The sequence below is a fragment of the Psychrobacter sp. TAE2020 genome, assembly GCF_018919485.1.
Lineage (GTDB): Bacteria > Pseudomonadota > Gammaproteobacteria > Pseudomonadales > Moraxellaceae > Psychrobacter.
The window spans coordinates 1387265-1444075 of record NZ_JAHLMU010000001.1 but is presented as its reverse complement, the minus strand read 5'-3'; the positions used below and the strand labels follow the sequence as shown (position 1 = coordinate 1444075).

Here is a 56811-nt window from a genome sequence, read left to right as displayed (position 1 = left end):
AATTTTTCCTTACTGTTAATGCTTAGTAATGAGCGCATTACTAGCCGTTGTTTTGTTTGTCGATAGTTGCTTGTCTTTGATAATAATCTTATTACTTGAACTGTCATAAATTTAAAAAGTGTTTGACCCATACTTAATCCCATAAGGAAATATCCATGTTAAAGAAGACTTTATTATCGTTAGCAATCGCTACTACTGTTCTATCACTAGCTGCTTGTAACAAAGCAGAAAAGGCAGCTGATCCTGTAGAGCCAGAAGTAACCACTGAAGAAGTGGTTGTTGCTCCTGCAGAAACAACTGATCCAGTAGTTGCTACTGATCCAGCGGCAGAAACTATGGCTACGCAAAGCATCGCTGAAATAGCAGCTGGCAACGAAAATCTAACTATCTTAACCGCTGCCCTAAAAGCTGCTGGTCTTGATACTATGATGATGGATGCTGGTGAATATACTGTATTTGCACCAACTGATGATGCATTTGCTCCTGTATTGACTAAACTTGGTGTAACCAAAGAAGAACTATTAGCTAACACTGATTTATTGAAAAAAGTACTTCCATACCACGTTCTACCTATGATCGTTAAAGCAGCTGACATCCCTTTTGGTACTGATGTTGCAACTGTTAACGGTGCTACTATCAATATCAGCGATGCTAATGTGATCACTGATGCTTCTGGCGGTACTGCTAATATCACTGGTACTGACATCATGGCAACGAATGGCGTAATTCATACTATCGATGCAGTATTAATGCCTGAGTAACAGGTAACTATTGTTTAAATAATATTTAGACAATTTGTAATAGTAATAAGAAGCTCAGCCATTAGCGCTGGGCTTTTTTGTGTCTAAGGCTTAAGATATCTATAGTTAAGCTTAGGCAAACGGGTATTGGCTAGACAGAAGGGTTAATGCTGTGATGGTCACAGGGGCTGTTAATTGCCTTCATTGATCCTAAGCATAACTAGGCTAGTAGTGTATTAGCCACTAATAAACGCGAAGCCATAAAAAAGCCTGAGACTATAGCCTCAGGCTTTTATAATTCAAATTATTAACTTAATAGTCGTTAGTAAATAGCTTTGATAGTAATATTTATACTTTAGGCTCTTTACGTAAAGCTTCTTGTCTAAGCAGCTCTTGCTCTCTTAGATGACGCTCTTCCCAATAAGGCGCATTCTTGATACCGAATTTTGCCGGATCAAAAGTATAACGTTTCACCCCAGATTTAAGTTGTGCTTCGTAATCCTTAAGCATAGTGAGCGTTGGACGAGCCACAAAGAAGATAATCAAGATACCAACAATATTGAGCCAAGCCATGAGACCAACACCAATATCACCAATAGCCCAGATATAGCCTGCTGAGTTAAGACCACCATAGGCAACCATAACCATAATCAAGATCTTAACTAAGAAAAGACCTGTTTTATGAGCGCCACGACCGATAAAGCGGCTCAAGTAAGTGACGTTCACTTCAGCGATATAGTAATAAGCTAAGATAGTTGTAAAGGCGAAGAAGAATACGGCAATAGCAATAAAGGTATTACCATAGACACCATATACTGATTCCATCGCCATTTGGGTAAAGGCTGGTGAGTTGATCTCAGTAGTAGCTGCTACGTTTTGCACGATGAACTGACCATCAGGTAGCGTACCTTGGATGTTATAGGTACCCATAGTTAAGATCATGAACGCGGTAGCAGAACAAACAAGCAAAGTATCAACATATACTGAGAACGCTTGTACTAAGCCTTGCTGTGATGGATGCTCAACTTCGGCAGCAGCAGCAGCGTGAGGGCCTGTACCTTGACCGGCTTCGTTAGAGTAAATACCACGTTTTACACCCCAACCGATAGCAGCACCAAAGCCTGCTTGGGCAGTAAAGGCATCACCAATAATAGAGCCGAATACAGTTGGAATCATTTGGTAGTTAGCGCCCATAATGACCAAGGCAAGAACAATATAACCGATTGCCATAAAAGGTACGGCATATTCAGTGAAAGTTGCAATACGTTTGATACCACCGAAGATGATGATACCGAGCACTACTAGGATGATGCCTAGGGCTACTAGACGCATAGAGCCCACTTCTAATGACCCGATGTTCATTACTGTACCTTCACCCATTACTTGAGCAAAAGCGTTGATCACACCGTTGGCTTGCACGCCTGGCAAGAACATACCACAAGATAGAATAGAGGCTATTGCAAAAAGGATACCATACCATTTCTGTCCAAGCGCACGCTCGAAGTAGTACGCAGGACCACCACGGTATTCACCAGTAATAGCATCTTTTTCTTTATAGATCTGTGCTAATGTTGATTCAACATAAGCGGTAGATGCGCCTAAGAAAGCGACAACCCACATCCAGAATACTGCACCGGGACCACCGAAGCCAATAGCTGCTGCTACCCCTGCAATATTACCCATACCTACACGGCCTGCTAAAGAAACAGCAAGGGCCTGAAATGAGGAGATACCATCAGCACTAGATTTACCAGTGAATAGTAATTTAATCATCTCACCGAATAGACGCACTTGTACGAAGCGCGTCAGAATAGAATAGAATAGACCAGCACCCAAGCATAAGTAAATTAACGCTGGGCTCCAAATAATTCCGTTTACAATATTGACTAAACCTTCCATATGTATGTTCCTCAAACTTTCTCAGATTGGCGACTATCAATAAAGGTATTGCTTATTAACTAAACTAAAGCTGTTTATTGAAAGGGTCATCGAGTATGGATATCAGTTGTCTGTATTTGTCCGCAAAGCTTGCTACTATTTATACTATCAATAAAGCTTACTGATTAAAGCTAAGGCTTACTCGTAACAATAGCAGGGTCAGTCAACAAGCTGCGGGGCAATTCCTTTTGCCGTATCGGTCATAATGACATTGTAATTTTAAAAATGTCATAATACTTTAAAATATCATAGAATAATGTTTTAAAAAATCATGCATTAATAATCACAAAACACTAGATTGAATTATCATGTTAAAAAACTAATCATTGGTATTTATTTTCACTATAAAAGTTCTAATAATGACAATCATTAAATAGGTAATAAATCAACTGTTAAATGTATGCAAACCATACGGCTACGTAACTGCAATTTGCCATAGTTTTGTGTTAATTACTAGGTATTTTTTTAATTAGTCAGTGTTGATTAGCAAGGAAATATTAATTTGTAGACAAATATAGAGTATTATGAATAAAACGATATTTGTACCCAACAAAGTACAAGTAATTCACTGGTGAAATGATAGTGTGAATAAATTGGGTGGTTGTGTTTTGGTAAAAATGAATTGTAAAAATGTCGCCATCACGCCATTATTAGCCATATAAATCTTGTTGATCATTATAGTTAGTTATTATTAGTTATTAGGAGTAGTAAATATGACGCGTAAATCTATTATAAAGCCTATTTTTTTATCAGCAGTGTTAGCAACCTCAACGCTGAGTTTAACGGGTTGTGGTTATAATAACCTACAAGCTCAAGATGAGCAGGTGACAGCCTCTTGGTCAGAAGTGGTCAACCAATATCAGCGTCGTGATGATCTAGTGCCTAACTTGGTCAAAGTAGTGAAGCAGTATGCTGATCAAGAGCAAGAAGTCTTTACTCAGGTAGCGTCAGCGCGTTCGCAAGCTGGTGGTATTACTATTACTCCAGAATTGTTGAATGATCCGCAGGCGATGGAACGCTATGCTGCAGCACAGCAACAGATGACTGGTGCTTTATCACGCTTAATGGCAGTATCTGAGCGTTATCCTGAACTAAAGTCAGATGCCTTGTTCCAAGATCTACAAGCGCAATTAGAAGGTACAGAGAACCGTATCACTGTGGCACGTAATCGTTATATCCAAGAAGTGCAAGGCTATAATACTACTGTGCGTCAGTTCCCAACCAATATCACTGCTAAAGTATTCGGTATGAGTGCTAAGCCTAACTTTACAGTAGCTAATGAAGACGCTATTTCTAAAGCGCCAAGCGTTGATTTTGGCGAGTAGGTGTTAATCTGCATTACTGTTTTGAGTTAGTGCAGAGCAGTGTTTAGACTACAGCCGTATGCAGTAAAGGAGCAGACAAGATGCTATTTTGTCTGCTCTATCTATTAAGCGGTTGATGGTAAGCACTAGTATGAGTTTATTGGTGTGAATAGATGCAGTGCTATATAACTTTAAGTAAAAACATTAGGTGGTAGAGAGCAGATGACTAATTCCAAAGCAATTGTAGCGGCCCTACTGTTGACGCTTAGCGCTACTAGTATCACTACGCTAAATGCTGCACCGAATGATGTTGCTGTCGCTGCCGCAGATAATCGCTCTAGCAACAGTGGCATCAATAGTGAGCAGAATCGTAGTGTCGAGGACTTAGTAGCTATCGCCAAAGCTGCTGAGAATAACGAGGCGCTCAATGATGCAGTACTGGGTAATGAAGCCATTAACGGCGCTTTATTAGGTAACGATGCTCTAAATCCTAACGGTGCTAGCGACACCAATAGCGCTAATAGCAGCACTGCTACTAAGCAAGCACCAGTGACCTCCAATGCGGCTAGTGTCGACGCTGATAAACTTATTCTTAATAATCCAGTAGTTGATCAAGCTAATATACTCAATCCGCAACAGAAACAACGCCTTGAGGCGCAACTGCAAGGTATCTATCGTCAAGGCCTAGCACAGGCGGCAGTAATCATCGTGCCTACCACTAATGGCATACCTATATTTGATTACTCGCTACAAGCGGCAGAAAAGTGGAAATTGGGCGAAGCTGACACTGATGATGGCCTATTGATAGTAGTCGCCGTTAATGATCGGGATATGTACATTCAGTCAGGTTATGGTTTGGAAGGTGTATTGCCTGATGGCGCACTGAACCGGATTATTCGTGAGGATATAACGCCTTACTTTAAGCCAGAAAATGGTAGTAGATATTTCGATGGTTTGAGTAATGGTATTAGCCTTATTGAAGAACGTCTAAAAGCAGACCCCGCAATTTTGGCGCAAGCAGATGCGCAAGCGGCAGCACGCAGTCAAGGTCAAAATGATATTGGCGATAGTCCCTCTCCAGTATTCTTATTTATTATGGCCTTAGTCTTTGGTAGCTTTATCACCAGTATCTTTGGTCGTATCTTTGGCTCCATTTTGACTGCTGGCGGTTTTTTTATTGGTTCCTTAGCCTTAGGTGGTGGTTTGTTTATGACTATCATTATGGCAGTGTTTTTATGGCTATTCTTGATAGCTCGTGGCGGTGGCGGTGGTGGTCGCGGCGGACGCGGTGGTGGTGGGATGATATTTCTGCCAGGAGGAGGCTTCGGCGGCGGCGGTTCTAGTGGTGGCTTTGGTGGCGGTGGATTCGGCGGCGGCGGTTTCGGCGGCGGTGGCGGCGGCTTTGGTGGCGGTGGAGCCGGCGGCTCTTGGTAATAGTAATTTTTGATTAATATAGCAATTTGCTTTTATTTTAAGGAATACCCAATGGGATCACTACACACCCAGCTTACAAAGCCCAGTTTTGCACGTTGGTGGCGTCAAGTGTTGTTCGTTCCGCTACTACATAGTAGGTGGATTAATACTGAAACTATACAGATGCTGACGGCCAAAGTTACTCAAGCTGAGCTTGGTCATCGAGGTGAAGTGTTCTTAGTCATAGAAAACCACCTGCCGATCAGTAGTGCTTATTATAGTAGCGGCCATGATCGTGCTATTGAGTTGTTTAGTCGTTGCCGAGTCTGGGACACTGAAGAGAATACTGGGGTATTAATCTATGTTAATGTCTGCGAGCATTATTTGCATATTGTCGCTGATCGTGGCATTAGTTCCCATGTGAGCCCGACGGTATGGCAAGCTATGAGTGACAAAGCAGTAGCAGGCATCGCTAATCAAAAGACAGCAGAGAGTTTGACTGAGTTGTTGGATGAAGTGGGACAGTTACTGCGTCAGTATTATCATTTAGAAGACGATCCAGCAGGCAATGAGTTGTCTGATACCGTATTGTTTATAAAATAAAGCGTATCTCCAATAACGCTTATTACTTATAGCTGTTCCTAACTGAGTTATGTCTTACTGGGCCATAGCCCACTTATTATTAAGATTTCTAACGGATTATAAAAACTGGATTCCTATGATTGAGCTCATTAAAAGACTACCAAAAGCAGAATTGCACTTACATATAGAAGGGTCGCTTGAGCCTGAATTGATGTTTAGACTTTCTAAAAAGAATAATATAGACATCCCTTACAATAGTATTGAAGATGTGCGCGAAGCCTATAATTTTACTAATTTACAGACTTTCCTAGATATCTACTATGCTGGGGCAAAAGTGCTAATTACTGAAGATGACTTCTATGATTTAACTTGGGAATACATCTTGAAGTGTGTTGAAAACAATATTATCCATACGGAAATATTTTTTGATCCACAGACTCATACTGACAGAGGCATAGCTTTCGAGACGGTCATCACTGGAATCAACAATGCTTTAGCCGATGCTAAAGAAAAGTATGGCATTACATCTTGTATTATCATGTGCTTCTTAAGACATCTATCACAGCAAGAGGCTTTGGCAACTTTAGAGCAGTCTTTAGCCTTTAAACACCATATTGTCGGTGTTGGTCTTGATTCATCAGAATTAAATAATCCTCCGTCAAAATTTATAGAAGTGTTTAGCAGAGCCAAGCAAGAGGGTTTTAAACTAGTCGCTCACGCTGGTGAAGAAGCGGATTTTTCTTATATTTATGAAGCGTTGGATCTGTTAGAAATTGAGAGAATAGATCATGGCGTACAGTCTATAAAAAGCCCAGCACTATTGAAGCGTTTAAAAGAAGAGCAAATACCGCTTACGGTATGCCCGAACTCTAATATCGAACTCAAAGTATTCGACAGTTACCAACAGCATAATATAAAACAGCTGCTAGATTATGGCTTGAATGTCAGCGTCAACTCAGATGATCCAGCCTACTTTAAAGGTTATATCAATCAAAACTTTATTAACCTTTATGAGAATATTGATCTATCAGCAGCAGATATTATTACCTTAGTAAAAAACTCTTTTAGATCGGCTTTTATAGATGATGAGTTAAAGCAAGCCTATTTAGCTAGAGTTGATGAGGCGGTATAAGTTCTCATATCAACATAGTTTAAGCTGGCCTATTATTTTATGAGCTTTTGTAATAGCAATGGCAATACTAGCCCAGCCTTTTGCGCTAGAGTGATATCGACTAAGGTATTGGGGGTAGGGTTGGGGTTTATCTCGATGATTTTAGCACCGTTTTGCTTGGCCAATTGCGCAAGACCAGCGGCAGGGTAGACTAAGCTTGAAGTACCAATGCTAATAAAAACCTCACAGTTAGCAGCGGCTTGTTCTGCTATTCGCCATGACTCGGCTGGCAAGGACTCACCGAACCAAACAATATCAGGCCTAATATAACCACTACAATGACTACAAGTTAGTAGCTCGTTACTATACCTAATAGTAGCGTTAGGGCTTTTGGCTGTTTTAGTAGACTGCGATTGAGGGTTATAAGGGGCCGCGCATTGACTACAGCGATTGCGCCAAAGGTGCCCATGCAAATGAGTCACTGCAGTGCTGGATTGATAAGAGTGCTTGGCTGGTTGCTGACTAAGCGCTTGTTCATGCAAGTCATCTACATTTTGGGTAATCAAAGTCAGTTGCTGTGCTTGAGCTTGTTGCCACTGAGCAAGGGCTATGTGAGCAGGGTTTGGCACTTTATCTTGTACTAGCTGACGACGCCATTGATACCAAGACCAAACTAGCTGCGGATCTTTGGTGAATGCGCTAGGACTAGCCAAGTCTTCGGCACGATATTGCTCCCATAATCCAGTTTGCTTGTCACGGAAAGTTGGAATACCGCTTTCAGCTGAAATTCCAGCTCCTGTCAGTATACAGATACGAGAAGATTGAGCTAACAATTGAGTAGCTTGATGTAGTTGAACCGCTAGTTCTGCTAACATAGGATTACCTTAGCTAATAATGGATGCATAGTTATGATAGATGGAATTTGGTGGCTTGTCATATTATTAGCAGTTGTTGCGGCTTTATGGTTATTAGCAAAGTCACGTAGCAACGAGAAGCCTAATAATAAGAGTAAACCAAGCAATTTGGCCACGAGTGCGACTTTACCCAATAATGATGCTCTACAAAAAACTTTGAAATTAATTAAGCAGCACTTCCCTGATTATCGAGTAGCTCGTAAAGGCAGTCATTTATTGATCAGTAAGCAGGGGGTGAAGATCGCTATGATTACTATTGATAAAAAGATAGCTGTTGGTCAGCGTCGTTTAGGTGAGGTGCCAGTGATGAATTATCATCGAGTGCCTAACCGTACGCAAATCGCTATAAGTTTGCAGCATATGGACTGAATAGGTATGGATTAACTAGATAGTTAGATTAAAAAGTTATCTATAATCATCTCTGACAAAAACTACTGCAAATAGCGTAAAGCTCACTATTATCTTAATGCTAGTGCCTAAACTATAGTTTTTGTTAAAAACGTAGTTCTGCTACGGTCGATTTATTACTAGACTGCAACGACCCTTATGGGTTTTTGACGCCAGTCATCGCAAACTAGAAAGTCCGTATGTCGATTAACAGCGCTCTTGGGAGGAACTTTATCCTTACCACGGCAAAATCCTTCCAATCCATGCGGCTTTATTAACCTATTAATGGTACAGCGAGCAACGCATACCCCAGCAATTTTCATCTGTTACTAAGCCTATCAAGCTTTACAGAGCCCATAACGGCACTTGCTGTCCTGCCAGATAGGTCTCCCACTATGGTGCAGCGGATCAAAACACAAAAAGGGTGCTGACTCTAGATTTAGGGTAAGCCCCCTTTTTTTCTGCTATAAAACTTACTCACTACTTAGGTTTATCTATCAGGATATAAGCCAGTATATTTTTTAGAGTTTGTCCAATTATGATATTAATTCAAGCTAGTGAAAGACAGTATTAATAATAACTTAATTAAGTTTTCCATGATATTGCTCAGGTACTACGACTCAGAAGGTAGAAAGCTCTGATATTAGAGTCTTCGAGTCGTTAAGTTTTGTAATCTATTTCTAGTTGTCATAAACTCGATCAAGCCCTATAAGCGCGATTAGCAATATTCGGTAAAATCGATAAGCTTTGTAAATCAATAGTTTATTCTAAGCCCTTATAGGACGGCTAGTTGCATCAGCAAACCTCTAATATTTCCAATAAGATTCCTGCCTAGCTATAAGTGATTCTAAAGACTAATTAACCTTGTTGATCTACTATTAAACTGCGACAATAGAGAAACAAATGAACAAAAAGATAAACGAAAAGACGCATAAAGAACAAAAAATTTTATATTACTACAAACTTAAGGCTTTCCTGAATCATAACAAGGTGACCAAAAACACTCAGTAGCAGCTTGAGTTACTAATCTCCCTACCAAGACTCTCCGGATAGTTCAATCATCATTACTCTTATTTTCCTCAAGGAAGAAAGATGAATCTACAAGCGCTAAAACAGATGCTTATTTATAAAGTCATGGTGTTGGGGTTGTTATTAAAAATACCTGTATCAGCGTTGGCAGTAGATATTGCAGCCATTAAAAGCTCAGCAGAGCATGGAGACATATCCGCCCAGTTTAATCTGGGCTTAATGTATGATAGCGGCAAGGGGGTGCGTAGAAGCCCTACCATGGCAGCGAAGTGGTATAGAAAAGCGGCTAATCAAGGACATATCGATTCTCAATCTAATCTTGGGTTAATCTACGAATCAGGTAGAGGAACAGTAAGAAACTCTGTTGCAGCAGCGAAGTGGTATCGAAAGGCTGCTGATCAAGGCCATGCTGATTCTCAGTCTAGTCTTGGAGTAATGTATGATAATGGCAGAGGGGTTTTACAAGATTTCGTTACAGCAGCGAAGTGGTATAGAAAAGCTGCTGAGCAAGGCCATATCGATTCACAGTCTAGTCTCGGGTCTATGTACGATAATGGTAGAGGGGTTTTGCAGAATTCCGCTACAGCAGCGAAGTGGTATAAAAAAGCTGCTGAGCAAGGCCATGCTAACTCTCAGTCTAGCCTAGGTATAATGTACGATAATGGCAGAGGGGTTTTACAAAATTTTGTCACAGCAGCGAAATGGTATACAAAAGCTGCTGATCAGGGCCATGTCAATTCTCAGTCTACTCTTGGGATAATGTACGATAATGGTAGAGGGGTTTTACAAAATTTCGTTACAGCAGCGAAGTGGTATCAAAAAGCCGCTGACAAAGGGCATGCTAACTCCCAATATAATCTAGGATTAAGTTACGAGAAAGGCTTAGGGGTCGTTCAGGATCCGGCTACAGCAGCAAAATGGTATCGAAAAGCTGCTGATCAAGGACACTCCAACTCGCAGTATAATCTAGGATTAAGTTACGAGAAAGGTTTAGGCGTTCGCCATAGTTACGTTGAGGCCAAAGAATGGTTTGGTAAATCATGTGATAGTGGCAATCAGAATGGCTGTGATAAGTTTCAGATGTTAAATGGCTGAGTCTTTACAGGAGTAAGAGGTAATAATAAAGGGATAATGCGAAGAGTGGTGCGCTCGGCGGGAATCGAACCCACGACCCTCGGCTTCGGAGACCGATACTCTATCCAACTGAGCTACGAGCGCATTGTTAGGCTTGAAATTAAGACCGCCTAGTCTAACAAATAAAAGCTATAAAGCCAATCAACAAAGCTTGTTATCGATGTTTCTTTATAAAAAACACTATAGTCAGCAAACAGGCATGGCAATTTACCCCTCTTTTCCCTTATAATGATAGGGGAAATAACTATCAATGACCACCGATTACAAGTGTACTAGTAGAGTTGATATACGTTGAATAATATATTTAACTATTGCTAGCCATTTGTACAAGATATAAGAGAACGTGACGAATGAGAAAAGTAGTGATGTTATCGGCAGCTGCCATTCTAGGAATCGCTAGTATCGCGGTGAGCCAAGCTGAAGAAGTTGTAGACACTCCTGTAGCTATCTCTGCAGTAGCAGAAGATACGGCGACTGAAGCTCCTGCAGTAGCCGCTGAAGCTCCTGTAGCATTAGGTGATGAAGTTCAAGCTGCTGCGGATACTACTGGCGCAGCTGATGGTGCTGTTGCTGAAGATCCAGCGGCAGTTGCTGCTGCTCCTGCCATGGCTGCTGCGGTTGTTGATGAAGAGCCTATTCCTGAAGATACTCCACAAGTTCAGAAGCTTATTGCTCTTTATCCAAATCTAATTGCCCGTATTCAGCCTGTAGGTCAGGTTTGTTTTGAAGACGGCGAGATTTGTGATGTAACGGCACGTTCTTCTGGCCCCTCGGCTGGTGATGGCCCTCGCGACGGTGGCGCTGTTTATAATGCCGTCTGTCATACTTGCCATGCAGCAGGTTTGTTAGGCTCACCTAAGCTAGGTGATGCTGGTGCTTGGGGACCTCGTATAGCGCAAGGTAAAGAGACGCTATACACTCATGCAATAAATGGTTATAACGCTATGCCTGCCAAAGGCGGGGCTGATATCCCTGATGAAGAAGTACAAAACGCTGTTGATTATATGGTTGGTGAAGCCAGCTAACGGCTAGCAATATTATTGAGTTTATAGGGCACCTACTTTATTAGCTAAAGTCGGTGCTTTTTTATTTTTGGCATTTACTTCAATATATTGCTCGAACCTATTGTTTAGTGACTTTAAATAGTCGATAAGTTACTCTTATCTCATCGTTATAGGCGTAGGCAGTTGAAATCGATTATAACTAGCCTCACATTAAGGCCTTAGATACTTTTTTAATCATTCTTAAATATATAACAAAGAGGCCTTCATGTCTGAAGTACCTGCACTTGCTATCGAGCATTTATCCAAAACTTATGATAATGGCTTTTCAGCGTTGAAAGACGTGAGCTTAGTCGTCCCTCAAGGTGGTTTTTTCGCCTTATTAGGACCTAACGGTGCTGGTAAGTCAACGATGATTGGTATCATCAGCTCGCTGTTTAAGCCGACTGCCGGTAGCGTGAAGATATTCGGTATTGACTTGCTAGAGAACCCTTCCATTGCCAAGCAGTATCTAGGTATAGTACCGCAAGAGTTCAATTTCAACATGTTCGAAAAAGTAGAAGATATCATCATCACCCAAGCGGGTTATTTTGGCATCCCTGCTAAAGAAGCTAAGCCACGTGCTGAGCGTCTGCTTAAAGCTTTAGGACTATGGGATAAGCGCGACAGTAAGTCCCGCGAGCTATCTGGCGGTATGAAACGACGCTTGATGATTGCCCGAGCGCTGATTCACAAACCTAAGCTGTTGATTCTTGATGAGCCCACGGCTGGGGTAGATATCGAGCTACGCCGTTCAATGTGGGAGTTTATGCAACAGATCAACGTCGAAGAGAACACCACTATCATTCTGACTACTCACTATTTAGAGGAAGCTGAACAGCTGTGCAAGCGCATCGCTATTTTAGATCATGGTGAAATCCGTATTAATACTGAAATGAAAGATTTGCTTGGCCAGTTATCGGTTGAGACTTTTGTATTAGACTTAGAGCAGCCCCTTAATCAGCCGCTAGTGATCGACAAAGTCACGGCAATTACCCAGCCTGATGAGCTGACAGTAGAAGTTACCTTAAGTAAAGGCGAGAGTCTTAACTGTGTATTTGAGCAATTGACTGACCTAAATATTGCAGTGGCCAGTATGCGTAATAAATCAAACCGCTTAGAAGAGCTATTTATGCGTTTAGTAGATAAGAATATTCAAAGCGCTGACAGTATGAAGGAGGCAGGGTTATGAGTAAGGAGATAAGAATAGATCCTAACGAAACTGTGTCATGGAACAAGAAGTGGATAGCTTTTAATACTATATTTATGAAAGAGATTCGCCGAATATTACGTATTTGGCCGCAGACATTACTACCGCCAGTGATCACTATGGCGCTATATTTTGTGATTTTTGGGACGATGATAGGCGATAGAGTTGGCGAAATGGGCGGTGTGCCTTATATGCAGTTCATCGTCCCAGGCTTGATTATGATGGCGGTAATTACCAACAGCTACTCGAACGTAGTATCGAGCTTTTTTAGCGCTAAGTTTACCGCTAGTATCGAGGAGATATTAGTCTCTCCAGTCTCTAAGCATGCAATCTTGATGGGCTACGTTAGCGGTGGTGTTTTCCGCGGTCTGACTATTGCCATCATTGTTTCAATCGTGGCGCTGTTCTTCACTGAATTGGGGGTAGAGCATTTATTCATCACTATATTTACGGTGCTTGGTACTTCTATCTTGTTCTCGTTAGGCGGTTTTATTAACGCTGTATATGCTCGTTCTTTTGATGATATCTCTATTATTCCAAGCTTTGTATTAACGCCTCTAACCTTTTTGGGTGGGGTGTTTTACTCAATGGAAGACTTATCCAGCTTTTGGCAAAATATCTCTTTATTAAACCCAATTGTCTATATGGTTAACGCTTTTCGTTATGGTATTTTAGGCTATTCTGATGTCAACGTTTGGTCCTCAATGGCGGCTATTTTTGCCTTCTGCGTAATATTCTATATTATCTGCTATCGCTTACTTAGTAATGGTTCACGCATTCGCTTGTAGATGGATTGCTGACAGCTAGAGTAGAGCTCTATAAAAAGTCCAACGTGGTTGGGCTTTTTTTATGCTCGCTATAGAGGGACATTTTTTCATTATTTCTAATAGTAAATAACTGGTATCTAATTCTATGAGAGTTTATTGTCGATGATTTGATTTTTGCTAGCTGATCCCGCCGTCCGCTATTATCTTGCCAGTCTGTTAGGGCATCGGCTAATGGCTGAGCAGCTTCCTGCTGCCGCGAGACTCTGCCCAGCCAAGCCGTCGCAACCTAGCAATCGGACAAGGATAACCGCTACAGTCGAGGCTAAAAAGCGCCAAGTAATTCAAGAGTAGCGATGTAAGGTTAGGGATCGCAAGCTGCGTTCAACTATAGAGTTATAGACACTCTAAGTTAATGTCTTGTAGGGTGGGTTACGCTTGGATAAAGTCACTCTATGCCTATAACATTCACCGCTAAAAAATGGTGTGTGGGGCGTCACCTTACTTATTCTACCAAATTATGGTTATGACATAGCAAGCAAAGCTGTTGGGGGTCGCAAGCTCTGCCCAACCTACTAATGAGCCATCGATCATAATTTATGCGAGGCAAGTTGGTGCTAAGGTAACAGAACCCATAGATTAGTCTCACTCGCTGATGTTTGGGGAAGCAAGCTCTGCTCAGCCTACGTGTTTAACATCGTGACATAATTATTGTAAGGTAGCTTGGTTTTAAAATGCGAGATTCAGTAATGGTTTTTCAACACGTCCTATATTAAGGTAAAATAGTTCTCTTTTTATACATGACTATTCTTTTTTAAAGTTATGGCGAATTTCAAAGGTAATTTATGAGTATTCACGGTATTTTAGGTGAGCAAACTACTGACTATCCAACTCAGTACAGCCCAGAGACGCTATATCCGATTGCTCGTAGCAGGGGCCGTGATGTTATCGGCTGGCAACAGGACAAGCTGCAAGTGGGTCTGGACTGGTGGCATGCTTTTGAGATGTCATGGCTTAATCTGCAAGGTATCTCGCAAGTAGCAATGGCTCGTTTTAGTATTCCAGCGACTTCAGCCTATATCGTTGAGTCCAAATCGTTAAAGCTGTACTTAAATAGCATTAACTTTACTGAGTTCACCAACTGGCAACAAGTACAAACCCTGCTTGCCAGAGACCTATCAGCTTGCGTCCAAGCACAGGTAAGCGTCGAGTTAATAGCGTTAGATGATATGCACTCGAGGCTACTAATCATTGAGCCAGAAGGGGTTAGTATCGATGATGCCTTAGCAGAGTGTACAGACAAGGTAACGTTAACCCTGCATCCTGACGCTTCTCTATTAAAGGGTGTGTCAGACAATAATGCTAATAAACAACAGCAAGCGCAGCAGAGCGTTAGTTTTTACTCCAACCTGTTACGTAGTAATTGTCCAGTGACCAATCAGCCAGATTGGGGCACCTTAGCCGTTACGATGACCAGCATCAGCACAATTGTTCATGCCGATATGTTGCGTTACGTATTAAGCTTTCGTCAGCATAATGGCTTTCACGAGCAATGTGTAGAGCAGATATTTGCTGATTTAAGTCAGCATTTTCAACCGAGTGAATTAATGGTAAGAGCTTGGTATACACGCCGCGGCGGTATCGATATTAATCCTTGCCGAGTTAGTGATTTAAGTTTATTACCTAAGCCGAGTCGTCTAATCCGTCAATAAGGCTATTGATGAGGGGCCGTCTATAAATAAACTAGTCTGTGAATAAAGCAGCTTAATAGCCAATGTAGACTATAAAGAATCCAGACTATAACCAAAAAAGGGCCTATTTTATTTAATAAGATAGGCCCTTTTTATACTGATTATCATTATGCTAAGCTATATTTAATACTAAGTTAGTAAATAATAAGCTACTTAGCATTAATTTTTGCTAATACTTCATCACGGCTAAGCATCAGCTTTTCACCATCACGGCGATTGACGTACTCATACTTGTCTTCAGCAAGGTTACGATCTGAGACGACGATACGATGTGGAATACCGATCAATTCCAAATCAGCAAACTTAACGCCTGGACGCTCATTACGATCATCGAGCAATACATTCATACCAGCCGCTTTTAGCTCTTCATATAGAGCAGTAGCGGTTTGCATCACCGTATCTTCTTTAGATTTCATCGGTACGATAGCTACTTCAAAAGGCGCTAGCGAATCATCAACGTTAGGAGTTACTGGCCACATGATACCATTTTCATCATGATTCTGTTCGATAGCAGCGGCAATAATGCGGCTAACACCAATACCATAACAGCCCATCATCAAGATAACTGGCTTGCCATCTTCACCCGAGACGCTACAGTTCATCGCTTGTGAGTACTTATCACCCAACTGGAAGATATGACCAACCTCGATACCACGTTTGATCTGTAAAGTACCTTTACCATCAGGAGAAGGATCGCCTTCATTGACATTGCGAATATCGACGATACGGGTAATATTAGCGTCGCGAGCCCAGTTCATTCCAGTAGTATGTTTATTAACTTTATTAGCACCGGAAACAAAGTCGGAGAGCGCTGCTGCTGCACGATCAACGAATACTGGAATATCTAGCTCAACGCCAATATACCCTTTATGTAGGCCAGCTGCTTTTAACTCTTCTTCAGAAGCCATAGTTAAAGGCATATCAGCTTCTTCTATTTTTTCCGCTTTAATAGTGTTGAGCTTATGATCACCACGTAATACTAAAGCGATAAGCTGGGCCTCGCCTTCCATAGTATGTCCATGGACGATGAGGGTCTTGACAGTAGTTGCCAATGGAATATCTAGATGTTCAGCGACTGATTCACAAGTAGGCATATTCTCAGTGAGTACATCTGCACGTTCTGCAGTAGGCGCTTGACGCTCAGCAGTACTGATTGACTCAGCAAGTTCGACGTTAGCCGCATAATCAGAGGCATCGGAGAAGGCGATATCATCTTCACCGCTATCAGCCAGCACATGGAACTCGTGTGAGGCAAAGCCACCAATCGAGCCAGTATCGGCTTGTACAGCACGGAAGTCTAAACCCAGACGGGTAAAGATACGCACATAAGCTTCGAACATTTCTTGATAAGTCTTGGCTAATGAAGCTTGATCGACATGGAAAGAATAGGCATCTTTCATAGTGAATTCACGAGCGCGCATTATGCCAAAGCGAGGACGAATTTCATCACGGAACTTATTCTGAATTTGGAAAAAGGTAATAGGCAGTTGCTTATAACTACGTAGTTCACCTTGTGCCAAGTTAGTAATAACTTCTTCGTGAGTAGGCCCCAATACGAAGTCGCGATTGTGACGATCCTTAAAGCGTAACAGCTCAGGACCGTAATCATCGAAGCGGCCAGTGGTTTGCCAGAGCTCAGCAGGCTGAGTCATGGGCATTAGCACTTCTTGCGCACCGACATTCTGCATCTCTTCACGAACAATACGCTCGACTTTTTGCAGGACTCGCAAACCTAGCGGCAACCATATATATAACCCAGAAGCGATTTTGCGGATAAGACCGGCACGAACCATTAGTTGGCTTGAGGCGATATCGGCATCACTCGGAGTCTCTTTTAGCGTAGCGAACAAAAACTGACTGGCTTTCATAAATAAAGCGTAACCTTATCAACGATCAAACAATAAATAAATAAGGCACTGGGAGTTCGATTAATAGCTTAATCTCACCTTCGACTTGCCTTCTTAGTGGGGGATATCTAACGGTTAGGGTGTCCATAGCTATACTTATAATAAGTACTTATCAAGGCAGTAGCTTGATAGTTAATTGCGCTTATACAGCATAGAGACAATCTAGCATAGACAGCTATGGACTATGGTAGGTAAAGTTCGCCTAAGACGCAATGACTTTTTATCTTTTCAACTATAACTAAGCTTAAACCGATAAATTATGCTACTAATAAACATCTATGGGCTAATTTTTATAGCAAGATAGCAGAATGGGCCTTACTATAGCTACCTGACTATAGTTACCTGCTCTCCCAGCAATTGTGTAGAGATATAGTAGCGGTTACTTGAACTGACGGCTAGCAAGCAGCATTTATAGCAAAGTATCTAACGCTTGTAGCGCTTTTATCTATTATTAATAACTTTTATAAGGTAGCTGATATGACCGCGTCTGACCATAAACCTGTCAATGGCGATAGTGCGCTTAGTAAGCAGCCTAAATCAAAACCAGCCATTGCAAAAATGTCTTGGTTATTGCTGATTGTTGGTTTGGCAGCTTTAGTAGCGGCTATTTATATTTCTCAAAGCAGTCAAGATGAGCCGGAAATCAATACTATCACTCGCGAAGGGGTAGTGACTCGGATTCAGCAGCTCAATCGTTTACAGACGGTGGCTTTTAACGTAGATACTATCATTACTAGCGAACGCACGGGCAGTTGGATGAAGTTGTGGCAAGATGAGCAAAAGGCTTTATTTATCGCTAAAGGTCGTGTGCAAGCGGGTATCGATTTAAGTGCTTTGACTCCTGAGATGGTACAAGTAGTGCAGCCTGCTGAACCGCTCAATGTAGAGGATAAGGGCGCACAGTCTATCGATGCTAATAACCCTATCTCTACTATGCCGCAGATCATTATCACTATACCGCCCTCAGAGATATTTGCGGTGTATTTGGACGATATAGAGATTTATGATTGGCAAACTGGGGTATTCGGCATGATGCAAGTAGACCCTACTATTTTGGCGCAAGCACAGAGCATGGCCAAAAAAGAAGTACTAGAGCGCGCTTGTCGCGGCGATGTTATGACTATCGCTCTTGAAAACGCTCAAACTCAGTTGCAGCAGCTGTTTTCTTTAACAGGGGCGACCGTTAAGGTCAACACGCAAGGCGCTGGCGCTTGTCAGATGCCAATGAGTAACGCCACAGCGTCTTAGAGTACGCTTATCTATATCTGTTAATCTACCGCAGTTTATTTTCAGGTTGCTGATTTAGCATAATCATGTTTGCTAGTTTGTTATTGAAAGCGGTCTACTAAAGGCTGCTTTTTAACGGCCCGTTTTTAGTAGCTGTTTTTTAACAGTTATTTCTTGAATTCAGCAATAGCGGCTAGTCGAGCTTGTTTATGTTCCACTATCGGTACAGGATAGGCAGTATTAACAAACTTACCACCGCTACTAAAAGCTTTACGCATCTTATCTTCGCTATGTAAGATGCTGGCAGGAACCGCTTTTAGCTCAGGCAGCCAAGTCTTAATAAAGATAGCATCAGGGTCATGGCTCTTAGCTTGGCTGAAGGGATTCATAATGCGGAAGTAGGGCGAAGAGTCGGTGCCAGTTGAAGCACTCCACTGCCAGCCGCCGTTGTTAGAAGCAAAGTCGCCATCTATCAGTTGCTGCATAAAGTAACGCTCGCCCCACCGCCAATCAATCAACAAATCCTTAGTCAAAAACATCGCGGTCACCATGCGCAAACGATTGTGCATAAAGCCTGTCGCATTGAGACAGCGCATCGCTGCATCTACTAATGGCACCCCGGTGTTACCGGCACACCAAGCGGCAAAGTCTTGCTTATCATAAGACCAGTCAACCTTTTTATCAGTAGCATTTTTATAAGCTTGATGCCGAATCAGTTCAGGCTTCTCTACTAGCACATGACGATAGAAGTCACGCCATGCCAGTTCACTAATCCAGCGATTGATATCTTCACTGTCACTATCATTAACCTCCAACTGTTGTTGCGCTCTTGCCACTTGCATATAGCACTCTCTAGCACTAATGGCTCCGATAGTCAGGTAGGCAGACATATGGCTAGTGGCCTGCAAGCTTGGGACATCGCGGCTGACATTGTAATTGTCAATATCGTCAGCTATAAACTGCGCTAGTTGTGCCTTAGCCGCTGCCTCTCCAGCAGGATAGTCGGCACGTGACTGCTTAAGTTGCGCCGTGCTATCACTGTACCCTTTAAGCTCTTTGTTGTTAAGCTGAGCTTGTTGGTAGTCATTAACCAGCTGATCGCCTAATGAGCTTATCTCGCTACTATTACCTTCAGTGTTATGAGCGCTAGCAGAAACTGATTTTAGCGCTGTTGGTTCCGTGCTGGTTTTATTACTAGCCAGCTGTTGAGCTTCATGACTATGCATTTGACTGGCTTCTACGGTATCACGCCATTTTCTGTAAAAAGGGGTAAACACTTTGTACATACTATCACCGTCGTTAGTAGTGATACTAAGGGGCGGTAAAACACACTGGTCATGCCAGCGTATAAACTCAATATTATGGTTTGCTAATTGCTCTGTTAGCTGTCGATCACGATCGATTTCATTACCTTCGTATTCGTGATTGGCCATGATACAACTGACATTTTGACTAACGCATAGCTCATTAATAGCCTCTATACAAGCCGCGAAGTCTGAGCAAACATGGACGCTTAGAGTAATATTTAATTGCTTATGCAAGTCTTCAGCAAGGATCGGCAGTGTGCGTGCAATATGATCGACTTGCGCTAATGAGTTATTGTGTTCAAGCCACTGTTCAGGAGTATAAAAATATACGGCGGAAACTTTTATTTTTTCAGCATTTACACCGTCATTAGAATGCTCAGTAACTGCCCGTTCGCAGAGGGCTGTTAAAGCGGTATTGTCATGAAGGCGCAAATCACGGCGAAACCACATCAAATAGTGGGGTGAGGGTAGGTTACTATTATCAGCTTGTTGGTTAACTTGGTTAGTACTATCATCAATTACTGCTGTCTTTGTGGACATTGAGAAATCCTTATTTTAATCATAAACAAAACTATGAATAAAAGTATGCTAGGATAAGTTTTTGTATGCAATTCATTTGCTATCTAAATAACAAATTATCATCATTTATTACCAGCATTTTTTATGATTCATTTGGTATTCTATCCCTAATCAATGTTTGCTGTTCGTAAGGTTATACGATGCACGTAAAATTCTGTGGTTTCACCCAAATCGACGATATAAATACTGCTGCCCTATTAGGGGTAGATGCGGTAGGTTTAGTGTTTTATCCGCCAAGTCCCCGGGCCGTCAGTTGGGCGCAAGCGCAAACTTTAAGTGCGGCGCTGCCAGCATTTGTCAGTGTAGTAGCTTTAGTAGTCAATATGGCTGAAGCTGAGCTAATTGAATTGGCTAAAAAAGTGGCCTTTGATATCATTCAATTTCATGGTGACGAAAGCCCTGAGCAGTGCCAACAGCTCGCTGGCTTAGTCAATAAACGCTGGATAAAAGCTTTGCGTATAGACACTCAACGACATACCCTAGCTAGCGTTAGTGCTAGGATTGAACAGTTTGCAGCAGCAGGTGCTAGTAGTATATTACTCGATGCTTATCATCAGCATAAGTACGGTGGTACTGGCGCTCGCTTCGATTGGAGTTTAATACCGACTGATAGTGTGCTACCAATTATTCTAGCTGGTGGCCTCGATGACCAAAATGTCGCTGCTACTCTAGATTTACCTATCTACGGCGTCGATGTAAGTGGCGGTATAGAGAGCGCTAAAGGTATAAAAGACAATGCTAAAATGCGTAGCTTTATGAAAGCCATTAAAAACGATCGATGGCAAAGCGCAGCGCACAGTGCAGCAGTAGCCAACTAAAGCTTAAGTAAGTAGAGTTAAATACTTAGTTTTTTATCCCTAGTTTTTAGTGGCTAGTGGTTAATACTTAGCTTTTCATACTTATTGTTCAATGCCAAGTTTTGAATACCTAGTCTTGAATACCAAGTTTTCAACGCTTAGTTTTTAATGATTAGTCATGGTTTATTTGCTTGCTAAGGTTCTAGGCCAAGTCCTTGAACCTTCTAATCCCTCATTTTTATCACCACTTTTCAAAATTAATTCTTCACCACTCATTTAAGTCATTAACTTTTTGAGTTATTACTATAAAAAACCCCTTATCGTAGGAATTATTATGAGTTCTGTAGCAAACCAAACCCCCATTACTAAGTCTTCTTCTACCCCAGAAGCGGTTAATAGTTTTAGCAATCCAGAAAACGTGCAAGACTTTAATCAGTATCCTGATGCCCGTGGACATTTTGGCGTACATGGCGGACGTTTTGTCTCTGAGACCCTTATGGCTGCTCTAGAAGAGTTAGAAGCGCTATATAATAAAGTCAAAGCCGATCCAGCATTTTGGAAAGAGTACCATGATGATTTAGTCAATTATGTCGGTCGCCCAACCCCGCTTTATCATGCCAAACGCTTGAGCGATGAGATTGGTGGGGCACAGATTTATTTTAAACGTGAAGATCTCAATCACACTGGCGCGCATAAAGTGAATAACGCTATCGGTCAGGCCTTATTAGCTAAGATGTGCGGCAAAAAACGTATTATCGCTGAGACTGGTGCTGGACAGCACGGTGTTGCCACAGCTACGATTGCCGCACGTTTAGGACTAGAGTGTGTAGTCTACATGGGTGCTGACGATGTCGAACGCCAGAAGATGAATGTCTACCGCATGCGTCTGCTGGGTACTACTGTAGTGCCCGTTACTTCTGGTTCACGCACTTTAAAAGATGCTTTGAACGAAGCAATGCGTGATTGGGTAACTAACGTTGATACTACTTATTATATTATTGGCACCGTCGCCGGTCCGCATCCTTATCCGTTATTAGTGCGTGACTTTCAGGCGATTATTGGTAAAGAAACACGCGTACAGCATTTAGAAAAAACAGGAAAACTACCAGATGCGCTAGTAGCTTGTGTAGGTGGTGGCTCTAACGCCATCGGCCTGTTCTTCGATTTTTTAAACGATACTGATGTAAAAATGTATGGCGTTGAAGCCACTGGTGATGGTATCGAAACGGGCCGTCATTCTGCCCCACTAGCCGCCGGTCGTATCGGGGTATTACATGGCAACCGTACTTACCTAATGGCCGATGATGATGGACAAATCCAAGAAACACACTCTATCTCAGCTGGCCTTGATTACCCTGGTGTTGGTCCTGAGCATAGCTTCCTAAAAGACATGAAGCGTGTTGAATACGTAGGCTGTACGGATAAAGAAGCTTTAGAAGGCTTCCATGAAGTCACTCGTAAAGAAGGCATCATCCCGGCCCTTGAAACAGCTCACGCGCTTGCTTATGCCCTCAAGCTTGCTAAGACTATGACCCCTGATCAAACCATCGTGGTTAATATGTCTGGTCGTGGTGACAAAGATTTGCATTCTGTCATGAAGGCAGAAGGGCTTGAGTTTTAATAGCTTCTATTGTTGAAATTATTATTGAGCTATATTTTATAAGGCCTTTTATGAATTAGTAGAGGGTAAATATTATTTTGGCAAAGATTAACAGTTGGCAGCAGCGAACCAGTGTCTTAGATTAATCTGGTTATAAAAGCTGCCACAACTAACTTCGATAGCTATTTTGCATAAATTTATGATCGCACAAGGACGTCTATTGGGTGATTAAATAATAAAAAATTAAATTTAAACTAAATTTTAGAGAATCCTATGACTCGTATTGAAAGTACCTTTGAGACTTTAAAAGCTCAAAATAAAAAAGCTTTAATTCCTTACGTAATGGCCGGTGATCCTAACCCTACTACTACTGTAGGCTTACTGCATGACTTAGTGAAACATGGCGCAGATATGATTGAGCTTGGCTTACCATTCTCAGATCCTATGGCTGATGGCCCAACAGTATCTTTAGCAGGTGAGCGAGCTTTAGCCGCTGGTACTAGTACTCGTGATGCGCTAAAGATGGTGGCAAAGTTCCGTGAGCAAGACAGCCAAACGCCGATTATTTTGATGGGTTATCTCAACCCAGTAGAGATCATTGGTTATGATAATTTTGTGGCGCTATGTGAGCAGTCAGGGGTCGATGGTATCTTAATGGTCGACTTGCCACCAGCAGAAGCCGGCAGCTTTACTCAGCATCTAACCGATAATTCGATGAATGAGATTTTTTTATTGTCACCTACTACGGTAGCTGAGCGTCGCCAGCAAGTATTGACTCATTGTGGTGGCTACATCTATTACGTATCACTAAAAGGTGTCACTGGTTCAGCGACCTTAGACACTGATGATGTGGCGAAGCAAGTACAAGCTATTAAAGCAGAAACTGATTTACCGGTGTGCGTAGGTTTTGGTATTCGTGATGGTGCCTCTGCTAAAGCGATTGGCGAACATGCTGACGGTATTATTGTGGGTAGTGCCTTAGTACAGAATTTTGCTGGTATAGACGCTAATGATGCTGATGCTGTTGCTAGTGCTCAGCAAAATATTATGATAAAAATGGACGAGCTACGCAGTGCGTTAGATAGCTTACAGCAAGCTTAAATAAAGATTAGATATTGTATGGTCTGTTGGTTTTTATAATATTAGTGATGACAGAGTCGAATGACTTTGCTAAATTTAGTTTACGTGTGTAAACTAATGTGACGTATGAATTGTTACAATTATGGTAGGCGTGTCTCATCACCGCTTATATTATGACTGACTTTAACTCCCAATTTAACTCTCAGCGATTAATCAACAACTAAAATGCTGATGAGCCTTTAATGATGGCGAATAATATGACTGATACTATAACCACACCTAATACTGAAAACGATGTCAATGTAGCCGCTACTCATACGGCTGGTAACTCTTGGTTTAATCGTCCAGTACCTGGCGTTAAACAGAACTTGACGGCTCCTTTAACCGCCGTTGAGACTGAACCCTCAACTAAATGTAGCAGTTGTCATTCAGTAATTACCAATACAGCCCTGATATTCAACTGCTATGTTTGTCCGCTTTGCGATCATCATCTACCGATGTCTGCACGTGAGCGTTTGCAATGGTTCTTAGATGAAGTCGAAGGCGAGCTTGGGCAAGAATTCACTGCTAAAGATCCTTTAGGCTTTATCGATAGCAAGCCTTATCCACAGCGTATGCTTGAGGCACAGACCAAAACTGGCGAAAGCGAAGCACTAATAGTGCTATACGGTAAACTACGTAATATAGAAGTGGTTGCTTGTGCCTTTGACTTCCGCTTTATGGGCGGCTCTATGGGCTCAGTAGTTGGCGATCGATTCGTACAAGCCGCTGAAAAATCTTTAGCAGAACGTAAGCCATTGATTTGTTTTGCAGCATCAGGTGGGGCACGTATGCAAGAAGGTATCTTGTCATTGATGCAAATGGCACGTACAGCAGCCTCTATCGAGCGTCTCAGGCTGGCAGGTATTCCTTACATCGTAGTATTGACTAACCCTGTCTATGGTGGCGTAACCGCCTCATTAGCTATGCTTGGTGATATCCATTTGGCAGAGCCAAAGGCAATGATTGGCTTTGCTGGTAAGCGCGTTATTGAGCAGACGGTACGCGAAACTTTAGAAGAGCCGTTCCAGCGTGCAGAGTTTCTGTTAGAGCATGGAGTAGTTGATGAAGTCGTTCATCGTCATCAGCTGATTGATACTACCTATCGCTTACTAGCTAAGCTGTGCAGTCAATCTAACGTTGATGCTTAGTTGATAACCTAGAGCAGCGAAGCTGGTTAAGACCATTCTTTAAGTAAATATCTATAGCACTTATTGTCAATTGACGATAAGTGCTATTTTTGCTTTTAGGCTCAGGTTTTATCTCTATACTAGTGGCACAGTTGGCTGTAAGCGTCACTCTAAGGACTTCAGTACTCTGTTAACTGCGGTTTCGATTTTGGTTTTCAGTGCTGTTGTTATACACTAGGGTAAAATTTCAGCTAGTTATTTATTTTCATTACTTTTATATATAGGTTTTGTCCATGTCCGTCTCCTTACCTAGTAACCCTGATAGCCCTAAGTCTGATGCTAGCTTGACCCAATGGCTAGATTACATGCAGCAGATACATGTATCAGCGATAGATATGGGATTATCACGTGTGTTGCCCGTAGCGGAGCATTTAGGCATCGTACAGTCCGCCAAAGAGGACACTTACGTCTTTACGGTTGCCGGTACTAATGGCAAAGGCTCAACCACTGCAGTTATCAGTGCACTTTGCCAAGCAGCAGGCTATAAGACTGCATTATATCAGTCGCCCCATCTTAGCCATTTTAACGAGCGAGTATGTATCAATGGCCAGATGGTCAGTGATCAGACGCTCATCGCTGCTTTTCATAAAGTGGAGTCGGCCCGCCTACAGTGCGGATTGACCTTATCCTTCTTTGAGATGACTACTTTAGCGGCTTTGTTGATATTTGCAGAAGCCGACTGTGAGGTATGGGTGTTAGAAGTCGGGCTTGGGGGCCGCTTAGACGTAGTCAATATTATCGATGCCGATTTAGCCGTCATTACTAATATAGGTATTGATCATGTCGATTGGTTAGGGGATAACGTCGAGGCTATAGGGAGCGAGAAAGCGGGTATCTTACGTGATAATATCAGCTTGATTTATGGCGCTACTGAGATGCCTAATAGTGTGCAGCAATTGATTAATCAGCATAATGCCAGATGCTATCAGGTAGGGAAAGACTTTAGCTATAGTGTGGTCGATGAAAACACTTGGCAGTATAGCAATGCCGCTGTCACCTTTCAGCTGCCACGACCTGCTTTGTCTTTAACGAATACTGCAAACGCACTGTCAGCGGTGTTGGCTAGTCCATTAGCAGTAGATACTAACGCTATTGAGCAAGCTCTCACTACCGTCAAATTGGCAGGACGTTTCGATTACCGCGAGTTAAAAAACCGTTATTGGTTATTTGATGTTGCTCATAATGAGCAAGGGGTTGAGTTTTTACTAGCGCAGCTGTTACCATTTTGGCAGCATCATCTACTCAATCAAGCCAAACAACACAGTCAAAGCAGTGATAATAAGCAACCTGCAACTATTAAAATGCTATTCTCTATGTTGGGTGATAAAGATATCTCGATGGTAGTACAACGTTTGACGCAAGCTAATTTACCGATTAGTGATTGGTTTATCGGGGAGATTGATTATCCACGTGCGGCTTCCATAAAGCAGTTAAAAACCGTACTAGCTAGTCATGTGGATGTAAGTAATACTCATGCCTTTGCTGACTTGCAGCAAGCAACAGCAGCGGTGATAGCTAAGGCTCAGCCACAAGACTTAATAGTGGTTTGTGGGTCTTTCCATACTATTGGCGAGACGCTAGTAGCCTTAGATATGGCTTAAGTTTTACAGTTTAGAGTCAGCCTGCAACCGTCAAAATCCACAGCATTGCTGCTATAGCAGACAGCGCTGAGAATATGTTTTATAATCAAAAAGGTGGCAGACAGTCATTGAGTTTTAAAAACGGCTAGCTAGTGGCAACAGTGTGTCGCTCAATCAACCTTTTTACCAACTAAGAGATGTGAACGGATGAATTTTTCGAGACAAGCCTTATTGGGCATTGGGATGATTATGGGCGGTAGCGTCATGCTATTCGCTATGGTGCAACAGATTGGCGCTAATGATAAATCAGCTGATAAGTCAGTTATGATCCAGAAGGCGGATACACAACAAGCAACGCCAGCCCCACTGACTACTGATATCGATACTGAAAAACGTATCTTGGCACAAAAGCAAAAGGAACGCACGGCTCGGGTTGCCGAACAAGAAAAACGTGCCCAGCAATTTTCAATTGAACAAGAGACTGCTGAGTCTCAAGCATTAGCCAAATCACGTACCGAAAATCAGCGCTATATTGAAAATACTACTCCAGACGCTGATGATAGTACTAGTTTGCAGAGCACTCAGACTAAGGTGGTGGCACCAAAAGTTCAACCACGAGTAAGTACGGCAACTAACACTGTACCGACAGCTACTGTTAAGGCTGCTAGCTCTGCTAACAAGGAAGCACAACAAGCAGAAGCCAAAAAAAAACTAGCAGCTGAAAAACAAGTAGAGGATAAAAAACAGGCAGAAGCTGAAAAAAAGATATTAGATAAAAAACAGGCAAAAGCTGAAGATAGTGCCAAGAAAAAAGCAGATGCCAAGCGTGAAGCAGAGGCAAAACTGGCTGCTGAAAAAAAAGCCGCTAAGCAACAAGCAAGAGCTGAAGAAAAGGCAGCGGTAGCAGCCAAAGCCGCTAAGACAGAAGCACCCACCTCCACTTTAGATTATAAAGTCAAACCTGGCGATGGTCTAATAAAGTTAGCACGACAATATAATGTGCCAGTTGCTGCGTTAGCGCAGGCAAATAGCACCTCTGCGTCAGCCACTCTACAGTTAGGCCAGACTATAGTTATCCCTTCCCGTAAACAAGTACAGCGCCTAGAGCGTGAAGCAGCAGCCGCAGAGAAAGCGCGCGCTAAAGAACAGGCACAAGCAAAGAGGTCTGCTGAAACTAAACGTCAAGCTCAGCAGAAACTAGTTGAAGCTCGAAAGGAAGTCAAAGAAACGGATGCTAAAGGCAGTTTTGGTGTCCAAGTAGCACTAGCAGGTAACCAAGCATCAGCGGATGAGGTCGCGAAGAAGTTTAAAGATGCGGGCTATAAAGTAAAAACTAGCAATACTAGTCGAGGTGTAAGAGTTATCGTTGGTCCTGAGCGTGGCAAAATAGCAGCTTTGGCTCTAAAGGATAAAGTGGACAGTGATCCTAAAGTAAACTCCAATGGTGCTTGGGTACTTTACTGGCGTTGATTTACTTTGCTGATATAAAGCATTATATAAACGATGTTATAAGTCTTTCCTACTATTATTAGCAGTCAGTTGGTTGCTATACCCTCTAACACGACATCTGATGTCGTGTTTTATCGTTTATAGATTGCTGATTAATACTAGCTCAGCTAGTATAAGCGCACTTTATTTTCTCTCTTTTATAACCATGGCAATCAATGATGGCTGCCATGTTTTAATTGGGGTTGTTTGGCACCAACCACAATCGCTTTAAACTTTACATAAGGTAAAGCTATGTCATTTGGGGTTATATTTTTGCTGTTGGCCGTAGGGTTTCTAGGGCTAATCACTTTACCAAAATTATTGACTAAGCCTAGCTCTGCTAGCAGAGAGACAGATCCTGAACCAGTACGTGGTGATGATTTGCCTATATGGCCGTTTGAGCCTATGCCTATCATGACCAATACTGAAGTGCTGTTTTTTAATAAACTACAAAATGCGCTTCCGGAATACCATGTCTTCGTGCAAGTTCAGCTATCTAGGATTATTACTGCCAATAGTGAGGAGGCCTCAGAACGCAGCTTTTGGTTCAATCGTATCTGCCGACAAAGCGTTGATTATGTTATTACAGATATCGATGCCCAAACTACCTTAGTTGCTATCGAGTTGGATGATTGGACACACAGCAGTAAAGCTAGACAAAAAGCCGATGATAAAAAAGATAAGGCGTTAGCTAGTGCTGGTATTGCTATCGTACGCTTTCATGCCGAGCGTATGCCAAGTGCTGATATGCTGAGATATGAGATTATGCAGGTAATTGAGAATTACTAAAGCTCATAAAAAGCTATTAGAGGTCATTAAAAACAATGAGTGGCTATGGGCGGTTTTTAGAATTTTTTTAAACCTATTAATAGCTAGGTGTACGTTTCACAGCATTATTACTGCTATTGATAGGGGTGTTATTAACAGTCATCAGAGCTTATCTTCTACTGGCACCTCTTGCTCAGGGTAGATCACTAGCGGCTTATCATTGTCAAAGTACAATCCGCTTACTGGTACCTCATTCTGTGACCATAATAGTGGCTGTTGACGCTCATCATAAAAGTCACGCTTAGTAAACCACTCTATATAATGCGCTGGTCGCAGTGTAGCTATATCCAAGGCAACTAGATTAGCTTTATCTTGCCCATCATACCATCTATGCATAGGAAAGCTGATGGCTAACCAGTCAGGATAAACAAAGTCATTATTATTAATAGGTAGAAAAAATCGCCCTTTAATCACCGCATAACGCTTATCTATCTTTACTCTTCCATGATCCTCAGTATCTATCCATAGGGTACAAAACTGCTTAGTCTGCATGTGGACCATCTTACGCTGCAAATTGTCATTGGAGTTGATACCGACCCAATTCTCAGGCGCAAAGGGTGCTGAGCCCATAAAGAATTTAATCGCCAATTCCCAGTGCTCAGTGACCTTGTGATGATGATTATACAAAACCAAATCCAGCTCACCAATAGTCTGCTTACCTTGATATAGCTGTACGTTGCTCGCTACTATTTCATAGGGATGCAGCCCATGTGCATAACCATCAGTCAACCAAAACGATAATAATCCTTCAAAGTGAAACCCTAAACGATTCGGACTCGGTCTTGTCAATAGGTAACGGGTCAACTGTTGATAGTCAGGAGTAGTATCGAGTTCCTGTAAGCGGATTAGATAACTGTCAAACTGTGCTTGCCAGAAGTTGGTACTGTGTACGGCAATAGGGGAATTGTTTTGATGGGGTGCGAAGTCGAGCCATTGAGTCAAAACATTAGGGCAGGCTAACACGTAAGCTAGATCACGGACATAAGGACGGCGAAATTGCTCCCAAGGGGTATAAGTGCTGGCATTATCAGTAGTAGAGGTACGCTGAGCGGTAGGCTTGGTCATAAGGTGGACCATAATAATTAGTAAAGAGTTTACCCTAACGGCTCGGCGTATAAAAGTCTAGGTAGGGTGAGTATCTATCGCTACTAGTTGCAAACTTATTATTCTCATGGGCTATTTAGGCAAAGTAACAGCAAATAAAGACCACTCAAAACTATATTTATATACTTGATTTATAATCTAAGATTAGCTCAAATCATATATTAATTTAAGCGAATATAAGTAGTAGTGATATGAACAGGGATAGTTCTAAAGTGCTACGGTTCTGATCGCTATATGTGCAGTATTGATAATACTAGCGGCGATTTTAAGGGTGAGCCACTTTATTCAATAGCTACTTAATGCTTTTATCAATAGCAGTTTTACTCGCCATTATACTGAGGTGTTTTAAGCTATAGTTTTTCCACACTAATAGTTTATATACAACGCTATAGACCTATAGAGTACGGCAAACCTGAAAAACGCCCAAAATAAAGGGCAGACAGTCAATGACGGTCTACCCTATATCTATGTTTGGTCGGAACGGCAGGATTTGAACCTGCGACCACTACACCCCCAGTGTAGTGCGCTACCAGACTGCGCTACGCCCCGAATGACTGACTATTTTACGCAAAATCTTATATATTGCAAGGGTTAATTATTGCTTGCGGTTATTAATAAGTTTCTGCGCTCAATAGCCAGTATATGCTATTTATTATAACTACTTAATCCAACAAAACCTTTAAAATCTCATTAACTTGTTGTGGATTAGCACTACCACGACTGGCTTTCATTACTTGACCGACGAGACCGTTAAAGGCTTTTTGCTTACCACCGCGGTATTCTTCTACCATTGTTGCATTGTTAGCGATGACTTCTTCGACAATAGCTTTAATAGCACCAGTATCCGTTTCTTGCTTGAGGCCTTGAGCTTCGATGATTTGATCAGCAGCATCATCAGTATCGCCACCCGTACGTTCATATAAAGCACTAAATACCTTTTTAGCCATTTTGCCAGACAAGGTATCATCGAAGATACGTTCCAACATGCCAGCTAGTTGCTTAGCGCTTATTGGGGACTCAGTAATTGGTTTGTCGTCCTTATTCAGGGCACCAAGTAGATCACCCATTACCCAGTTAGCGGCAATCTTAGCGTGTGATTGACCTGTTGCTTCTACTACAGCCTCGTAGTAATCGGCTAGCTGGCGGCTACCCGTTAAGATACGGGCGTCATATTCTGATAAGTCTAAGTCATGCTCTAGGCGCGCACGACGAGCAACTGGCAGCTCAGGCATGGCGGCTTTGATACTATCCACAGTATGCTGTTCAATACGTACAGGTAGCAAGTCAGGATCGGGGAAGTAACGATAGTCGTTAGCGTCTTCTTTAGTACGCATAACCCGCGTTTCATCTTTATCAGGATCATAAAGCATAGTGGCTTGTACTACTTTGCCACCATCTTCAATGATATCGATTTGACGCTCAATTTCACGATTGATAGCGCGTTCGATATTTCTAAAGGAGTTAAGGTTTTTCAGTTCAGTACGAGTACCTAGTTCAGCGCCAAGCTCACGTATTGAGACATTACAGTCACAGCGGAAAGAGCCTTCAGCCATAATGGCGTCGGAGATGCCTAGCCAAGTAACTAGCTGATGAATAGCTTTGATGTAAGCCAAGGCTTCAGAAGCAGAGCGCATATCAGGCTCAGAAACGATTTCGATCAACGGTGTACCAGCACGGTTAAGATCGACACCAGTCATACCTTCAACAGCATCATGTACTGACTTACCAGCATCTTCTTCTAGATGCGCACGAGTAATACCTATACGTTTAGGATATTCGCTTTTTTCACCTTCATTGACTAGCACATCGATGTGACCACGACCAACGATTGGATTAGCCATTTGCGTGATTTGATAGCCTTTTGGCAGATCGGGATAAAAATAGTTTTTACGATCAAAGGTATTAAATAAACCCAGCTCTGCATCGACGCCGATACCGAATTTTAGCGCCCGCTCGACTACGCCGCTATTGAGCACTGGCAATACGCCTGGCAAACCTAAGTCAACGATGCTGGCTTGAGTATTTGCCTCATGACCGAAGTCAGTAGGAGCACTAGAAAATATTTTACTATCAGTATTGAGCTGACAATGGATTTCAATACCGATGACCACTTCATAGCCATCAACTAGTAATTCTTTACGGATAGTAGGGGTAGTAGTCGCTGTTGCGGTAGTCATTATACTGTCTCCTTAGCGATAGCAGAATGTTGTAGATGATGATCGGTATGCTGTTGGAACAGATGCGCAGTAGTCAGCAGCTTACTCTCTTGCCAATGTTGGCCAATAAGTTGCAGTCCTACAGGTAAGCCCTCAGTAGTGAGTCCTACTGGCTGACTGATTGACGGTAGGCCTGCTAAGTTGACCCCAATAGTATAGACATCACCTAAATACATAGTAGCTGAGTCCAAGTCTTCACTGAGCTTATAAGCAGCAGTTGGTGCTGTAGGGCTAGCAATCACATCACAATGAGCAAAAGCATCTGCAAAGTCTTTAACAATGATTCGACGTATTTTTTGTGCCTTAGTATAATAGGCATCAAAGTAACCAGCCGATAGTGCATACGTACCCATTAAGATACGGCGCTGCACTTCAGGGCCGAAGCCTTCTGAGCGTGAGCGAGTATAAAGGTCAATAAGATCTTTTGGATCCGCACAGCGATAACCAAAGCGTACGCCATCGAAACGTGACAGGTTAGAGGAAGCTTCAGCAGTAGCGATCATATAGTAAGTGGCTAAGGTAATCTCAGGATCAGTAATAGTCACTTCTACAATTGTGGCGCCCAACTCTTCATACTTTTTCAACGCTGCCCGTACTGCTGTTTCGACTTCAGGGTCGAGACCCGCACCGAAGTACTCTTTAGCGACTCCAATACGCAACCCTGCAAATGGCTTATCGCCTGCTTTTGCAGCAGCTTCATCAAGGTCATGAACGTAGTTAGGCATGTCGTGTTTGATAGAAGTAGCATCGCGTGGATCGTGACCTATCATCGGCTGCAACAGATAAGCACAGTCTCTAGCGCTACGTCCCATACTACCAGCTTGATCTAAGCTTGAAGCATAAGCAATCATACCAAAGCGGGATACTCGTCCATAAGTCGGCTTGATACCTGTTAAGCCACAGAATGATGCTGGCTGACGAATAGAGCCGCCGGTATCACTACCAGTAGCTAGTGGCACAAACCCTGCTGCTACTGCTGCTGCACTACCACCTGATGAGCCACCAGGCACGCGTTCTAGATCCCACGGATTGTGAACAGCTCCGTAGTATGAGCTACCATTATCCGAGCCCATAGCGAACTCATCCATATTGAGCTTACCAAGGCTAATCATGCCCGCTTTTTCAATATTAGAGACGATAGTCGCATTATAAGGCGAGATGAAGTTGTGCAACATTTTTGAACCGCAAGTGGTTAATACCCCTTGAGTACAAAAAATATCTTTGTTGGCCATAGGGATGCCGAGTAGCAAACGCTGGTCGCCTTGAGCACGCATCTCATCGGCCGCTTTTGCTTGGGCAAGGGCCGTCTCAGAGGTATGGGTAATAAAGCTATTAATCTTGCTGTCTAGAGCATTGATACGCTTGATATAGTGTTCGGTCAGCTCAAGGCTGCTAAATTGTTTGTCTTGTAAACCAGCAATCAGTTGCTGGGTACTTAAATGATGAATCTCAGACATAAGGGGTCGTCCGTCATAACGTTGATAGCACTAGTCATAGCACTGAATAAGATAATGGTAGTTAAGAGGAATAATAGTACTTAGGGCCACTAAATAAGAATAACTATAGTTAGAAAGTTATAGCGATTGGCTACTCAATAACTTGCGGTACTAGGTATAAGCCTTGTTCAACTGCTGGTGCAACCGATTGATTGCGTTCACGGTTGATATCGTGTTTGGCAATATCAGCGCGTAGGTCTTGACAAGCTTCATGGATATTAGCCAAAGGGGCAAGATCGTCAGTGTTTACGCCTGCTAAAGTATGCATCAAACCTAACACTTTGCTGATCTCATTAGCATAACTGTCAGCGGTATCTGCATCGACACCCAACCGAGCCAAACTGGCCACTTCTAAGATTTCTTGACGACTGACGCTACTATCATTAGTTGAAGTTTGCTGTGACATAATTTCTCCGATTTAGAGCGATGTTAAAAGATAAGTATTTTACACGCCTGGATAATAATAAATGTGAATCACTACGCTAGTTTACATAGAGTTAGTGTTGGCTAATAGGACAGTATATAAATAGTTTTATAAAAATTATCGACAAAAATTCACTTAATAAAAATGAACTTATAGCACTTTTATGGATAAAAAATTTAGATTTAGGGATGAACGTGTACTTTGGCCACTAATTGGTGAGTTTTAGGGAAAAAACTGTTTTACTAGTCAGTTTTTTCCTTATAGACCTAAAATGGTACGCTCTGTCCTAGTGACAATTGTTTATTCTAGCAACACAGACTATATTTAGTTATAGTTATAGTTTTTAGCAATAGTCTATTACAAACGAACTATTATAAAGCATCTAGCTTGATTTTACAGAGCAGCCGCTTTGATTATTTGATAATGATAGTTGACTGACGATACTAGCTATAGATTATCTAGTTATTAATAATAGCTCAGATATTTATGCTCTAAATGCGATACAGTGAATGAACAGTAAAACGTAAACATTACTGTAAAAAATTGCAGCCTTAGTGCTCAATAGCATTAACAATGTTTTATGTCATTGTCCTGTCGGAAACAAATTCTAGCATGTTAGACCAAACTCATTATCTTACTAATGCATAATAGCTGTGTTTTTTCCAAGCTAAATCGGTATAATTTATTTCAATTTAACTTTTGTTGTTTAGGTTCGACTTGTTGTGTGGGTAAGCTTTCGCTACCATAGGCGGCTACCATTAACCTATTTGTTGACAATAAGTACGTCTTAGCCATCTCATTCGCCTCATTTGCCTTATTTGTAAAGCGCTGGATAAACTAGTCATGAACCTGTTTGGATTTTTATCAAATAATATCGCTATCGATCTTGGTACTGCGAACACCCTAATCTTTATTCCTAATAAAGGTGTGGTGCTCGATGAACCTACGGTAGTAGCCCTACGTAGTAATCGCACACAAAACCCAACGGTAGCAGCGGTAGGAATTGATGCTAAGCAGATGCTTGGCCGTACTCCTTCTAATATCACTGCTATTCGGCCATTAAAAGACGGTGTTATCGCTGACTTTGAAGTTACCCAAAAGATGCTAAAGCACTTTATAGCTAAAGTAAAAGCCAAACGCTTTATGGCACAGCCCAACGTAGTGGTTTGCGTACCTTGCAAGTCAACTTTAGTTGAACGTAAGGCTATTCGCGAAGCCGTTTCTTCAGCAGGGGCTAGTAGAGTTCTGCTACTAGAAGAACCAATGGCTGCTGCAATAGGAGCAGGCTTGCCGGTACATGAGGCTAGTGGCTCTATGATTGTCGATATCGGTGGCGGTACTACTGAGATTGCAGTCATCGCTTTGTCTGGTTGTGTTTATGCTGAGTCTATTCGTATTGGTGGTGATATCTTTGATGAAGCTATCATCACTCATGTACGTCGCACTCACGGCTGTGTTATTGGTGAGACAACGGCTGAACGTATCAAACAAGAAGTAGGCTCTGCCCTTAATGAGAGCGAGCAGTTAGAAGTAGAAGTCCGTGGTCGTAGCATGGCAGAAGGTGTTCCTAAGACTTTTACTGTCAATTCAGAAGAAGTGCAAAAAGCGCTAAGCGATCCATTAAGTGGTATTGTTAGCGCCGTAAAAGCAGCGCTTGAGCAAACACCACCAGAGCTGTCATCAGATATTGCTGAGCGTGGCATAGTACTTACAGGTGGCGGTGCCTTACTGCGTGATTTGGATAAACTAATCTCTAGAGAGACTGGACTACCAGTTTCTGTCGCTGAAGATCCTTTAACTTGTGTTAGTCGTGGTGGCGGTATTGCCCTAGACTTCATTAATAACAAAAGTCTTAATATGATTTTTGTATAAACAGTTAAAGTCTTTCGCTTAAAACCTGTTACTTAAAATACATAACTGCAAGTTTAGCATTGAAAGCTTAAATTACTCTCGTTACTATCGATAAGGTTAGAGTAGCCAATGATCAAGGCAGTCGTAAAGGCTGCCTTTTGTGATAGTAACACTGTGCTAAATAGCCTCATTTAACGTTGTTTAATATTTAGCGCCAGTTACGGATTAAATTAGAACCCTTATGACTCCAAGTATTTTTGCTCGCCAGCCCCTGTCTTTACGTATAGCTGCTATTGTATTAATAGCGGCGCTAATACTTATGTGGTTTGATAGCAAAAATCCAGAATGGTTTAAACCAGTCCGTAATATGAGTCATGTCGCTATGCAGCCTATCTACGAGATGTCGTTACTGCCCAGTTATGCTGGTCATTGGGCAAGAGGCATTAGTCAGTCAAAGGAATCACTACGCCGCGAAAATGTACAATTAAAATCACAACTGATTCATGCCAAAGCTAAGCTGCAACAGCAAGACTATATATTGGCACAAAACGCACGCTTACAAGGTATCCTATCGACTACTAAGCCGGAACAGTTTGATCTTAATCTAGCGCAAGTGATTGGCACTGATACTAATCTACTAAAACAGATTGTAGTGCTTAATAAAGGGCAACAAGATGGGGTGCAAGTTGGTCAGACAGTTATCGATGAAGAGGGGATTTTGGGCCAGGTTATCAATGTCTATCCTAATACTAGCCGGCTTCTATTGATTACCGATGAGCAGCAATCGGTAGCTGTTACGGTCAAGCGTACGGGTCAGCGTGGCATAGTGACTGGCAAGGGCATACCTTCGTCATTGGGTCTAAACTATATATTTAAGACTTCAGATGTACGTGTTGGTGATGAGCTTATCTCTTCAGGCTTAGGAGGCCGTATTCCGGCAGGCTATAGTGTAGGGCGTATAGAGCTTATCAAAGATACGGCAGCAGATAACTTTAGAAGTATTCAAGTCACTCCAGCAGCCAACTTTATTGATAATGCGTATGTGCTGATCTTACAAGATAAAATTATCGCCACTGATACTGAGCTGCCCGAATTTTCAGCGCTCACTGAATCCATTGATAGTAATATTACCGCTAATTTAAGCCAAGCTCCCGATCAGCAATCCTCTAATCATCAATCTAATCAGTCATTAAGTAATCGGCCCGTCCAAACCTTAGTAGCGACTACCAATCCATCATTAAGGTAGGCAGTCATGCTATATCCAGAATCTGAGCACGCAACCGGTCTTTTGCTATTAGTCATTGGCTTGAGCTTTGTGCTGTCTTCATCACTGAACGTCTATCCACTGAGTCATGCTATGGCTAGTATACGGCCAATGGTAATGATGATGGTACTCATTTTTTGGCTGCTATTCCAACCACGTTACGTGGGGGTCTTTACCGCTTTTACTATAGGTCTTATTGCCGATTTATTATTAGATACGCGCTTAGGACAACAAGCTTTCGCTGGGGTAGTATTAGCTTTAGTAGTCAAAATTAGTAGTATCTATGTCAAACAGCTCAATACCGTGAGCGCTTGGTTGATTGCTACTTTAGCCTTGATAGCCTTTCAGTTAAGTCTTTGGATATTGCAGCTTATTACTCAAGATGTGTTTGTTGTGCAGTCAGGGTTATCTATCTTGATGAGCATTATCAGTTGGCCTCTAGTGCTACTAGCCCTACGTAGATTCGCGCGATAAGTACCCAGATCATAAGCTTTCAAGCATCGTCATTATAAAGTGTGTTTGTTCAATGCTAATTGTAAAATAATGGCATAGATAAAAATATCTAGCTTCTGTTTTAAGCCTATAGTCTCAGCACAGTAGCGATAAAAAACAGTTCTACTGGTTGTAGCTGATTCTAAAATTAGCAATTGAGGTTATTAACTAAGGGTTGACTACTATCGCTGGCTACATTAATAAGTACTGATGCTAATAAACAGCCATTTGCATCATCTTTGATTTGTGTCTTGTCTACAGCACCGTTTTGATTCACTAGCGCCTCTCAGTAGTGGCTATTTGTGAAGGCTCAACACTTCCTAATTATTCAAAAATACCAAATAAGAGATAAATAATGCATATTTTATTGGCTTCTGGCTCACCACGTCGTCGTGAGCTATTGGCAAATGCCAAACTCGACTTGCACATTACTAGTGTAGATATCGATGAAAGTACTTTAGCTAATGAATCACCAGCAGACTACATCCAACGCATGGTAGCCAGTAAAGCAACGGCTGCTGTTGAGCAATTAAATGTTGATTACCGAGCTAATAACAGTCTGTTTGCTAGTATATCCGAACCCTTTACTATGCTTACTGCTGATACTATTGGGGTGTTGCCCGATGGCAAAACGGTATTAGTAAAGCCGATAGATCGTGCGCACGCTTATCAGATGTGGCAGCAGATGTCTGCCAATACTCATCAAGTGTGGACCGCTGTACAAGCAACAAAAATATCCTTACTACCTAGTTTATCGACAAATTCAGGAGATCAAAATAACGCTGAGAGTGGGCTGTCATTACAAGTGTTGTGGCAGCGCCAAATTATTGAGCGTACGCAGGTTAGTTTTGTACCTTTAACGCCAGCGATGATGGCTGATTATTGGGACAGTGGCGAACCAGCTGACAAGGCGGGTGCTTATGGTATTCAAGGCTTAGCAGCCGCTTGGGTGACGGCTATCAACGGTAGCTATACTAATGTTGTAGGATTGCCGTTGGCGCAGACTTTAGCGCTGATCGAAGAAGCAAGTAGTCAATACTGATATTATTGGCTATAGCTGATCTGATGGCTAGTTCTCTAGCCTATCATCTAGTTCGAGAGTTGCTTGTGCTGCGAAGCTGCTAAGACACATAATGATACGGCAACGATAGGCAGGGGCAGGGCGCATTTGTTACACTAGATACGAGAAGTTTATTTACTAATAAAAAACTATACCGTATAAGACTGATGTTAAAATTGCTCCTCGATATTTAACCACATTAGGTAGCAAACTTAGCTAAGGCACTGCCTATACTTTATGCTTTTGTTATCACAGCGCTTTGATCCACTATCAGCACTGCCTATTTATGCACTATATTAGCTATGAATTACACCTACCTATAGATTATAGGATACCCCTTAATAAGCCCCACTAGCGATAAGAGAAAATATTATGTCGGAAGAGCTACTAATTAACGTCAGTCCAGTAGAATCGCGAGTAGCTGTCTTAGATAATGGGGTGCTTAGTGAAATTTATATCGAGCGTCATCATAAGCTTGGCTTAGTAGGTAATATTTATTTAGGGACAGTAGTACGAGTACTGCCAGGCATGCAAGCCGCTTTTGTCGAAATTGGCCAATCACGTACCGCCTTTTTACATGTCAACGATATGCAACGAGAGCCGCGCGTACTGCCTACTACCAACAAGGTTTTGGACAAAACTAATAAAGATTTGGCTGATGATCAATCAGATAGTGATAAAAGCCTTAGTGACACAGCCAGTAGTGATCAGTCTAATAGTAATCAGATCCCTGATATATCAGCGGTTACCCTGCCAGTAGTCAGCTCAAAAGATAATGATACTGCTACAGTGGCTAGTAAAAGCCTTATTCAACACCGCTTGCACGAAGGCCAGCGCGTGTTAGTACAAGTGACTAAAGATCAATTAGGCAGCAAAGGCGCACGGTTGACCACTAATGTTTCACTGCCATCACGTTATTTGGTATATCTACCATCGAGTGATCATATAGGTATCTCGCAACGCATCGATAATGAAGAAGAGCGCACTCGGCTAAAGACTGAACTAGGTAGCTTGATGCAAACGGTTAATCTACAAGGGGGTCTAATCGCTCGTACGGCAGCTGAACGGGTACCAGTAGACAAGCTAGAAGAAGATATTTATTACTTGCTGCAACTTTGGCGTACTATTTGCGCCCGTAAACAAGAAATGAAACAGCATCAAAGTTCAGAGTTGATCTATCAGGAGCTGTCGCTACCGCTAAGGTCTATCCGTGATTTAGTACATGCTGGCACTGAAAAAGTTATTGTTGATAATGCCCAGATTTATGAGCAAGTCTGTCGTTTTGCTAAAGAGTTTGTGCCTTTTATTGAGTCGCATATTGTGCATTATACTGCTGAGCCTGCGCTATTCGATGTACACCGAGTTGAAGAAGATTTGCGTGATGCGCTAAAGCGTCGGGTAGATCTCAAGTCTGGTGGCTATTTGATTATTGATCAGACTGAAGCTATGACCACTATCGATGTTAATACAGGCTCTTATGTAGGTGGTCGCTCATTAGAAGATACCGTTTATAAAACCAATCTGGAGGCTACTCATGCTATTGCTAGTCAGCTACGCCTACGCAACTTAGGCGGTATTATCATTTTAGACTTTATTGATATGCTCGAACAAGAGCATAAAGATGATGTGCTTACTAGTTTAAGAGAACAGCTTACCCAAGACTATGCCAAAACTAACATTACTCAAGTCAGTGAGTTGGGTTTAGTAGAGATGACTCGTAAACGTACTCGTGAATCGCTTGGTCAGTTGCTATGCGAGCCTTGTATCACTTGTCAGGGTCGTGGCTTTGTGAAAACTGCCGAAACCGTATGCTTTGAGATATTTCGCGAGATTATGCGTTGTGCTCGTACTTATAACTCGCCTAAGAAGTTTACTGTTGTTGCTCATGCTGCAGTTATTGACTTACTATTGACTTCAGAGGCAGACACTGTTGCCGATCTAGAGTATTTACTAGGGCGAGTCATTACTTTTGAAGTAGAAAATTTATACACTCAAGAGCAATATGATATTGTTTTAGACTGATAAAAGTAGACTATTTATGCTTTAATCAGCAGTAGAAAACTGTACTAAAAATTAATACTGCTGATTATTACTCACTATTGTATTAAACATTACCCTTGCATTGAGTTAAATACTCTGTATAATATATACCACTGAATTATAAGAGCGCAGCCAAGTAAAACGCTGGCGCTATGACAGCTAGAGCATCGTTTCTAGCACTATTTCATATGCCTTTGCTACTTTCCAATTAATAGGAGAGTCGGCGGGGCTTTAAACTATTTTACTTTTAGCTTGTTAGTAGTTCTACTAAGAATCACCAACGACTTAGAGTAAATATTTATTTAAACGGCTTTTGGTCATCACCTTGCGTTGCAAGAATGACGAAAACATATATTAGGAGCTTGCTGGCATGGCTAACCAGAGAATCCGTATCCGTCTTAAGTCTTTTGATCATCGTTTGATTGATCAATCAGCACAAGAGATCGTTGATACAGCAAAGCGCACCGGTGCGCAAGTTTGTGGTCCTGTACCGTTGCCGACTCGTATTGAGCGCTTCGACGTTTTAACCTCGCCACACGTTAACAAAGACGCTCGTGATCAGTACGAAATCCGTACTCATAAGCGTATGGTTGACATTGTTCAGCCTACTGACAAAACTGTGGACGCGCTAATGAAGTTAGATTTAGCCGCCGGTGTTGACGTTCAAATTGCTTTGGGTTAATGCACATTAATTGCCCAATCCATTAATAGAAGATATAAAGAGGTTCAAAATGGCGATCGGTTTAGTCGGTAAAAAATGCGGCATGACCCGTGTCTTCACTGAAGCAGGTGCGTCTATCCCTGTAACTGTGATTGAGGTCGATGCAAACCGCATTACTCAAGTAAAAAACACTGATACAGATGGTTATCAAGCCATTCAAATCACTACTGGAACTCGTCGTGACAGCCGCGTAACTGCTGCTCAAAAAGGTCACTTCGCAAAAGCTGGCGTAAAAGCCGGTCGTGGTGTTTGGGAATTCCGTGCTAATGAAAGCGATCTTGAAGGACGCGTTATTGGTGGCGAAATTCTAGCTGACTTGTTCGAAGAAGGTCAGATGGTTGACGTTACAGGAAATAGTAAAGGTAAAGGCTTTCAAGGTCCTGTAAAGCGTCATAACTTTAGCATGCAAGATGCTACTCATGGTAACTCAGTATCTCATCGTGCACATGGTTCAACTGGTCAAAACCAGTCACCAGGTAAAGTATTCAAAGGCAAAAAGATGGCGGGTCAGATGGGTAACAAGCGTGTTACTGTTCAAGGCCTAGAAGTGATTTCGGTTGATGCCGAAAAAGGGTTACTTGTCATCAAGGGTGCTATCCCAGGTGCCACCGGTGGCGATGTTATCGTACGTCCGTCAGTCAAAGCCTAAGCAAGGGGATTAACGTGGATTTAAAAACAGTTACAGGTGCGGCGGTTGAGCTTTCTGATACGGCTTTCGGTCGTGAATTCAACGAAGCACTAGTGCATCAAGTCGTCACCGCTTATTTAGCCGGTGCTCGCCAAGGTACACGCGCACAAAAGACCCGTGCCGAAGTTTCTGGCGGTGGTATTAAGCCATGGCGTCAAAAAGGTACTGGTCGCGCTCGCGCCGGTTCTATTCGTAGCCCGATCTGGCGTGGGGGCGGACGTGCATTTGCGGCCAAACCACAAGATTGGTCACAAAAAGTTAACCGCAAAATGTATCGCGGTGCTATGCAGTGCATCTTAGCCGAGTTAATACGCCAAGATCGTTTGATTCTAGTTGAAGACATCACTATGTCTGCACCTAAGACCAAAGACTTAATCGCTAAATTAAGTGAATTGAATGCACCACGTGCATTGATCATCACTAAAGAAGTCGATGAAAACTTGTACTTAGCTGCCCGCAACATTCCACACGTCAATGTACTAGGTACAAGTGAAGTGGATCCAGTGAGCTTGATTGCTTTTGATAAAGTAATCATGTCAGTTGAAGCTGCGAAACAATTTGAGGAAGCATTAGCATGAACAACGCAAGACTTTATGAGGTCTTAAGAGGACCTGTCTTCTCAGAAAAATCTCAAATGCTTGGCGACTCACTTGGTGTACAAGTATTCAAAATTGATTCTAAAGCGACTAAGCTTGAAGTCAAGAAAGCAGTTGAGCTGATGTTTGAAGGTGTTGAAGTTACTAAAGTAAACACTTTGAATGTTAAAGGTAAGACAAAGCGTTTTGGTAAGAGCATCGGCCGTCGTAATGACTACAAAAAAGCCTACGTTACCTTAAAAGCTGGTCAAGATGTACAAATGGCTGATGCTGGTGAGGACGTAGCTATTACTGCTGCCCCTGCTAGTGAAACAGCGAACAACGAATAAGGATAACACTCATGCCTATCGTAAAAGCAAAGCCAACATCACCAGGCCGTCGTTTTGTTGAAAAAGTGGTGCATCCACACCTTTACAAAGGTCGTCCATATGCAGCGCTTCTCGAATCAAAAAGTAAGTCAGGTGGTCGTAACAATAATGGTCGCATAACGTCTCGTCATATTGGTGGTGGTCATAAGCAACATTATCGTATAATTGACTTTAAGCGTACTAAAGATAATATTCCAGCGACTGTAGAGCGCATTGAATATGATCCTAACCGTACTGCCCATATTGCGTTATTGAAGTATGCTGATGGTGAGCGTCGCTATATCATCGCCGCTAAAAAACAAGCAGTTGGTGATACAGTATTGTCAGGTGAAGCCTCTCCAATTCGTCCAGGTAACTGTTTACCGCTTAAAAACATCCCTTTGGGTACTGTGATCCATAATATCGAACTTAAAATCGGTAAAGGCGCACAGATGGCTCGTTCAGCGGGTGCAAGCGTTCAGCTACTAGGTCGTGACGGTATCTACGCAATTCTACGTATGCGTTCAGGCGAGACTCGTCGTGTGCATATCAATTGTCGTGCAGTTATCGGTGAAGTATCTAATACTGAAAACAACTTGAAATCACTTGGTAAAGCCGGTGCTTCACGTTGGCGCGGTATTCGTCCTTCAGTTCGTGGTGTCGCAATGAACCCGGTTGATCACCCACATGGTGGTGGTGAAGGTCGTAACAAAGGTCGCCATCCTACTAGCCCTTGGGGTCAGAAGTCTAAAGGACTTAAGACGCGTCACAATAAGCGTACTGATAAAATGATCATCCGTCGCGCCAAGAAGAAATAAAGGAAGAATTTCATGCCTCGTTCATTGAAAAAAGGTCCATTCATTGATGCGCATTTGTTTGCCAAGGTTGAAACTGCTATTGCAGCCAACTCACGCAAACCGATCAAAACTTGGTCGCGCCGCTCGATGATTCTGCCACAAATGGTTGGCCTAACTTTATCTGTTCACAACGGTCGTACTCATGTACCCGTTATTATAAGCGAACAGATGGTTGGTCATAAACTAGGTGAATTTGCTCCGACTCGTACGTATCGTGGTCATGGCATTGACAGAAAAGCTAAGAAATAAGGTGCTTACCATGGAAGTAACTGCAAAATTACGCGGTGCCGCCATCTCGGCACAAAAAGTTAGACTCGTTGCTGATGAAGTTCGTGGCAAATCTATTGAACGTGCTTTGGATATCCTAACGTATAGCAATAAAAAAGGCGCTGTGTTTGTTAAGAAATGTCTTAACTCAGCCATCGCCAATGCTGAACACAATGACGGATTAGATATTGATACCCTTAAGGTATCTACTATCTACGTCGATGAAGGCATTACGCTAAAACGTATCCTACCACGTGCGAAAGGTCGCGCTGATCGTATCAGCAAGCGTACCTGTCACATCACTATAAAGGTAGGGGAATAAGTTATGGGACAAAAAGTACATCCAATCGGAATCCGTCTTGGTGTTGTAAAAAAGCATAACGCAAACTGGTATGCTAGCCCTAAACAATACTCAGAATACCTAATTAACGACATTCAAGTTCGTGATTATCTACGCAAAAAACTAGATAACGCTATGATCAGCAACATCATGATCGAGCGTCCTACTGGTGCTGCTAAGATTACCATCGCCACTGCGCGCCCTGGTATTGTTATCGGTAAAAAAGGCGAAGATATTGAGAGACTTCAGAAAGAATTGACCAAAATTATGGGCGTACCAGCTCAGGTCAATATTGAAGAAATCACCTCACCTGATCTAGATGCCCGTTTAGTAGCTGAAGGTATTGCAAGTCAGCTTGAGCGTCGTGTTATGTTCCGTCGTGCTATGAAGCGTGCGGTACAGAATAGCATGCGTTCTGGTGCTAAAGGTATCAAAGTTGAGTTGTCTGGCCGTCTAGGCGGTGCTGAGATTGCTCGTACTGAATGGTATCGTGAAGGTCGTGTACCTTTACATACTCTTCGCGCTGATATTGACTATGCGTCAGTACGTGCAGAAACTACTTACGGCACTATCGGTGTAAAAGTTTGGATTTTCCGTGGCGAAATCCTTGACGGTATGAACAGTGTTTATAATCCCGTTAAAGAAGAGCAGACTCGCGCGCCAAAACGCCGTGGTCGTGGTGGAAACCGTCGAAACTCAGACAGAGGTTAAACTATGTTACAGCCAAAACGTACCAAGTTTCGTAAAATGCATAAAGGTCGTAACACTGGGCTTGCTCATCGTGGAAGCACCGTTGCATTCGGACAAATTGGTCTAAAATCTTTGACTCGCGGTCGTATGACTGCCCGTCAAATTGAAGCAGCACGTCGTACCATTACTCGTAAGATTAAACGTGGTGGTAAAATTTGGATTCGTGTATTCCCTGACAAACCTATTACCAAAAAGCCATTAGAAGTACGTATGGGTAAAGGTAAAGGTCCTGTAGAATATTGGGTATGCGAAGTCAAACCTGGTAAAGTGCTATATGAAATCGAAGGGGTTTCAGAAGAACTTGCTCGCGAAGCTTTAACGCTTGCCGCAGCAAAACTGCCCTTTAAAACTACCATTGTTAAGCGGACGATAATGTAATGAAGATCAGTGAATTACGTGATAAATCATTAGAAGAACTGACTCAGTTACTTGATGAAAAGCAACTTGATGCTTTCCGTATTCGTATGGCTAAAGCAACAGGTCAGTTGGGGAATACCCATGAAGTTCGTGGCAATCGTCGCACGATTGCTCAGCTTCAGACTTTGATTAACCAGAAACAACGAGGCGACTCATGAGCGATAACAATCAACCAGCTACCAATGCTAGCTTATTGACCGGACGAGTTGTGAGCGACAAGATGGACAAGTCCATCACTGTTTTGATTGAGCGTCTTGTGCGTCATCCTTTGTATGGCAAGCAACTTCGTCGTTCGACTAAAATTAAAGCTCATGATGAAAACAACGTTTGCCAGCAAGGCGACCTTGTACGTATTAAAGAAACGCGTCCAATCTCAAAAACTAAAGCATGGACTTTAGTAGAAGTGATTGAAACAGTAGAAAAAATCTAAGTAAATTGCATTAAAAGCCAGAAGCTGTTAAAATAGCCGCCTTTTTAAGGATGCTGATTGCGCCTAGCGTGTATCACTAGCATTGAGAGTAAGGTGCGGTTATTTATATTAAAATGCCGTCAACTCATACTGTGCTAGCGGCAGCAACTGGTTTTTATTGCTCATACGTGTGGAGTAACGCTATGATTCAGGTTGAGTCAATGCTGGAAGTTGCAGACAATAGCGGTGCAAGACGAGTTCAGTGCATTAAAGTACTGGGTGGTTCTCATCGTCGTTATGCATCAGTCGGCGATATCATCAAAGTAACGGTTAAAGAAGCCATTCCTCGCGGTCGTGTTAAAAAAGGCGACGTGATGAATGCGGTAGTTGTACGTACCAAAAAAGGCGTTCGTCGCCCAGATGGTTCGGTCATTCGTTTTGACGACAATGCTGCGGTATTGTTGAACCAAAACAAAGCACCGATTGCAACTCGTATTTTTGGACCGGTAACTCGTGAACTACGTGGTGATCAGTTTATGAAAATTGTATCCCTAGCACCAGAAGTATTGTGAGGTAACCCATGGCTAAATTACGAAAAGGCGATACAGTCGTTGTGATTGCTGGTAAAGACAAAGGCAAGCAAGGTACTGTTCAAGCTGTTAAAAACGATCGTATTAAAGTTGAAGGCATTAACATTGTCACTAAACATCAGAAGCCAAATCAGGCAACTGGCGTTGAAGGCGGCATTCTTAAGCAAGAAGCTTTTCTACATATTTCAAATGTCGCAATCTTAAATGCGCAAACCCAAAAAGCAGACCGTATTTCTTACCAAACTGGCGAAGACGGCGTTAAAAACCGTGTTTACCGTTCAAATGGTGAAGTTGTGGCGACTGCGTAAGACACTAAGGGTGTAATGGTAATGGCAAGATTAAAAGTTTTATATAATAATGAACTAAAGCAAAAGATCAAAGAAGAACTTGCTTTAGAAAACGTGATGCAGGTGCCTAAAATCACCAAAATCACATTAAACATGGGTGTAGGTGGCGCGTCTCAAGACAAGAAATTGCTTGAAGGTGCTGTTGCTGATATGACTGTAATTGCTGGTCAAAAACCTGTAGTCACCAAAGCGCGTAAATCAATCGCTGGCTTCAAGATTCGTGAAGAATGGCCAATTGGTTGTAAAGTAACGCTACGCGGTGAGCAAATGTACGAATTTTTAGATCGTCTCATTGCCGTTGCAATTCCTCGTGTTCGTGACTTTCGTGGTTTTTCACCTAAAGCCTTTGATGGACGTGGTAACTATTCACTGGGTATCAAAGAGCAAATCGTATTCCCAGAAGTAGATTTTGACAAGATTGATCGTATCCGCGGTATGGATATTACAATCACTACGTCAGCTACTACTGATGATGAAGGTCGTGCGCTGCTTAAAGCATTCGGCTTCCCATTTAAATAAGGTAAAGACGTTATGGCAAAGAAGAGCATGATTAACCGCGAATTAAAGCGCGAAAAAATGGTTGCAAAGTATGCTGAAAAGCGTATCAAGCTAAAAGAAACTATCGGTGATATGAATGCAAGTGACGAAGAGCGTATGGACGCGATGTTAGAGCTTCAAGCTTTACCACGCAACTCATCGCCAGTACGTCTGCGCAATCGTTGTGCTATCACAGGTCGTCCTCATGGTTACTTCCGCAAGTTTGGCTTATCACGCAATATGCTGCGTGAACGTGTCATGCAAGGTGATGTACCTGGTGTTCGTAAAGCAAGCTGGTAAGGAGTAATTACATGAGTATGCAAGATACTGTTGGGGATATGCTAACCCGTATTCGTAACGCACAAATGGCCAATAAAGTTTCTGTAGCTATGCCAAGCTCAAAGCTACGTAAATCAATCGCTGACCTATTGGTTAACGAAGGTTATGTAGCCAGTGCTGTTGTAAAAGCTGAAGACAACAACAAAGCAACGCTAACTATTGAACTAAAATACTTCGAAGGCAAAGCTGTCATCGAAACTATCCAACGTTTTAGCCGTCCTGGTTTACGCCAGCATCGCGGTAAAGACGCTATCCCTACTGTTAAGCAAGGTATGGGTGTTGCTATCGTATCTACTAGTAAAGGCATCATGAGTGATCGTGCTGCACGCGCTGCAGGTATCGGTGGTGAAGTTGTTGCATTTGTAGCGTAAGCTGCACCACGACAAAGTCTATTTGTATTTTATTAGGTTTATGGTTTATTTAAACAATATCTCATAAACCTGATATCTATATTAATTATAGCTATCAGACCTCAGATAAATTATAGAATAATAATTCTATTAAATTGATGGGTGTATAATAGAATCGATTATGCTAAACTAGCACGCTTTTTAGCCTGTTAGTTTTTTCGCTATTTATTTTGCTAATAGTTTGCTAACAGAAGATATTAATTTTTTAAGGAATATTCCTATGTCTCGTGTGGCTAAAGCCCCAGTAATACTGCCTAATGGCGTAAGTGTTACTTTGAACGATCGGCAGGTCGAAGTGAAAGGCAAGAACGGTACTTTGTCTTTACGCCTGCACGAATTGGTCGAGCTGAAACAGGAAGATGATGCTATCATTCTCTCACCTACAGTCGATTCAAAAGAAGCCATGATGCACACTGGCACCATCCGCGCTATCCTTAACAACCATGTTAAAGGTGTAACTGAAGGCTTTGAAAAACGCCTACAGTTGATCGGTGTTGGTTATCGTGCTCAAGCTAATGGCGATAAAATAACCTTAAACGTCGGTTATTCACATCCAGTAGAATATACATTGCCTGAAAGCGTGTCAGCTGAAACCCCAACGCAAACTGAAATTGTTTTGAAATCGAACAATAAACAGCAGCTTGGTCAAGCAGCGGCTAATATCCGCGGTTTCCGCCCACCAGAGCCTTATAAAGGTAAAGGTATTCGTTATAGTGACGAGCATGTGATTCGCAAAGAAGCCAAGAAAAAATAAGGTGAGTTGAAATGTTTGATAAAAAAGCAGCTCGTCTGCGTCGAGCTAAGAAAACCCGCGCGCATATCCGTTTTTTAGGTGTTAATCGCCTAACGGTTAATCGCACGCCAAAGCATATCTATGCCCAAATTATCTCTCCTAACGGTGGTGAAGTGATTGCACAGGCATCTACATTAGACGGCAGTTTACGCTCAGGCGCAACTGGTAACGTTGATGCAGCTACGTCTGTAGGCCAAATGATCGCAGAACGCGCAAAAGCAGCTGGTATCACTAAAGTTGCGTTTGACCGTAGTGGTTTTAAATATCATGGTCGAGTTAAAGCTTTAGCTGAAGCCGCTCGCGCAAACGGATTGGAGTTTTAATCATGGCTAGAAATGATAAAAATGATAAGAATGAGCAGACTGACGGTTTAGTAGAACGCTTAGTTACCGTTGATCGCGTTGCGAAAGTAGTTAAAGGTGGTCGTATCTTCTCTTTTACTGCGTTAACCGTAGTAGGCGATGGTAATGGTCGCGTTGGTTTCGGTCGCGGTAAAGCCCGTGAAGTACCAGCTGCTATTCAAAAAGCTCTAGAAGCTGCCAAACGTAATATGATTACTGTTGAGCTTAATGATGCAACTTTGCATCATCCGATCAAAGCACGTCATGGTGCAAGTAAAGTCTATATGCAACCTGCATCTGAAGGTACTGGCGTTATCGCTGGTGGCGCAATGCGTGCTGTATTAGAAGTTGCTGGCGTCAAAGATGTTTTGACTAAATGTTATGGTTCTACCAATACTGCTAACGTAGTTCGCGCTACATTTAACGGTTTACGTGATATGTCAACTCCAGAAAAGATGGCAGCAAAACGTGGTAAATCTGTAGACGAAATTTTGGGCTAACTTAGACTAGGTGAGTTACGATGAAAACAATGAAAGTCACTCAAGTAAAATCAGGTGCCCATCGCCTCAAGAGCCACAAAGCTAGCTTGAAAGGATTGGGTTTACGCCGCATTAATCATACTGTTGAAGTAGAAGATACTCCTTCAACCCGTGGTATGGTCAATCGCGTTAACTACATGGTAAAAGTGGAGGAAGCGTAATGGGTCTTAGATTAAATGAATTATCACCAGGTGTTGGCGCCAAGAAAACTGCCCAACGTCGTGGTCGTGGTATCGGTTCAGGCTTAGGCAAAACTGGTGGCCGTGGTGTAAAAGGTCAGAAGTCACGCTCAGGTTCTGGTATCCGTAGAGGATTTGAAGGTGGCCAAATGCCATTATTCCGTCGTCTACCTAAATTCGGTTTTACCAGTAAAATGGCAATGACAACTGCTGAAGTTCGTCTGTCTGAATTGAATAAAGTTGAAGGCGATATCGTTAACGTTGCTACTCTTAAAACGGCTAACATTATTCGTCATGATATGAAGCGTGCACGTATTATCTTGTCTGGTGATGTCACTAAAGCTTATACCTTCCAAGGTGTAAAAGTGACTAAAGGCGCCAAGCAAGCAATCGAAGCTGCTGGTGGTAGCATCGAGGAGTAGTAACGTGTCAAAACAATCAGTGTCATCGTCTGGCATTCCGCTAAATCCTTTTGCTTTTATACGTAAGTATGATGAGCTTTGGTCACGCATGTTGTTTTTGATCGGCGCATTGATTGTTTATCGTTTAGGGTCACATATTCCTGTACCTGGCATTAATCCGGTGAATTTAGCCGATTTGTTCTCACGCAATGAAAACACTATCTTGAGCATGTTTAACATGTTTTCAGGTGGTGCGCTGGAAAGAATGTCAATTATGGCGCTTGGTATCATGCCATATATTTCAGCATCTATCATTGTACAGATGATGTCAGCTGTACTACCTTCGCTTGAAGCCATCAAAAAAGAGGGTGAAGCGGGTAGACGCAAGCTTAACAAGTACACCCGTCAAGGGACACTTGCATTGGCTTTAGTACAGTCATTAGGAATGTGTGCTGGTCTGATTAGTCAGAACCTGACTTTATCCAGCGGCCTTACCTTCTATATTCCTGCAGTAACTTCGTTAGTTGCAGGGGCGATGTTCTTAATGTGGCTTGGTGAGCAGATTACAGAGCGTGGCGTAGGTAATGGCATCTCAATGCTAATCTTTGCTAGCATTGTGGCTGGTACGCCAGGCATGATTTCGCAATCTATCGAACAAGTCAATCAGGGTCAAATGAACCTGATTGTACTCTTTATCTTTGTGGTACTAGGTGTCGCGGTTACTGCGGGTATCGTCTATATTGAACGTGCCCAGCGTCGTGTGCCTGTAAACTATGCGCAAAAGCAGCAGCAAGGTCGCAAAATATATGCTCAACAGCAGTCACATTTGCCGTTGAAAATTAATATGGCAGGGGTTATTCCAGCTATTTTTGCTAGTTCTTTGTTATTGTTTCCAGCTAGTTTAGGGCAGTGGGTTGGTCAATCAACTGATCCTACCTTTGTACAGAAGATATTGCAAAATATGGCTTTGGTATTGTCTCCGGGACAACCGCTCTATTTAGTTCTGTTCGGTGCGATGATTATTTTCTTTTGCTACTTCTATACGGCATTAGTCTTTAGTCCACGCGAAGTTGCTGAGAACCTTAAACGTAGTGGTGCGTATATCCCTGGCATTCGCCCCGGACAACAAACTCAGCGTTATCTTGATCATGTATTAAACCGGTTGACCTTTATTGGCGCGATGTATATGACGGCCATTTGTTTAATGCCAATGCTAGTTCAATCAGGATTTGGTGTGCCGTTTCAACTCGGTGGTACGTCGCTACTAATTATGGTGGTTGTGGTAATGGACTTCATCTCCCAAATTCAAGCGCATTTGATGACCCATCAATATAATGATCAGACGTTAATTCAGTCGCCAACTCAGCCTTAATAGTTATTAGTAACTTTTGTTATTAGTAATCTAACGATGGATGAGTAGGATGATATCTCAAGGAGCATGCAATGAAAGTTCAAGCATCAGTTAAAAAGATTTGTGGTAGCTGCAAGATTGTACGCCGTAAAGGCCGTGTACACGTTATATGTACAGCAGAACCTCGCCACAAGCAACGTCAAGGCTAGTCAATGGATAGAATAAGGTATTTTACCTAAGCTATTAATTGAATTAATACTTGAAAAACAATGGCGGATGCGATATCATCCGCCACTTGCCGTAGTTCTTACTCATATTTTATTATATTAACAATTATTAGTTTCGCTAAGCGAGTTACTTTAATAGTCAAGATAATAGGGTCATGAGTACTAACAGCAATAAATCTGAAAAACAATACACTATTTATTATGAATAAATTTTGTTTTTCTTCAATGGAGAGAAAGCAATGGCTCGTATTGCCGGTGTTAACATTCCGGATAATAAGCATGCTGTTATTTCACTAACTTACATCTTTGGTGTAGGTCGTACCACTGCTCAGAAAATCTTAGAGGCAGTCGGTATTGATACTACTACTAAAATCAGTCAGTTAGATGATACGCAGTTAGATGCTATCCGTGCACAGATTGCAAACTACATGACCGAAGGTGATCTTCGTCGTGAAGTGTCAATGAACATTAAGCGTTTGGTTGATTTAGGCTGTTATCGTGGCATTCGTCATCGTCGTAACTTGCCTGTAAATGGTCAACGTACGAAAACGAATGCGCGTACTCGTAAGGGTCCACGTAGAGCAATCAAAAGATAATTAACTTAGGAAGCTAAAAGATGGCAAAAGACACTCGCAGTCGCAAAAAGGTGACTCGTCGTTCGGTATCGGAGGGCATAGCCCACATCCATGCGTCTTTTAATAACACCATTGTTACGATTACCGATCGTCAAGGTAATGCATTGGCTTGGGCCACTTCAGGTGGACAAGGCTTCCGTGGTTCACGTAAATCTACACCATTTGCAGCGCAGGTTGCAGCTGAGGTCGCTGGTAAAGCGGCTCAAGAATATGGTGTTAAGAATGTCGATGTTTTGGTCAAAGGACCAGGACCGGGTCGTGAGTCTGCGGTAAGAGCACTAGGTGCATTGGGTTATAAAATTAATAGCATCTCTGATGTAACCCCAATCCCACACAATGGTTGCCGTGCGCCGAAAAAGCGCCGCGTCTAATATTTAAGACGAAGCTTTTTATAACAAAAGCTTATAGGAGACATAAAGATGGCCCGCTATATTGGACCAAAACTGAAATTATCACGTCGTGAAGGCACGGATCTAGGTCTTAAGTCTGGCGTAAAGCCCTACGACGTAAAAACGAAAAAAGCTGGTCGTCCACCAGGTCAACATGGCGTTAGCCGTAATAAGACCTCGGAATATGCACTACAGTTACGCGAAAAACAAAAAGTTAAGCGTATCTACGGTGTATTAGAACGTCAGTTTGCTAACTATTATAAAGAAGCTGCTCGCAAACGTGGTGCTACTGGTGAGAACCTACTAGCTATGCTTGAGAGTCGTTTAGACAATGTGGTTTATCGCATGGGCTTTGGCTCAACTCGCGCTGAAGCACGTCAGCTAGTTAGCCATCGTTCTATCATGGTAAAAAAAGCCGGCCGTGATGAGTTTGTTCGTGTGAACATTCCATCAATTCAGCTGCAAGATGGTGATGTCATCGCTGTCCAAGAGAAATCTCGCGAACAACTACGTATTCAGAATGCTATCGAATTAGCTTCACAACGTGGTATTCCAGAATGGCTAGATGTTGATAACAGCAAGCTTCAAGGTACATTTAAACATGCACCTGATCGCATTGATTTACCAGCTGAAATCAACGAAAGCTTGATCGTTGAGCTATACTCTAAGTAACTGAAATTATGATTGACGTTATCACTTATGTGGGTAACGTCAACTTAATGAAGTTGATTAAACCAGTTAAATAAATCGAGGTGACATCATGATGCTAAATGCAACTGAGTTTCTAACACCAAATGCCATTAACGTGGATACGGTTAATGAAACGATTGCGAAAGTCACGCTCGAACCGTTAGAACGCGGCTTTGGGCATACCTTAGGGAATGCCTTACGTCGTATCTTGTTATCTTCATTACCTGGTGCCGCAGTCATCGAAGCTGAGATTGATGGTGTTGACCATGAATACTCTACGCTCGAAGGTTTGCAAGAAGATGTGCTTGATTTGCTTTTGAACTTAAAAGGCTTAGCAATCACTCTTCATGACCAAAATGAAGTATTTTTGACCTTAGACAAACAAGGTCCAGGCATTATTACTGCCGCAGACATCGCTTTGCCGCATAATGTGGACATTATCAATCCAGAATTGGTATTGGGAACATTAAGCGCTCGCGGTCATCTAAAGATGCGTTTGCGTGTGGTTATGGGTCGTGGATATGAGCCAGCAAATCAGCGCCGTGAAGATGGTGACACTAAAGCAATTGGCCGCTTGAAGCTTGATGCAAGCTTTAGCCCAGTGTTACGTGTTGCTTATCAGGTTGAGAACGCACGTGTAGAACAGCGTACCGATCTTGATCGTCTTATCGTCGAACTTGAAACTAACGGCACTATCGATCCAGAAGAAGCAATTCGTAAAGCTGCTACTATTTTACAACAACAGATTTCTATCTTTGTTGACCTAGAAGCTGAAGAAGCGCCTGAGCCTGTGAAAGAAAAAGAAGAGGTTGACCCAGTGCTATTACGCCCTGTGGATGACCTTGAACTAACGGTTCGCTCAGCCAACTGCTTAAAAGCTGAAAACATTTACTATATCGGTGATTTGGTACAGCGTTCAGAGACTGAACTACTAAAAACCCCAAATCTTGGTAAGAAATCATTAACCGAAATCAAGGACGTACTAGCGTCTAAAGATTTAGAGCTCGGTATGCGCCTAGATAACTGGCCACCCGCTGACTTACGTGTTGATGATCGCTTCTCTTATCGTAGCCGTTAAACTTTAAGGATTTTTGACTATGCGCCATCGTAAGAGTGGAGTCAAGCTGGGTCGTACCGGCAGTCATCGTAAAGCAATGTTCCAGAACATGACAAACTCATTATTTGAGCATGAACTGATCAAAACTACATTGCCAAAAGCTAAAGAATTACGCCGTGTTGCTGAGCCATTGATCACTATGGCTAAAGAAGATAGCGTTGCTAACCGTCGTTTGGCTTTTAGCCGTATGCGTAGCAAAGCTATGGTTGGCAAACTATTTGGCACCTTGGGTCCTCGTTATCAAACGCGTCCAGGCGGATATTTACGTATTGTAAAATGCGGTTTCCGTGATGGTGACAATGCACCTATGGCTTATGTAGAGCTAGTTGATCGTGACTAATTCTATAAGCTAAATGCAATATTAATAGTATCTTTGTTATAAAAAAAGCCCCAATTTATTGGAGCTTTTTTTTTGGCTAAAATTTATGGTTTTTATTAGCAATTCCCTCTAAGGCTAACCACAATGCCTTAATTGGCAAATAGTTAGAGCATTAATGCGCTGACGTCAGCGGCACCTTGCCTAATGATTGCCACTTCACCACTAGTCATATCTACAATAGTAGTCAATTTAGTGGTTTTTATACCCACATTGATTAGACCGTCTATCTGATTGCCTAGCAACTCTTCGATGTCATAGGGATCATCGAGTACACCATCGTGAGTAGGTAATATCAGTGAGCTAGTTAAGATAGGCTCATCCATTGCCGCTAATATTGCCTGAGCAATAGCATTACTTGGTACCCGAATACCAATGGTTTTTTTCTTAGTATGGGCCAGTTTTTTGGGAACATCTTTAGTGGCATTTAAAATAAAAGTAATGGGAGCTGGTGTATGTGCTTTTAGCTGCTTGAATTGGGTGTTATCTACTGCTGCATAGTTAGCAATTTCACTTAAATCACGACATAACAAAGTGAATTGATGCTTATCATCTAATTCACGAATTTGCTTAAGCTTCTCTAGCGCATCTTTTGCCCCTAAACGGCAGCCAAAAGCATAGCTAGTATCAGTAGGGTAAATGATCAACTTATCATTGCGTAGCATCTCAGCTACTTGTTCAATGAGGCGTTGCTGTGGGTCTTCTGGGTGAATATAGAATGTTTGCATAATGAAACCTTATTTTATAGTTATCAATAATTTCAATGATATCTTATTCTTGGTAAATATAAAGTGCTTGATTCTAAGTTAATTATAGCTATAAACGCTTATATCATATACAGATATTCGATTAATGATACTACCAAAGCGTTAAGTAAGTTATACCTAATAGATTTTATCTTCAGGTATTAATTGGTTTGCATTGAATAACTAATTTTAATTAGCAAAGCTTTACAGTCCTTATGGTTTTAATAGTAATAGTTCAGCATTAAGTAGCAAATTCCACGGTTTATCAAGGTGATAAAGTAGTTATTAATAATTATAAGTAGCCATCACTCTTATATTAGGCTGCTTTTGCTATTTGTAGACTATTCTTATAGTTCTACGGCTAAAATTATTGCAATAGAACTTAGAGACCAGCTTTTCCTAGGCTAATCTCAATGCCTATATCGTAAATGACCATTACAAGGTAATAGCGTAAACTCTCAATTATTATCTAAGATAAGAATACAAAGTGAAACCTTGTTAGAATTGATAAGATTTTATTTAATAC

Annotated in this window: 60 protein-coding genes, 2 tRNA genes and 1 pseudogene; 52 read left to right on the top strand and 11 right to left on the bottom strand. The window is 42.1% G+C overall.

What is annotated here, in order from left to right; all coding sequences use genetic code 11:
- The first annotated feature begins 155 nt into the window (after positions 1 to 155).
- Positions 156 to 761 (top strand): fasciclin domain-containing protein, encoded by a 606-nt coding sequence (locus KPY62_RS05855; RefSeq protein WP_216581193.1) that lies wholly within the window; start codon positions 156 to 158, stop codon positions 759 to 761.
- Between the two features lie 327 nt (positions 762 to 1088).
- Here the strand turns inward: KPY62_RS05855 and KPY62_RS05850 are convergent, their stop codons facing one another.
- A complete protein-coding gene (locus tag KPY62_RS05850; RefSeq protein ID WP_216581192.1) occupies positions 1089 to 2639 on the bottom strand; it encodes an alanine/glycine:cation symporter family protein in 1551 nt (516 codons plus the stop codon).
- Between the two features lie 752 nt (positions 2640 to 3391).
- Between KPY62_RS05850 and KPY62_RS05845 the strand changes: the two genes are divergently transcribed.
- From KPY62_RS05845 to KPY62_RS05830, 4 genes are all read left to right on the top strand, one after another.
- Complete coding sequence (locus tag KPY62_RS05845) at positions 3392 to 4003, top strand: LemA family protein (protein ID WP_216581191.1); 612 nt, start codon at positions 3392 to 3394, stop codon at positions 4001 to 4003.
- Positions 4004 to 4204: 201 nt separating this feature from the next.
- A complete protein-coding gene (locus KPY62_RS05840) occupies positions 4205 to 5416 on the top strand; it encodes a TPM domain-containing protein (protein WP_216581190.1) in 1212 nt (403 codons plus the stop codon).
- Between the two features lie 51 nt (positions 5417 to 5467).
- Positions 5468 to 5998 carry a TPM domain-containing protein gene (locus KPY62_RS05835; protein WP_216581189.1) on the top strand — a complete coding sequence of 177 codons (531 nt, stop codon included), beginning with the start codon at positions 5468 to 5470 and terminating at the stop codon, positions 5996 to 5998.
- Between the two features lie 115 nt (positions 5999 to 6113).
- Entirely contained in the window at positions 6114 to 7109 is a 996-nt protein-coding gene (locus KPY62_RS05830; RefSeq protein WP_216581188.1) for an adenosine deaminase, read from the top strand.
- A gap of 32 nt (positions 7110 to 7141) precedes the next feature.
- On the opposite strand, the gene KPY62_RS05825 is transcribed toward KPY62_RS05830, so the two are convergent.
- Positions 7142 to 7963 (bottom strand): SIR2 family NAD-dependent protein deacylase, encoded by an 822-nt coding sequence (locus KPY62_RS05825; protein ID WP_216581187.1) that lies wholly within the window; start codon positions 7961 to 7963, stop codon positions 7142 to 7144.
- Between the two features lie 33 nt (positions 7964 to 7996).
- On the opposite strand from KPY62_RS05825, the gene KPY62_RS05820 reads away from it, so the two are divergent.
- Both KPY62_RS05820 and KPY62_RS05815 read left to right on the top strand, forming a co-directional pair.
- Positions 7997 to 8371 (top strand): hypothetical protein, encoded by a 375-nt coding sequence (locus KPY62_RS05820; protein ID WP_201622980.1) that lies wholly within the window; start codon positions 7997 to 7999, stop codon positions 8369 to 8371.
- Positions 8372 to 9481: 1110 nt separating this feature from the next.
- Positions 9482 to 10513 (top strand): SEL1-like repeat protein, encoded by a 1032-nt coding sequence (locus KPY62_RS05815; protein ID WP_216581186.1) that lies wholly within the window; start codon positions 9482 to 9484, stop codon positions 10511 to 10513.
- 46 nt (positions 10514 to 10559) lie between these two features.
- Here KPY62_RS05815 and KPY62_RS05810 read toward each other — a convergent pair.
- A tRNA-Arg gene (locus KPY62_RS05810) sits at positions 10560 to 10636 on the bottom strand.
- A 266-nt stretch (positions 10637 to 10902) separates the two neighbouring features.
- Here KPY62_RS05810 and KPY62_RS05805 point away from each other — a divergent pair.
- The 4 genes from KPY62_RS05805 to queF all read left to right on the top strand — a co-directional run bounded on the left by KPY62_RS05805 (position 10903) and on the right by queF (position 15278).
- Complete coding sequence (locus tag KPY62_RS05805) at positions 10903 to 11577, top strand: c-type cytochrome (RefSeq protein WP_216581185.1); 675 nt, start codon at positions 10903 to 10905, stop codon at positions 11575 to 11577.
- Between the two features lie 244 nt (positions 11578 to 11821).
- A complete protein-coding gene (locus KPY62_RS05800) occupies positions 11822 to 12784 on the top strand; it encodes an ABC transporter ATP-binding protein (protein ID WP_216581184.1) in 963 nt (320 codons plus the stop codon).
- The gene (locus KPY62_RS05795) at positions 12781 to 13590 is read left to right on the top strand and encodes an ABC transporter permease (RefSeq protein ID WP_216581183.1); all 810 of its coding nucleotides are present in this window, start codon (positions 12781 to 12783) and stop codon (positions 13588 to 13590) included. The genes KPY62_RS05800 and KPY62_RS05795 overlap by 4 nt, the downstream gene beginning before the upstream one ends.
- 821 nt (positions 13591 to 14411) lie before the next feature.
- Positions 14412 to 15278: an NADPH-dependent 7-cyano-7-deazaguanine reductase QueF gene (gene queF / locus KPY62_RS05790; RefSeq protein ID WP_216581182.1), complete on the top strand. Its 867-nt coding sequence runs from the start codon at positions 14412 to 14414 to the stop codon at positions 15276 to 15278.
- A 188-nt stretch (positions 15279 to 15466) separates the two neighbouring features.
- Here queF and KPY62_RS05785 read toward each other — a convergent pair whose 3' ends face one another.
- The gene (locus KPY62_RS05785; protein ID WP_216581181.1) at positions 15467 to 17185 is read right to left on the bottom strand and encodes a proline--tRNA ligase; all 1719 of its coding nucleotides are present in this window, start codon (positions 17183 to 17185) and stop codon (positions 15467 to 15469) included.
- Positions 17186 to 17701: 516 nt separating this feature from the next.
- Between KPY62_RS05785 and KPY62_RS05780 the strand changes: the two genes are divergently transcribed.
- Positions 17702 to 18472: a DUF4230 domain-containing protein gene (locus KPY62_RS05780; protein ID WP_216581180.1), complete on the top strand. Its 771-nt coding sequence runs from the start codon at positions 17702 to 17704 to the stop codon at positions 18470 to 18472.
- A gap of 146 nt (positions 18473 to 18618) precedes the next feature.
- On the opposite strand, the gene KPY62_RS05775 is transcribed toward KPY62_RS05780, so the two are convergent.
- Positions 18619 to 20298 (bottom strand): cryptochrome/photolyase family protein, encoded by a 1680-nt coding sequence (locus KPY62_RS05775; RefSeq protein WP_216581179.1) that lies wholly within the window; start codon positions 20296 to 20298, stop codon positions 18619 to 18621.
- A gap of 179 nt (positions 20299 to 20477) precedes the next feature.
- Here KPY62_RS05775 and KPY62_RS05770 point away from each other — a divergent pair, with 179 nt between their 5' ends.
- From KPY62_RS05770 to KPY62_RS05740, 7 genes are all read left to right on the top strand, one after another.
- A complete protein-coding gene (locus KPY62_RS05770; RefSeq protein WP_216581178.1) occupies positions 20478 to 21155 on the top strand; it encodes a phosphoribosylanthranilate isomerase in 678 nt (225 codons plus the stop codon).
- Between the two features lie 313 nt (positions 21156 to 21468).
- Positions 21469 to 22755, top strand: coding sequence for a tryptophan synthase subunit beta (gene trpB, locus KPY62_RS05765; protein ID WP_228730583.1), 1287 nt, complete (start codon positions 21469 to 21471; stop codon positions 22753 to 22755).
- Between the two features lie 252 nt (positions 22756 to 23007).
- Complete coding sequence (trpA, locus tag KPY62_RS05760; protein WP_216581177.1) at positions 23008 to 23835, top strand: tryptophan synthase subunit alpha; 828 nt, start codon at positions 23008 to 23010, stop codon at positions 23833 to 23835.
- Positions 23836 to 24059: 224 nt separating this feature from the next.
- Complete coding sequence (accD, locus tag KPY62_RS05755) at positions 24060 to 25004, top strand: acetyl-CoA carboxylase, carboxyltransferase subunit beta (RefSeq protein ID WP_216583165.1); 945 nt, start codon at positions 24060 to 24062, stop codon at positions 25002 to 25004.
- A gap of 272 nt (positions 25005 to 25276) precedes the next feature.
- Positions 25277 to 26644, top strand: coding sequence for a bifunctional tetrahydrofolate synthase/dihydrofolate synthase (gene folC, locus KPY62_RS05750; protein WP_216581176.1), 1368 nt, complete (start codon positions 25277 to 25279; stop codon positions 26642 to 26644).
- Positions 26645 to 26830: 186 nt separating this feature from the next.
- On the top strand, positions 26831 to 28093 hold the full coding sequence (locus KPY62_RS05745) for an SPOR and LysM peptidoglycan-binding domain-containing protein (protein WP_216581175.1): 1263 nt from the start codon (positions 26831 to 26833) through the stop codon (positions 28091 to 28093).
- Positions 28094 to 28363: 270 nt separating this feature from the next.
- Complete coding sequence (locus KPY62_RS05740) at positions 28364 to 28900, top strand: DUF2726 domain-containing protein (protein ID WP_216581174.1); 537 nt, start codon at positions 28364 to 28366, stop codon at positions 28898 to 28900.
- Positions 28901 to 29041: 141 nt separating this feature from the next.
- Here the strand turns inward: KPY62_RS05740 and KPY62_RS05735 are convergent, their stop codons facing one another.
- The 5 genes from KPY62_RS05735 to gatC form a co-directional block, all read right to left on the bottom strand.
- Positions 29042 to 30004: a DUF1853 family protein gene (locus KPY62_RS05735; protein ID WP_216581173.1), complete on the bottom strand. Its 963-nt coding sequence runs from the start codon at positions 30002 to 30004 to the stop codon at positions 29042 to 29044.
- Between the two features lie 511 nt (positions 30005 to 30515).
- A tRNA-Pro gene (locus KPY62_RS05730) sits at positions 30516 to 30592 on the bottom strand.
- 113 nt (positions 30593 to 30705) lie between these two features.
- Positions 30706 to 32220, bottom strand: a complete 1515-nt coding sequence (gatB, locus tag KPY62_RS05725; protein ID WP_216581172.1) for an Asp-tRNA(Asn)/Glu-tRNA(Gln) amidotransferase subunit GatB — start codon at positions 32218 to 32220, stop codon at positions 30706 to 30708.
- On the bottom strand, positions 32220 to 33716 hold the full coding sequence (gatA, locus tag KPY62_RS05720) for an Asp-tRNA(Asn)/Glu-tRNA(Gln) amidotransferase subunit GatA (RefSeq protein ID WP_216581171.1): 1497 nt from the start codon (positions 33714 to 33716) through the stop codon (positions 32220 to 32222). The genes gatB and gatA overlap by 1 nt, the downstream gene beginning before the upstream one ends.
- 130 nt (positions 33717 to 33846) lie before the next feature.
- A complete protein-coding gene (gene gatC, locus KPY62_RS05715) occupies positions 33847 to 34161 on the bottom strand; it encodes an Asp-tRNA(Asn)/Glu-tRNA(Gln) amidotransferase subunit GatC (protein ID WP_216581170.1) in 315 nt (104 codons plus the stop codon).
- Positions 34162 to 35022: 861 nt separating this feature from the next.
- Between gatC and KPY62_RS05710 the strand changes: the two genes are divergently transcribed.
- From KPY62_RS05710 to rplQ, 33 genes and pseudogenes are all read left to right on the top strand, one after another.
- Positions 35023 to 36051, top strand: a complete 1029-nt coding sequence (locus tag KPY62_RS05710) for a rod shape-determining protein (RefSeq protein ID WP_216581169.1) — start codon at positions 35023 to 35025, stop codon at positions 36049 to 36051.
- A gap of 220 nt (positions 36052 to 36271) precedes the next feature.
- Positions 36272 to 37096: pseudogene (gene mreC / locus KPY62_RS05705) on the top strand (rod shape-determining protein MreC); the annotation flags it as partial.
- 186 nt (positions 37097 to 37282) lie between these two features.
- Positions 37283 to 37768 (top strand): rod shape-determining protein MreD, encoded by a 486-nt coding sequence (mreD, locus tag KPY62_RS05700; protein ID WP_216581167.1) that lies wholly within the window; start codon positions 37283 to 37285, stop codon positions 37766 to 37768.
- A gap of 373 nt (positions 37769 to 38141) precedes the next feature.
- Positions 38142 to 38828 (top strand): Maf family protein, encoded by a 687-nt coding sequence (locus KPY62_RS05695; protein WP_216581166.1) that lies wholly within the window; start codon positions 38142 to 38144, stop codon positions 38826 to 38828.
- A 390-nt stretch (positions 38829 to 39218) separates the two neighbouring features.
- A complete protein-coding gene (locus tag KPY62_RS05690) occupies positions 39219 to 40868 on the top strand; it encodes an Rne/Rng family ribonuclease (protein ID WP_216581165.1) in 1650 nt (549 codons plus the stop codon).
- Between the two features lie 388 nt (positions 40869 to 41256).
- On the top strand, positions 41257 to 41568 hold the full coding sequence (gene rpsJ / locus KPY62_RS05685) for a 30S ribosomal protein S10 (protein WP_025644420.1): 312 nt from the start codon (positions 41257 to 41259) through the stop codon (positions 41566 to 41568).
- Between the two features lie 49 nt (positions 41569 to 41617).
- Positions 41618 to 42256, top strand: a complete 639-nt coding sequence (rplC, locus tag KPY62_RS05680; RefSeq protein WP_216581164.1) for a 50S ribosomal protein L3 — start codon at positions 41618 to 41620, stop codon at positions 42254 to 42256.
- Between the two features lie 14 nt (positions 42257 to 42270).
- Entirely contained in the window at positions 42271 to 42873 is a 603-nt protein-coding gene (gene rplD / locus KPY62_RS05675; protein WP_147224127.1) for a 50S ribosomal protein L4, read from the top strand.
- Positions 42870 to 43220 carry a 50S ribosomal protein L23 gene (gene rplW, locus KPY62_RS05670; RefSeq protein WP_201623004.1) on the top strand — a complete coding sequence of 117 codons (351 nt, stop codon included), beginning with the start codon at positions 42870 to 42872 and terminating at the stop codon, positions 43218 to 43220. The genes rplD and rplW overlap by 4 nt, the downstream gene beginning before the upstream one ends.
- An 11-nt stretch (positions 43221 to 43231) precedes the next feature.
- Positions 43232 to 44056 (top strand): 50S ribosomal protein L2, encoded by an 825-nt coding sequence (gene rplB / locus KPY62_RS05665; RefSeq protein ID WP_201623005.1) that lies wholly within the window; start codon positions 43232 to 43234, stop codon positions 44054 to 44056.
- Positions 44057 to 44068: 12 nt separating this feature from the next.
- On the top strand, positions 44069 to 44344 hold the full coding sequence (gene rpsS, locus KPY62_RS05660; protein WP_201623006.1) for a 30S ribosomal protein S19: 276 nt from the start codon (positions 44069 to 44071) through the stop codon (positions 44342 to 44344).
- Between the two features lie 10 nt (positions 44345 to 44354).
- Complete coding sequence (gene rplV / locus KPY62_RS05655; RefSeq protein WP_192523466.1) at positions 44355 to 44684, top strand: 50S ribosomal protein L22; 330 nt, start codon at positions 44355 to 44357, stop codon at positions 44682 to 44684.
- A 3-nt stretch (positions 44685 to 44687) separates the two neighbouring features.
- Positions 44688 to 45413 (top strand): 30S ribosomal protein S3, encoded by a 726-nt coding sequence (rpsC, locus tag KPY62_RS05650; protein ID WP_201623007.1) that lies wholly within the window; start codon positions 44688 to 44690, stop codon positions 45411 to 45413.
- Positions 45414 to 45416: 3 nt separating this feature from the next.
- On the top strand, positions 45417 to 45830 hold the full coding sequence (gene rplP, locus KPY62_RS05645) for a 50S ribosomal protein L16 (protein WP_201623008.1): 414 nt from the start codon (positions 45417 to 45419) through the stop codon (positions 45828 to 45830).
- Complete coding sequence (rpmC, locus tag KPY62_RS05640) at positions 45830 to 46027, top strand: 50S ribosomal protein L29 (RefSeq protein WP_216581163.1); 198 nt, start codon at positions 45830 to 45832, stop codon at positions 46025 to 46027. Before rplP ends, rpmC begins: the two co-directional genes overlap by 1 nt.
- The gene (gene rpsQ, locus KPY62_RS05635; protein ID WP_201623010.1) at positions 46024 to 46299 is read left to right on the top strand and encodes a 30S ribosomal protein S17; all 276 of its coding nucleotides are present in this window, start codon (positions 46024 to 46026) and stop codon (positions 46297 to 46299) included. Before rpmC ends, rpsQ begins: the two co-directional genes overlap by 4 nt.
- Before the next feature lie 182 nt (positions 46300 to 46481).
- Entirely contained in the window at positions 46482 to 46850 is a 369-nt protein-coding gene (rplN, locus tag KPY62_RS05630) for a 50S ribosomal protein L14 (RefSeq protein ID WP_201572055.1), read from the top strand.
- 8 nt (positions 46851 to 46858) lie between these two features.
- A complete protein-coding gene (gene rplX, locus KPY62_RS05625; protein ID WP_201623011.1) occupies positions 46859 to 47176 on the top strand; it encodes a 50S ribosomal protein L24 in 318 nt (105 codons plus the stop codon).
- 21 nt (positions 47177 to 47197) lie between these two features.
- Complete coding sequence (gene rplE / locus KPY62_RS05620; protein ID WP_201623012.1) at positions 47198 to 47734, top strand: 50S ribosomal protein L5; 537 nt, start codon at positions 47198 to 47200, stop codon at positions 47732 to 47734.
- 12 nt (positions 47735 to 47746) lie between these two features.
- Positions 47747 to 48052, top strand: coding sequence for a 30S ribosomal protein S14 (gene rpsN, locus KPY62_RS05615; RefSeq protein ID WP_201623013.1), 306 nt, complete (start codon positions 47747 to 47749; stop codon positions 48050 to 48052).
- A gap of 11 nt (positions 48053 to 48063) precedes the next feature.
- A complete protein-coding gene (rpsH, locus tag KPY62_RS05610; protein WP_201623014.1) occupies positions 48064 to 48462 on the top strand; it encodes a 30S ribosomal protein S8 in 399 nt (132 codons plus the stop codon).
- Between the two features lie 259 nt (positions 48463 to 48721).
- The gene (gene rplF / locus KPY62_RS05605; protein WP_201623015.1) at positions 48722 to 49255 is read left to right on the top strand and encodes a 50S ribosomal protein L6; all 534 of its coding nucleotides are present in this window, start codon (positions 48722 to 48724) and stop codon (positions 49253 to 49255) included.
- An 11-nt stretch (positions 49256 to 49266) separates the two neighbouring features.
- Positions 49267 to 49617 carry a 50S ribosomal protein L18 gene (gene rplR, locus KPY62_RS05600; protein ID WP_201623016.1) on the top strand — a complete coding sequence of 117 codons (351 nt, stop codon included), beginning with the start codon at positions 49267 to 49269 and terminating at the stop codon, positions 49615 to 49617.
- A gap of 2 nt (positions 49618 to 49619) precedes the next feature.
- Positions 49620 to 50135, top strand: a complete 516-nt coding sequence (gene rpsE / locus KPY62_RS05595; protein WP_057758716.1) for a 30S ribosomal protein S5 — start codon at positions 49620 to 49622, stop codon at positions 50133 to 50135.
- A gap of 20 nt (positions 50136 to 50155) precedes the next feature.
- Positions 50156 to 50335 carry a 50S ribosomal protein L30 gene (gene rpmD / locus KPY62_RS05590; RefSeq protein ID WP_201623017.1) on the top strand — a complete coding sequence of 60 codons (180 nt, stop codon included), beginning with the start codon at positions 50156 to 50158 and terminating at the stop codon, positions 50333 to 50335.
- Positions 50335 to 50775, top strand: coding sequence for a 50S ribosomal protein L15 (rplO, locus tag KPY62_RS05585; protein ID WP_201623018.1), 441 nt, complete (start codon positions 50335 to 50337; stop codon positions 50773 to 50775). The genes rpmD and rplO overlap by 1 nt, the downstream gene beginning before the upstream one ends.
- Positions 50776 to 50863: 88 nt before the next feature.
- Positions 50864 to 52126, top strand: coding sequence for a preprotein translocase subunit SecY (gene secY / locus KPY62_RS05580; protein ID WP_228730737.1), 1263 nt, complete (start codon positions 50864 to 50866; stop codon positions 52124 to 52126).
- Positions 52127 to 52197: 71 nt separating this feature from the next.
- Positions 52198 to 52314, top strand: a complete 117-nt coding sequence (gene rpmJ, locus KPY62_RS05575) for a 50S ribosomal protein L36 (protein ID WP_025644371.1) — start codon at positions 52198 to 52200, stop codon at positions 52312 to 52314.
- 257 nt (positions 52315 to 52571) lie between these two features.
- On the top strand, positions 52572 to 52928 hold the full coding sequence (rpsM, locus tag KPY62_RS05570; protein WP_201623020.1) for a 30S ribosomal protein S13: 357 nt from the start codon (positions 52572 to 52574) through the stop codon (positions 52926 to 52928).
- A 20-nt stretch (positions 52929 to 52948) separates the two neighbouring features.
- Positions 52949 to 53338, top strand: a complete 390-nt coding sequence (rpsK, locus tag KPY62_RS05565; protein ID WP_201623021.1) for a 30S ribosomal protein S11 — start codon at positions 52949 to 52951, stop codon at positions 53336 to 53338.
- Between the two features lie 48 nt (positions 53339 to 53386).
- Complete coding sequence (gene rpsD / locus KPY62_RS05560) at positions 53387 to 54028, top strand: 30S ribosomal protein S4 (RefSeq protein ID WP_201623022.1); 642 nt, start codon at positions 53387 to 53389, stop codon at positions 54026 to 54028.
- 88 nt (positions 54029 to 54116) lie between these two features.
- Entirely contained in the window at positions 54117 to 55124 is a 1008-nt protein-coding gene (locus KPY62_RS05555) for a DNA-directed RNA polymerase subunit alpha (RefSeq protein ID WP_216581161.1), read from the top strand.
- A 19-nt stretch (positions 55125 to 55143) separates the two neighbouring features.
- Positions 55144 to 55503 carry a 50S ribosomal protein L17 gene (gene rplQ / locus KPY62_RS05550; RefSeq protein ID WP_201623024.1) on the top strand — a complete coding sequence of 120 codons (360 nt, stop codon included), beginning with the start codon at positions 55144 to 55146 and terminating at the stop codon, positions 55501 to 55503.
- Positions 55504 to 55646: 143 nt separating this feature from the next.
- On the opposite strand, the gene KPY62_RS05545 is transcribed toward rplQ, so the two are convergent.
- Positions 55647 to 56267 carry an L-threonylcarbamoyladenylate synthase gene (locus KPY62_RS05545; RefSeq protein ID WP_201623025.1) on the bottom strand — a complete coding sequence of 207 codons (621 nt, stop codon included), beginning with the start codon at positions 56265 to 56267 and terminating at the stop codon, positions 55647 to 55649.
- Between the last annotated feature and the right edge of the window lie 544 nt (positions 56268 to 56811).

Excerpts from the sequence above, each read along its gene's own strand:
- KPY62_RS05855 (WP_216581193.1), top strand. The coding sequence starts at position 156 with ATGTTAAAGAAGACTTTATTATCGTTAGCAATCGCTACTACTGTTCTA.
- KPY62_RS05850 (WP_216581192.1), bottom strand. The coding sequence starts at position 2,639 with ATGGAAGGTTTAGTCAATATTGTAAACGGAATTATTTGGAGCCCAGCG.
- KPY62_RS05845 (WP_216581191.1), top strand. The coding sequence starts at position 3,392 with ATGACGCGTAAATCTATTATAAAGCCTATTTTTTTATCAGCAGTGTTA.
- KPY62_RS05840 (WP_216581190.1), top strand. The coding sequence starts at position 4,205 with ATGACTAATTCCAAAGCAATTGTAGCGGCCCTACTGTTGACGCTTAGC.
- KPY62_RS05835 (WP_216581189.1), top strand. The coding sequence starts at position 5,468 with ATGGGATCACTACACACCCAGCTTACAAAGCCCAGTTTTGCACGTTGG.
- KPY62_RS05830 (WP_216581188.1), top strand. The coding sequence starts at position 6,114 with ATGATTGAGCTCATTAAAAGACTACCAAAAGCAGAATTGCACTTACAT.
- KPY62_RS05825 (WP_216581187.1), bottom strand. The coding sequence starts at position 7,963 with ATGTTAGCAGAACTAGCGGTTCAACTACATCAAGCTACTCAATTGTTA.
- KPY62_RS05820 (WP_201622980.1), top strand. The coding sequence starts at position 7,997 with ATGATAGATGGAATTTGGTGGCTTGTCATATTATTAGCAGTTGTTGCG.
- KPY62_RS05815 (WP_216581186.1), top strand. The coding sequence starts at position 9,482 with ATGAATCTACAAGCGCTAAAACAGATGCTTATTTATAAAGTCATGGTG.
- KPY62_RS05805 (WP_216581185.1), top strand. The coding sequence starts at position 10,903 with ATGAGAAAAGTAGTGATGTTATCGGCAGCTGCCATTCTAGGAATCGCT.
- KPY62_RS05800 (WP_216581184.1), top strand. The coding sequence starts at position 11,822 with ATGTCTGAAGTACCTGCACTTGCTATCGAGCATTTATCCAAAACTTAT.
- KPY62_RS05795 (WP_216581183.1), top strand. The coding sequence starts at position 12,781 with ATGAGTAAGGAGATAAGAATAGATCCTAACGAAACTGTGTCATGGAAC.
- queF (WP_216581182.1), top strand. The coding sequence starts at position 14,412 with ATGAGTATTCACGGTATTTTAGGTGAGCAAACTACTGACTATCCAACT.
- KPY62_RS05785 (WP_216581181.1), bottom strand. The coding sequence starts at position 17,185 with ATGAAAGCCAGTCAGTTTTTGTTCGCTACGCTAAAAGAGACTCCGAGT.
- KPY62_RS05780 (WP_216581180.1), top strand. The coding sequence starts at position 17,702 with ATGACCGCGTCTGACCATAAACCTGTCAATGGCGATAGTGCGCTTAGT.
- KPY62_RS05775 (WP_216581179.1), bottom strand. The coding sequence starts at position 20,298 with ATGTCCACAAAGACAGCAGTAATTGATGATAGTACTAACCAAGTTAAC.
- KPY62_RS05770 (WP_216581178.1), top strand. The coding sequence starts at position 20,478 with ATGCACGTAAAATTCTGTGGTTTCACCCAAATCGACGATATAAATACT.
- trpB (WP_228730583.1), top strand. The coding sequence starts at position 21,469 with ATGAGTTCTGTAGCAAACCAAACCCCCATTACTAAGTCTTCTTCTACC.
- trpA (WP_216581177.1), top strand. The coding sequence starts at position 23,008 with ATGACTCGTATTGAAAGTACCTTTGAGACTTTAAAAGCTCAAAATAAA.
- accD (WP_216583165.1), top strand. The coding sequence starts at position 24,060 with ATGGCGAATAATATGACTGATACTATAACCACACCTAATACTGAAAAC.
- folC (WP_216581176.1), top strand. The coding sequence starts at position 25,277 with ATGTCCGTCTCCTTACCTAGTAACCCTGATAGCCCTAAGTCTGATGCT.
- KPY62_RS05745 (WP_216581175.1), top strand. The coding sequence starts at position 26,831 with ATGAATTTTTCGAGACAAGCCTTATTGGGCATTGGGATGATTATGGGC.
- KPY62_RS05740 (WP_216581174.1), top strand. The coding sequence starts at position 28,364 with ATGTCATTTGGGGTTATATTTTTGCTGTTGGCCGTAGGGTTTCTAGGG.
- KPY62_RS05735 (WP_216581173.1), bottom strand. The coding sequence starts at position 30,004 with ATGACCAAGCCTACCGCTCAGCGTACCTCTACTACTGATAATGCCAGC.
- gatB (WP_216581172.1), bottom strand. The coding sequence starts at position 32,220 with ATGACTACCGCAACAGCGACTACTACCCCTACTATCCGTAAAGAATTA.
- gatA (WP_216581171.1), bottom strand. The coding sequence starts at position 33,716 with ATGTCTGAGATTCATCATTTAAGTACCCAGCAACTGATTGCTGGTTTA.
- gatC (WP_216581170.1), bottom strand. The coding sequence starts at position 34,161 with ATGTCACAGCAAACTTCAACTAATGATAGTAGCGTCAGTCGTCAAGAA.
- KPY62_RS05710 (WP_216581169.1), top strand. The coding sequence starts at position 35,023 with ATGAACCTGTTTGGATTTTTATCAAATAATATCGCTATCGATCTTGGT.
- mreD (WP_216581167.1), top strand. The coding sequence starts at position 37,283 with ATGCTATATCCAGAATCTGAGCACGCAACCGGTCTTTTGCTATTAGTC.
- KPY62_RS05695 (WP_216581166.1), top strand. The coding sequence starts at position 38,142 with ATGCATATTTTATTGGCTTCTGGCTCACCACGTCGTCGTGAGCTATTG.
- KPY62_RS05690 (WP_216581165.1), top strand. The coding sequence starts at position 39,219 with ATGTCGGAAGAGCTACTAATTAACGTCAGTCCAGTAGAATCGCGAGTA.
- rpsJ (WP_025644420.1), top strand. The coding sequence starts at position 41,257 with ATGGCTAACCAGAGAATCCGTATCCGTCTTAAGTCTTTTGATCATCGT.
- rplC (WP_216581164.1), top strand. The coding sequence starts at position 41,618 with ATGGCGATCGGTTTAGTCGGTAAAAAATGCGGCATGACCCGTGTCTTC.
- rplW (WP_201623004.1), top strand. The coding sequence starts at position 42,870 with ATGAACAACGCAAGACTTTATGAGGTCTTAAGAGGACCTGTCTTCTCA.
- rplB (WP_201623005.1), top strand. The coding sequence starts at position 43,232 with ATGCCTATCGTAAAAGCAAAGCCAACATCACCAGGCCGTCGTTTTGTT.
- rpsS (WP_201623006.1), top strand. The coding sequence starts at position 44,069 with ATGCCTCGTTCATTGAAAAAAGGTCCATTCATTGATGCGCATTTGTTT.
- rplV (WP_192523466.1), top strand. The coding sequence starts at position 44,355 with ATGGAAGTAACTGCAAAATTACGCGGTGCCGCCATCTCGGCACAAAAA.
- rpsC (WP_201623007.1), top strand. The coding sequence starts at position 44,688 with ATGGGACAAAAAGTACATCCAATCGGAATCCGTCTTGGTGTTGTAAAA.
- rplP (WP_201623008.1), top strand. The coding sequence starts at position 45,417 with ATGTTACAGCCAAAACGTACCAAGTTTCGTAAAATGCATAAAGGTCGT.
- rpmC (WP_216581163.1), top strand. The coding sequence starts at position 45,830 with ATGAAGATCAGTGAATTACGTGATAAATCATTAGAAGAACTGACTCAG.
- rpsQ (WP_201623010.1), top strand. The coding sequence starts at position 46,024 with ATGAGCGATAACAATCAACCAGCTACCAATGCTAGCTTATTGACCGGA.
- rplN (WP_201572055.1), top strand. The coding sequence starts at position 46,482 with ATGATTCAGGTTGAGTCAATGCTGGAAGTTGCAGACAATAGCGGTGCA.
- rplX (WP_201623011.1), top strand. The coding sequence starts at position 46,859 with ATGGCTAAATTACGAAAAGGCGATACAGTCGTTGTGATTGCTGGTAAA.
- rplE (WP_201623012.1), top strand. The coding sequence starts at position 47,198 with ATGGCAAGATTAAAAGTTTTATATAATAATGAACTAAAGCAAAAGATC.
- rpsN (WP_201623013.1), top strand. The coding sequence starts at position 47,747 with ATGGCAAAGAAGAGCATGATTAACCGCGAATTAAAGCGCGAAAAAATG.
- rpsH (WP_201623014.1), top strand. The coding sequence starts at position 48,064 with ATGAGTATGCAAGATACTGTTGGGGATATGCTAACCCGTATTCGTAAC.
- rplF (WP_201623015.1), top strand. The coding sequence starts at position 48,722 with ATGTCTCGTGTGGCTAAAGCCCCAGTAATACTGCCTAATGGCGTAAGT.
- rplR (WP_201623016.1), top strand. The coding sequence starts at position 49,267 with ATGTTTGATAAAAAAGCAGCTCGTCTGCGTCGAGCTAAGAAAACCCGC.
- rpsE (WP_057758716.1), top strand. The coding sequence starts at position 49,620 with ATGGCTAGAAATGATAAAAATGATAAGAATGAGCAGACTGACGGTTTA.
- rpmD (WP_201623017.1), top strand. The coding sequence starts at position 50,156 with ATGAAAACAATGAAAGTCACTCAAGTAAAATCAGGTGCCCATCGCCTC.
- rplO (WP_201623018.1), top strand. The coding sequence starts at position 50,335 with ATGGGTCTTAGATTAAATGAATTATCACCAGGTGTTGGCGCCAAGAAA.
- secY (WP_228730737.1), top strand. The coding sequence starts at position 50,864 with ATGTTGTTTTTGATCGGCGCATTGATTGTTTATCGTTTAGGGTCACAT.
- rpmJ (WP_025644371.1), top strand. The coding sequence starts at position 52,198 with ATGAAAGTTCAAGCATCAGTTAAAAAGATTTGTGGTAGCTGCAAGATT.
- rpsM (WP_201623020.1), top strand. The coding sequence starts at position 52,572 with ATGGCTCGTATTGCCGGTGTTAACATTCCGGATAATAAGCATGCTGTT.
- rpsK (WP_201623021.1), top strand. The coding sequence starts at position 52,949 with ATGGCAAAAGACACTCGCAGTCGCAAAAAGGTGACTCGTCGTTCGGTA.
- rpsD (WP_201623022.1), top strand. The coding sequence starts at position 53,387 with ATGGCCCGCTATATTGGACCAAAACTGAAATTATCACGTCGTGAAGGC.
- KPY62_RS05555 (WP_216581161.1), top strand. The coding sequence starts at position 54,117 with ATGATGCTAAATGCAACTGAGTTTCTAACACCAAATGCCATTAACGTG.
- rplQ (WP_201623024.1), top strand. The coding sequence starts at position 55,144 with ATGCGCCATCGTAAGAGTGGAGTCAAGCTGGGTCGTACCGGCAGTCAT.
- KPY62_RS05545 (WP_201623025.1), bottom strand. The coding sequence starts at position 56,267 with ATGCAAACATTCTATATTCACCCAGAAGACCCACAGCAACGCCTCATT.